55 protein-coding genes and 1 pseudogene (2 of these 56 cut by a window edge) are annotated in these 57,671 nt (G+C 32.5%); 37 read left to right on the top strand and 19 right to left on the bottom strand.

Annotation, left to right across the window (positions count from 1 at the left end; all coding sequences use genetic code 11):
* The 3 genes from IEW40_RS11150 to IEW40_RS11140 all read left to right on the top strand — a co-directional run.
* On the top strand, nt 1–230 hold the 3' end of the coding sequence (locus IEW40_RS11150; RefSeq protein WP_188618182.1) for a transglutaminase domain-containing protein. It extends 1,711 nt beyond the left edge of the window; 230 of the gene's 1,941 nt are visible here — the last part of the coding sequence; its start codon lies off the left edge, out of view; it ends in the stop codon at nt 228–230.
* Nucleotides 231–295: 65 nt separating this feature from the next.
* Complete coding sequence (gene hutH, locus IEW40_RS11145) at nt 296–1,789, top strand: histidine ammonia-lyase (RefSeq protein ID WP_188618181.1); 1,494 nt, start codon at nt 296–298, stop codon at nt 1,787–1,789.
* Nucleotides 1,790–1,793: 4 nt separating this feature from the next.
* On the top strand, nt 1,794–2,174 hold the full coding sequence (locus IEW40_RS11140; protein ID WP_188618180.1) for a hypothetical protein: 381 nt from the start codon (nt 1,794–1,796) through the stop codon (nt 2,172–2,174).
* A 26-nt stretch (nt 2,175–2,200) separates the two neighbouring features.
* On the opposite strand, the gene ygiD is transcribed toward IEW40_RS11140, so the two are convergent.
* From ygiD to IEW40_RS11115, 5 genes are all read right to left on the bottom strand, one after another.
* Entirely contained in the window at nt 2,201–3,028 is an 828-nt protein-coding gene (gene ygiD, locus IEW40_RS11135; protein WP_188618179.1) for a 4,5-DOPA-extradiol-dioxygenase, read from the bottom strand.
* Between the two features lie 96 nt (nt 3,029–3,124).
* The gene (locus IEW40_RS11130) at nt 3,125–3,889 is read right to left on the bottom strand and encodes a TIGR03915 family putative DNA repair protein (RefSeq protein ID WP_188618178.1); all 765 of its coding nucleotides are present in this window, start codon (nt 3,887–3,889) and stop codon (nt 3,125–3,127) included.
* A 43-nt stretch (nt 3,890–3,932) separates the two neighbouring features.
* A complete protein-coding gene (locus IEW40_RS11125) occupies nt 3,933–5,189 on the bottom strand; it encodes a putative DNA modification/repair radical SAM protein (protein WP_188618323.1) in 1,257 nt (418 codons plus the stop codon).
* Between the two features lie 148 nt (nt 5,190–5,337).
* Nucleotides 5,338–6,813: a helix-turn-helix domain-containing protein gene (locus tag IEW40_RS11120; protein ID WP_188618177.1), complete on the bottom strand. Its 1,476-nt coding sequence runs from the start codon at nt 6,811–6,813 to the stop codon at nt 5,338–5,340.
* Between the two features lie 196 nt (nt 6,814–7,009).
* Nucleotides 7,010–7,630, bottom strand: coding sequence for a beta/gamma crystallin family protein (locus IEW40_RS11115; protein ID WP_188618176.1), 621 nt, complete (start codon nt 7,628–7,630; stop codon nt 7,010–7,012).
* 247 nt (nt 7,631–7,877) lie between these two features.
* On the opposite strand from IEW40_RS11115, the gene aceB reads away from it, so the two are divergent.
* Together aceB and aceA are read left to right on the top strand one after the other, a co-directional pair.
* Nucleotides 7,878–9,449 carry a malate synthase A gene (aceB, locus tag IEW40_RS11110; RefSeq protein WP_188618175.1) on the top strand — a complete coding sequence of 524 codons (1,572 nt, stop codon included), beginning with the start codon at nt 7,878–7,880 and terminating at the stop codon, nt 9,447–9,449.
* A gap of 69 nt (nt 9,450–9,518) precedes the next feature.
* The gene (gene aceA, locus IEW40_RS11105) at nt 9,519–10,796 is read left to right on the top strand and encodes an isocitrate lyase (protein ID WP_188618174.1); all 1,278 of its coding nucleotides are present in this window, start codon (nt 9,519–9,521) and stop codon (nt 10,794–10,796) included.
* Nucleotides 10,797–10,924: 128 nt separating this feature from the next.
* On the opposite strand, the gene IEW40_RS11100 is transcribed toward aceA, so the two are convergent.
* Complete coding sequence (locus IEW40_RS11100) at nt 10,925–13,336, bottom strand: glycoside hydrolase family 31 protein (RefSeq protein ID WP_188618173.1); 2,412 nt, start codon at nt 13,334–13,336, stop codon at nt 10,925–10,927.
* Between the two features lie 177 nt (nt 13,337–13,513).
* Between IEW40_RS11100 and queD the strand changes: the two genes are divergently transcribed.
* The 3 genes from queD (at nt 13,514) to IEW40_RS11085 (ending at nt 15,955) form a co-directional block, all read left to right on the top strand.
* Nucleotides 13,514–13,960 carry a 6-carboxytetrahydropterin synthase QueD gene (gene queD / locus IEW40_RS11095; RefSeq protein WP_188618172.1) on the top strand — a complete coding sequence of 149 codons (447 nt, stop codon included), beginning with the start codon at nt 13,514–13,516 and terminating at the stop codon, nt 13,958–13,960.
* Nucleotides 13,961–14,023: 63 nt separating this feature from the next.
* Nucleotides 14,024–14,881: a UDP-2,3-diacylglucosamine diphosphatase gene (locus IEW40_RS11090; RefSeq protein WP_188618171.1), complete on the top strand. Its 858-nt coding sequence runs from the start codon at nt 14,024–14,026 to the stop codon at nt 14,879–14,881.
* A gap of 84 nt (nt 14,882–14,965) precedes the next feature.
* A complete protein-coding gene (locus tag IEW40_RS11085) occupies nt 14,966–15,955 on the top strand; it encodes a LuxE/PaaK family acyltransferase (protein WP_188618170.1) in 990 nt (329 codons plus the stop codon).
* A gap of 78 nt (nt 15,956–16,033) precedes the next feature.
* Here IEW40_RS11085 and aqpZ read toward each other — a convergent pair whose 3' ends face one another.
* Complete coding sequence (gene aqpZ / locus IEW40_RS11080; protein WP_188618169.1) at nt 16,034–16,747, bottom strand: aquaporin Z; 714 nt, start codon at nt 16,745–16,747, stop codon at nt 16,034–16,036.
* A 268-nt stretch (nt 16,748–17,015) separates the two neighbouring features.
* Here aqpZ and IEW40_RS11075 point away from each other — a divergent pair.
* The 4 genes and pseudogenes from IEW40_RS11075 to IEW40_RS11065 all read left to right on the top strand — a co-directional run.
* Nucleotides 17,016–19,634, top strand: a pseudogene (locus IEW40_RS11075) (alpha-amylase family glycosyl hydrolase); the annotation flags it as partial.
* A complete protein-coding gene (locus tag IEW40_RS14195; protein ID WP_229663445.1) occupies nt 19,629–20,816 on the top strand; it encodes a T9SS type A sorting domain-containing protein in 1,188 nt (395 codons plus the stop codon). The pseudogene IEW40_RS11075 and the gene IEW40_RS14195, both read left to right, overlap by 6 nt.
* Before the next feature lies 1 nt (nt 20,817).
* Complete coding sequence (locus IEW40_RS11070) at nt 20,818–21,513, top strand: glycoside hydrolase family 78 protein (RefSeq protein ID WP_188618167.1); 696 nt, start codon at nt 20,818–20,820, stop codon at nt 21,511–21,513.
* Between the two features lie 21 nt (nt 21,514–21,534).
* Nucleotides 21,535–23,715 carry an FN3 associated domain-containing protein gene (locus IEW40_RS11065; RefSeq protein WP_188618166.1) on the top strand — a complete coding sequence of 727 codons (2,181 nt, stop codon included), beginning with the start codon at nt 21,535–21,537 and terminating at the stop codon, nt 23,713–23,715.
* Between the two features lie 52 nt (nt 23,716–23,767).
* On the opposite strand, the gene IEW40_RS11060 is transcribed toward IEW40_RS11065, so the two are convergent.
* From IEW40_RS11060 to pfkA, 3 genes are all read right to left on the bottom strand, one after another.
* A complete protein-coding gene (locus IEW40_RS11060) occupies nt 23,768–24,388 on the bottom strand; it encodes a DUF4919 domain-containing protein (protein ID WP_188618165.1) in 621 nt (206 codons plus the stop codon).
* 190 nt (nt 24,389–24,578) lie between these two features.
* Complete coding sequence (gene gap / locus IEW40_RS11055) at nt 24,579–25,583, bottom strand: type I glyceraldehyde-3-phosphate dehydrogenase (protein WP_188618164.1); 1,005 nt, start codon at nt 25,581–25,583, stop codon at nt 24,579–24,581.
* A 44-nt stretch (nt 25,584–25,627) separates the two neighbouring features.
* A complete protein-coding gene (gene pfkA, locus IEW40_RS11050; RefSeq protein WP_188618163.1) occupies nt 25,628–26,614 on the bottom strand; it encodes a 6-phosphofructokinase in 987 nt (328 codons plus the stop codon).
* Between the two features lie 109 nt (nt 26,615–26,723).
* Between pfkA and IEW40_RS11045 the strand changes: the two genes are divergently transcribed.
* The 12 genes from IEW40_RS11045 to IEW40_RS10990 all read left to right on the top strand — a co-directional run bounded on the left by IEW40_RS11045 (nt 26,724) and on the right by IEW40_RS10990 (nt 38,740).
* Nucleotides 26,724–27,074, top strand: a complete 351-nt coding sequence (locus tag IEW40_RS11045; protein WP_188618162.1) for a hypothetical protein — start codon at nt 26,724–26,726, stop codon at nt 27,072–27,074.
* Nucleotides 27,075–27,116: 42 nt separating this feature from the next.
* The gene (locus tag IEW40_RS11040) at nt 27,117–29,498 is read left to right on the top strand and encodes a TonB-dependent receptor (protein ID WP_188618161.1); all 2,382 of its coding nucleotides are present in this window, start codon (nt 27,117–27,119) and stop codon (nt 29,496–29,498) included.
* 31 nt (nt 29,499–29,529) lie between these two features.
* Nucleotides 29,530–30,096 (top strand): hypothetical protein, encoded by a 567-nt coding sequence (locus tag IEW40_RS11035; protein ID WP_188618160.1) that lies wholly within the window; start codon nt 29,530–29,532, stop codon nt 30,094–30,096.
* A 128-nt stretch (nt 30,097–30,224) separates the two neighbouring features.
* Complete coding sequence (locus IEW40_RS11030) at nt 30,225–31,559, top strand: trigger factor (RefSeq protein WP_188618159.1); 1,335 nt, start codon at nt 30,225–30,227, stop codon at nt 31,557–31,559.
* A gap of 163 nt (nt 31,560–31,722) precedes the next feature.
* A complete protein-coding gene (locus IEW40_RS11025; RefSeq protein ID WP_188618158.1) occupies nt 31,723–33,480 on the top strand; it encodes a tetratricopeptide repeat-containing sensor histidine kinase in 1,758 nt (585 codons plus the stop codon).
* A gap of 2 nt (nt 33,481–33,482) precedes the next feature.
* Complete coding sequence (locus IEW40_RS11020; RefSeq protein WP_373283797.1) at nt 33,483–34,130, top strand: response regulator; 648 nt, start codon at nt 33,483–33,485, stop codon at nt 34,128–34,130.
* 10 nt (nt 34,131–34,140) lie between these two features.
* Nucleotides 34,141–34,449 carry a hypothetical protein gene (locus IEW40_RS11015; RefSeq protein ID WP_188618156.1) on the top strand — a complete coding sequence of 103 codons (309 nt, stop codon included), beginning with the start codon at nt 34,141–34,143 and terminating at the stop codon, nt 34,447–34,449.
* 77 nt (nt 34,450–34,526) lie between these two features.
* Entirely contained in the window at nt 34,527–35,231 is a 705-nt protein-coding gene (locus IEW40_RS11010) for a hypothetical protein (protein ID WP_188618155.1), read from the top strand.
* Between the two features lie 9 nt (nt 35,232–35,240).
* Nucleotides 35,241–35,774 (top strand): hypothetical protein, encoded by a 534-nt coding sequence (locus IEW40_RS11005; RefSeq protein ID WP_188618154.1) that lies wholly within the window; start codon nt 35,241–35,243, stop codon nt 35,772–35,774.
* 12 nt (nt 35,775–35,786) lie between these two features.
* Nucleotides 35,787–36,686, top strand: a complete 900-nt coding sequence (locus IEW40_RS11000) for a hypothetical protein (protein ID WP_188618153.1) — start codon at nt 35,787–35,789, stop codon at nt 36,684–36,686.
* Between the two features lie 34 nt (nt 36,687–36,720).
* On the top strand, nt 36,721–37,938 hold the full coding sequence (locus tag IEW40_RS10995; RefSeq protein WP_188618152.1) for a hypothetical protein: 1,218 nt from the start codon (nt 36,721–36,723) through the stop codon (nt 37,936–37,938).
* A gap of 10 nt (nt 37,939–37,948) precedes the next feature.
* Entirely contained in the window at nt 37,949–38,740 is a 792-nt protein-coding gene (locus tag IEW40_RS10990; RefSeq protein WP_188618151.1) for a hypothetical protein, read from the top strand.
* Here IEW40_RS10990 and IEW40_RS10985 read toward each other — a convergent pair.
* Both IEW40_RS10985 and IEW40_RS10980 read right to left on the bottom strand, forming a co-directional pair.
* A complete protein-coding gene (locus tag IEW40_RS10985) occupies nt 38,730–39,311 on the bottom strand; it encodes a DUF3109 family protein (RefSeq protein WP_188618150.1) in 582 nt (193 codons plus the stop codon). The genes IEW40_RS10990 and IEW40_RS10985 overlap by 11 nt on opposite strands.
* A gap of 12 nt (nt 39,312–39,323) precedes the next feature.
* On the bottom strand, nt 39,324–40,220 hold the full coding sequence (locus IEW40_RS10980) for a DUF6427 family protein (RefSeq protein ID WP_188618149.1): 897 nt from the start codon (nt 40,218–40,220) through the stop codon (nt 39,324–39,326).
* 42 nt (nt 40,221–40,262) lie between these two features.
* Between IEW40_RS10980 and IEW40_RS10975 the strand changes: the two genes are divergently transcribed.
* Nucleotides 40,263–40,499, top strand: coding sequence for a hypothetical protein (locus tag IEW40_RS10975; protein ID WP_188618148.1), 237 nt, complete (start codon nt 40,263–40,265; stop codon nt 40,497–40,499).
* 78 nt (nt 40,500–40,577) lie between these two features.
* On the opposite strand, the gene IEW40_RS10970 is transcribed toward IEW40_RS10975, so the two are convergent.
* The 5 genes from IEW40_RS10970 to IEW40_RS10950 all read right to left on the bottom strand — a co-directional run bounded on the left by IEW40_RS10970 (nt 40,578) and on the right by IEW40_RS10950 (nt 43,787).
* The gene (locus tag IEW40_RS10970; protein ID WP_188618147.1) at nt 40,578–41,015 is read right to left on the bottom strand and encodes a universal stress protein; all 438 of its coding nucleotides are present in this window, start codon (nt 41,013–41,015) and stop codon (nt 40,578–40,580) included.
* Nucleotides 41,016–41,083: 68 nt separating this feature from the next.
* Nucleotides 41,084–41,692, bottom strand: a complete 609-nt coding sequence (locus IEW40_RS10965) for a fumarylacetoacetate hydrolase family protein (protein ID WP_188618146.1) — start codon at nt 41,690–41,692, stop codon at nt 41,084–41,086.
* 26 nt (nt 41,693–41,718) lie between these two features.
* Complete coding sequence (locus IEW40_RS10960) at nt 41,719–42,138, bottom strand: putative signal transducing protein (protein ID WP_188618145.1); 420 nt, start codon at nt 42,136–42,138, stop codon at nt 41,719–41,721.
* An 84-nt stretch (nt 42,139–42,222) separates the two neighbouring features.
* Nucleotides 42,223–42,987 carry a 3'-5' exonuclease gene (locus tag IEW40_RS10955; RefSeq protein WP_188618144.1) on the bottom strand — a complete coding sequence of 255 codons (765 nt, stop codon included), beginning with the start codon at nt 42,985–42,987 and terminating at the stop codon, nt 42,223–42,225.
* Between the two features lie 74 nt (nt 42,988–43,061).
* Nucleotides 43,062–43,787, bottom strand: a complete 726-nt coding sequence (locus tag IEW40_RS10950) for a CDP-alcohol phosphatidyltransferase family protein (RefSeq protein ID WP_188618143.1) — start codon at nt 43,785–43,787, stop codon at nt 43,062–43,064.
* Nucleotides 43,788–43,925: 138 nt separating this feature from the next.
* Between IEW40_RS10950 and IEW40_RS10945 the strand changes: the two genes are divergently transcribed.
* The 9 genes from IEW40_RS10945 to IEW40_RS10905 all read left to right on the top strand — a co-directional run bounded on the left by IEW40_RS10945 (nt 43,926) and on the right by IEW40_RS10905 (nt 54,658).
* On the top strand, nt 43,926–45,860 hold the full coding sequence (locus IEW40_RS10945; protein WP_188618142.1) for an LTA synthase family protein: 1,935 nt from the start codon (nt 43,926–43,928) through the stop codon (nt 45,858–45,860).
* Nucleotides 45,861–45,986: 126 nt separating this feature from the next.
* The gene (locus tag IEW40_RS10940) at nt 45,987–46,409 is read left to right on the top strand and encodes a DUF2147 domain-containing protein (protein ID WP_188618141.1); all 423 of its coding nucleotides are present in this window, start codon (nt 45,987–45,989) and stop codon (nt 46,407–46,409) included.
* A gap of 96 nt (nt 46,410–46,505) precedes the next feature.
* Complete coding sequence (locus tag IEW40_RS10935; RefSeq protein ID WP_188618140.1) at nt 46,506–47,489, top strand: pyruvate dehydrogenase complex E1 component subunit beta; 984 nt, start codon at nt 46,506–46,508, stop codon at nt 47,487–47,489.
* 136 nt (nt 47,490–47,625) lie between these two features.
* The gene (locus tag IEW40_RS10930) at nt 47,626–49,626 is read left to right on the top strand and encodes a KUP/HAK/KT family potassium transporter (protein ID WP_188618139.1); all 2,001 of its coding nucleotides are present in this window, start codon (nt 47,626–47,628) and stop codon (nt 49,624–49,626) included.
* 97 nt (nt 49,627–49,723) lie between these two features.
* Entirely contained in the window at nt 49,724–50,197 is a 474-nt protein-coding gene (locus tag IEW40_RS10925; protein ID WP_188618138.1) for a Fur family transcriptional regulator, read from the top strand.
* The gene (locus IEW40_RS10920; RefSeq protein ID WP_188618137.1) at nt 50,197–51,948 is read left to right on the top strand and encodes an OstA-like protein; all 1,752 of its coding nucleotides are present in this window, start codon (nt 50,197–50,199) and stop codon (nt 51,946–51,948) included. The genes IEW40_RS10925 and IEW40_RS10920 overlap by 1 nt, the downstream gene beginning before the upstream one ends.
* 90 nt (nt 51,949–52,038) lie before the next feature.
* Complete coding sequence (locus IEW40_RS10915) at nt 52,039–53,217, top strand: aspartate aminotransferase family protein (protein WP_188618136.1); 1,179 nt, start codon at nt 52,039–52,041, stop codon at nt 53,215–53,217.
* A 157-nt stretch (nt 53,218–53,374) separates the two neighbouring features.
* Entirely contained in the window at nt 53,375–53,761 is a 387-nt protein-coding gene (locus IEW40_RS10910) for an START-like domain-containing protein (protein ID WP_188618135.1), read from the top strand.
* Between the two features lie 87 nt (nt 53,762–53,848).
* The gene (locus IEW40_RS10905; RefSeq protein WP_188618322.1) at nt 53,849–54,658 is read left to right on the top strand and encodes an aminotransferase class IV; all 810 of its coding nucleotides are present in this window, start codon (nt 53,849–53,851) and stop codon (nt 54,656–54,658) included.
* Between the two features lie 173 nt (nt 54,659–54,831).
* Here IEW40_RS10905 and IEW40_RS10900 read toward each other — a convergent pair whose 3' ends face one another.
* The gene (locus IEW40_RS10900; protein WP_188618134.1) at nt 54,832–55,380 is read right to left on the bottom strand and encodes a YqgE/AlgH family protein; all 549 of its coding nucleotides are present in this window, start codon (nt 55,378–55,380) and stop codon (nt 54,832–54,834) included.
* A 24-nt stretch (nt 55,381–55,404) separates the two neighbouring features.
* On the opposite strand from IEW40_RS10900, the gene pdxH reads away from it, so the two are divergent.
* Nucleotides 55,405–56,049, top strand: a complete 645-nt coding sequence (pdxH, locus tag IEW40_RS10895; RefSeq protein ID WP_188618133.1) for a pyridoxamine 5'-phosphate oxidase — start codon at nt 55,405–55,407, stop codon at nt 56,047–56,049.
* 141 nt (nt 56,050–56,190) lie between these two features.
* Here pdxH and IEW40_RS10890 read toward each other — a convergent pair whose 3' ends face one another.
* On the bottom strand, nt 56,191–56,481 hold the full coding sequence (locus IEW40_RS10890) for an HU family DNA-binding protein (RefSeq protein WP_188618132.1): 291 nt from the start codon (nt 56,479–56,481) through the stop codon (nt 56,191–56,193).
* A 401-nt stretch (nt 56,482–56,882) separates the two neighbouring features.
* Between IEW40_RS10890 and panD the strand changes: the two genes are divergently transcribed.
* On the top strand, nt 56,883–57,233 hold the full coding sequence (panD, locus tag IEW40_RS10885) for an aspartate 1-decarboxylase (RefSeq protein WP_188618131.1): 351 nt from the start codon (nt 56,883–56,885) through the stop codon (nt 57,231–57,233).
* A 90-nt stretch (nt 57,234–57,323) separates the two neighbouring features.
* Nucleotides 57,324–57,671 carry the beginning of a lysylphosphatidylglycerol synthase transmembrane domain-containing protein gene (locus IEW40_RS10880; protein ID WP_373283805.1) on the top strand. 663 nt of this gene lie beyond the right edge of the window, so only the first 348 of its 1,011 coding nucleotides appear in the window; it begins with the start codon at nt 57,324–57,326; its stop codon lies off the right edge, out of view.

Raw genomic sequence — 57,671 nt, 5'->3', positions numbered from 1 at the left:
CGGAAGGGTATAAGTTCGAAACCTTGCCAGATTCTAAAAAATTTAAAACAGAAGATGATGCTATTAAATATAGTTACTTGGTAAACCAAGAAGGGAATAAAATTACTGTAGAAAGTAATATTTTGGTAGATGATTCTTTCTTTCCAAAAGAATATTACCCTGCCTTTAAGCAGATTTTTGATGCCATTACCAAATACGAAGGTCAGTTAGTCACCGTAGTTAAGAAATAATTAAAAGCGAGATTTTTCTCGCTTTTTTTTGCTTAAATTTAGCGCCAAATAAATCTCATAAAACAATGTTAATTTACGGAGTAGACCATTTTACTTTTCAAGATGTTTTAGAAATAATTAAACATCCCAAAAAAGCTAAATTAGATAAAAAATCTAAACAACAAATCATCAATTCTTACCAAAACGTTCAGAGAATTGTAAAATCTGATAAAACAGTTTACGGAATCAATACAGGTTTTGGACCACTTTGTGAAACCAAAATTTCTGAAGAAGAAACCGCAAAATTGCAAGAAAATCTCATTATTTCGCATTCTGTAGGCGTTGGAAAACCGATTGCCAAAGAAATTTCAAAAATAATGATGGTGTCTAAAATTCATGCACTTTCTAAAGGATTTTCGGGGATTTCATTGCAAGTGGTAGAAAGATTAATCTTGATGGTAGAGAAAGATATTATTCCTGTAGTTCCAGAGCAAGGTTCTGTAGGCGCAAGTGGAGATTTAGCACCATTAGCTCACATGGTTTTACCACTTCTAGGTCTTGGAAAAGTTTGGGATGGTGATGCGATTGTCGAAACTTCTACAGCACTTCAAAAGCATCATTTAGAACCTCTTCAACTTCAGGCGAAAGAAGGTTTAGCTTTAATTAATGGAACTCAGTTTATTTTAGCTCACGCTATTAAAGGCTTAGAAAAATTTGAATATTTATTAAATTTAGCTGACTTAGCTGCTGCATTTTCTATAGAAGCTTATCAAGGTTCTGCAAGTCCTTTCAAGAAAGAACTACACGAAATTCGTCCTTACAAAGGCAGTAAATTGGTGGCGAAAAGAATGTTGAAATTCTTAAAAAATTCTGAAAATCTAGAATATCACGAGAATTGCGGAAGAGTACAAGACCCGTATTCTATGCGTTGCGTACCTCAAGTACACGGTGCTAGCAGAAATGCTTTTGAACATTTAAAGGAAATGGCAGAAACAGAGCTTAATTCTGTAACAGATAATCCTATAGTAATTTCGGACGAAGAAGCTATTTCTGGTGGTAATTTCCATGGGCAATTGATGGCAATGCCTCTAGATTATGCCACTTTAGCAGTTGCAGAATTAGGAAATATTTCAGACAGAAGAAGTTATCTTTTGTTAGAAGGGAAATATGGTTTACCAAAATTACTAATTGAAAGTTCAGGTCTCAATTCTGGATTTATGATTCCGCAATATACTACTGCAGCTTTGGTCACCGAAAACAAAACGCTTTGTTTCCCAGCTTCAGCAGATTCTGTGCCGACTAGTCTTGGGCAAGAAGACCATGTTTCTATGGGAAGTATTTCGGGGAGAAAATTCAATCAAGTTTTAGGAAATCTCGAAAATATTTTGGCAATAGAACTCATGTTTGCCGCGCAAGGTTTAGAATTTCGCAGACCACTGAAATCAACCAGAATTATTGAAGAAAATTATCAAATTCTTCGTGCTAAAGTCAAAAAATTAGAAGACGATAGATTAATCGGCGAAGATATCCTCACCATTGCAGATATGGTAAGAAATAGGGAATTTAAAGTGGAAATTTAGAAGAATGATTTACTTAATTGGAATCGCTATTGAATTAATTTTCATAGGAGTTATGACTTTTAAACTTATGATTCCCCCAAAACTATATTTTATATTTTTATTAATTTCTTTTATAATTGCATTTATAGGAATATATCTCAGAACCTATCAAAATTTACTAGAATCTTACTATTTACTAATTCCATTCATTTTTTTGGTCTTATATCAATTGTTGAGGCTTTGGTTTAAACTTTTTTTCGGAAATGAGCCTATTTTAAGTGGTTATTTACAATCTAGTTGGGAACAAGGAGAATATAGAAAATTGCATTTTGGTGATGCTATTTTTACAATTTTACTATTGTTTTTGCCTGTTATTATTTCAGGAATTTTAGTTACAAAGTATTAATAGTATTATCATCAAACTCATCAACCTCAACCTATCTTCACACTCGTCATACTCAAACTTCCACCAATCAATTCATCATTAAAAAGCGAAATTTCTTCAGATTTTTCCTTCAAACCAAGCGTGTAAATCAGAGGTAAAAAATGATCAGGAGTAGGAATCGCATTTTGCAGCGACTTTCCTTGCTTTTCAAAATGGATTAAATTCTGAAAATTTCCGTCCAAAATCCATTCATTTGTTTTCGCTCTAGCTTCTATTGCCCAATCCCAACCTGCGCCAACTGTATTAATATTCTTCCAATCAATCAATCGAAGATTGTGAACCACGTTTCCACTTCCGATAATTAAGATGCCTTTTTCTCTTAATTTTTGTAATTTTTTCGCCAAATCAAAATGATATTGTGCAGGTTGCGTATAATCTATACTCATCTGTATTACAGGAATTTGTGCTTCTGGATACAAATGTTTTATCACACTCCAAGCTCCGTGATCTAGTCCCCAACTTTCAGTTTCTATCACAGAAGTTGGTGCAAGAAGTTCCGAAGTTTCCTTCGCTAATTCAGGATTTCCTTTGGCAGGATATTCCACCGCAAAAAGTTCTGGCGGAAATCCATAAAAATCGTGAATCGTTTTTTGAATTTTCCCCGAAGTCACAAAAGTCCCTTTCGTGTACCAATGCGCAGAAACACAGAGAATTGCATTCGGCGTTGGAATTTTATTAGAAATTTCCCTAAAACCTCTCACAAACTGGTTTTCCTCTATCGCATTCATCGGCGAACCGTGTCCTAGAAACAAAACCGGCATTTTTTCCGTTCTTGAGAAAGCATCAGAAATATGTTGTAAATCGTTTAAATTCATCTCAAAACTTTATGCAAAATTACACTATTCAAGAGGCGTTGTCATTGATTTATGGTAATTAAGGTTTTCAATTTTCAACTTTCCATTTTCAATTCATTAATACTTCTCCGTCAAATACTTCCAATATCTTTTCGGCATCCATTGAATGTGGAGTTTCATATTTTTACGTTCCGGAATTCCTGTTTTTATGAAATACCGTTGCCAAAGTGTTTGATATTTTTTTTCTTCCTCGTGGTGAAACTGTTCAGAATTTCTAAAATTTTGTAATTGAGATTCATCAGGGAAGAAAAATTCTACACTTTTCAAATCATAGAAAATTCCGTAATGGCGTTTCAAATCAAAAATCATCCATTTTTGGTCAGCATATCTGTCTTTAAAATGTTTCTGAATTAGAGGCAAAACATTAAAATCAGGTTCTATTTTCGCGAAATAGACTTCGTCTTGCAATAGTTCAAAACGCACAAAAGCGAGCATTCTGTGTCGTTCTCTTCCTACACTTCTGCAAATTTTAGAAATTTCCAAAATATCATCATTTCCGAAATCTTTTAAAATGTTTTGTTTTGGATGATTAATAGAATGCCGAACTGCGCTCAAAATCAATCGTTCTAAATCTTTTCTTTCTGAAAAATACACCAACATCAATTGAGAAATCCCTTCTTTGCCAAGATTTTCTTCTAATTTTTTGAGAACTCTATCAGATTTTTCAAAATTGGTAATCACTTCGTGAGTTTCTGCAAAGAAATTTTCTTGCGTGTAATTTTCTTTGGAAATAATTTCCACAACATCATACTTGTACTCGAAAACTTCAAATACAGCGGTTAGTAATCCTTCAAAACTAGAATCGTAGAGAAGTGTGGTCATTTTTTGATTGATAATAGATGAATGATACGTGCATTAGTGGCAACTAAAACAAACTCAACTGCTCCGAAAACGGATTTTGCCATTTCGATTTCATTCCGTTCAACACAATTTGACGGAAATTCTGTTCATCAATCAATCTATTGAAAATATTTTCGCTTTCAAATTCTATAAAATATTTGGCTCGGTTGGTGGCGACTCCCATTTTTTTGAGATGTCCTAAATTCAATTTCTGAAATTTTCTCGCTTGTAAAATCTTTAAAACCGAAGTTACACCAACTCCAGGAATCCTCAGCAACATTTCTTTCGGTGCTGTGTTAATGTTTACAGGAAATTTTTCTCGATTTCGTAAAGCCCAAGCTAATTTTGGGTCAACTTCCAAATCCAAAAACGGATTTTTTTGGTCCAGAATTTCATTGGCATCAAATCCATAAAAACGCATCAACCAATCTGCTTGATACAATCGGTTTTCTCGTTGCATCGGAACTTGCGAAAAAACCGAAGGCAACCTAGAATCCTCAATCATGGGAACATAACCAGAATAATAAACCCGTTTCATATTGTAATTTTGGTAAAAATGGTCGGCAACTTTTATAATTTTCAGGTCGGTTTCGTCGGTGGCGCCTACAATCATTTGTGTAGATTGTCCAGCGGGAGCGAATTTTGGGACTTTTCTGAAAATTTTCTTCTCTTCTTTATATAAAACCAATTCATTTTTTATGAAGGTCATTGGTTTGGTCATTTGTTCGTGAGATTTTTCAGGAGCGAGTAATTTTAAACCACTTTCTGTAGGAATTTCTAGATTAATGGAAAGTCTATCGGCGTAAAGTCCGGCTTCTTTCATCAGCTCATCACTTGTACCTGGAATGGTTTTCAAATGAATATATCCGTGGAAATTGTGTTCTTGTCGTAGTTTTTTGGCAATTCTTACCAAACGTTCCATGGTAAAATCGGCATCTTTGAAAATCCCAGAACTCAAAAATAATCCTTCAATGTAATTTCTTCGGTAAAAATTAATCGTTAAATCTACCACTTCATCTACCGTAAAAGCAGCACGTTTTATGTCGTTTGATTTTCTGGAAACGCAGTACGCACAATCGTAAATGCAATGATTTGTAAGTAGAATTTTGAGCAAAGAAATACATCTGCCATCTTCCGTGTAAGAATGGCAAATTCCAGAAACGTGACTGTTACCAAGTCCGCCTTTATTTTTACGATTTCCACCACTCGAAGAGCAAGAAACGTCGTATTTAGCGGCATCAGCAAGGATTTCTAATTTTTCTTTTATTCTATCAAAATTCATCATAATCTCTTGTCAAATATAGGAGCAAGAAATTAAAATTTCAATAGATTTTGTCTAAAGTTATCCGCAAAAAATGTTAAAAATAATTAATTGTAATAGTTAAATTAAATCTTAATAAAGTCGTAAATCACAAATCACAAATCGCAAATTATAACATTTCTTTTCTGATTTTTGCAATAGATTTTTTCATGCTTTCATTGAAATTCTCTTTGTCTAAGCGTGTTGGCGCTGTTTTTCTTACATCGCAATCTAAGATGTTGCACGTTTCGCAGGTTACGCCTACATTTTCGGATTTTACAGAAGAGCTTTTCGCAAATTTTATTTTTTTCAAAGAATTAGAATTTAATAAAATCCCGATGCAATAACTGCGATTAGCACCATCAGAAAAGGGGTTTTTATGAGAAGTAGAAAGCACCAAATAACTCAATCCAGAATCTTTATAATGCGAAATTTGAGCAGAAGTAAGGGTTTCGTTTTCTTTTAATTCTTTCAGATTTTTGATGGCAATCCATTTTCGGCAATAATGCTCGTTCATAGAATTGGCGTGCGGAGCTTGCTGTTGATTAAGGTGTAACTCTTTTAATATCTGTATTTTATCAGTGTCTTTTTTCTTTACAAAGCAAAGGTAAAATAAATCTTTGATGCCAAATTCAGAAGAGAGAATATTGGTTAATCGATAATAAAAAGTTTCTGGTGAATTGGTGAAATGAGAAATTAATTCTGAGAATTTCTGAGAATTCCACTTTGGTTCATCAAAAAAATCTTCTAATTTTTCTACCAATTCGTCTTTCGGAATCAAGACACAGCCTGCGAAATATGCAGCGTAATAATTGTTGAGTAATTCGTCAAAGCTTGTAAAATCTAACCAAGAATAGGTGTTGGGTCTAGGGTCTAGTTTTAGAACATTGAAACCTATTTCCTTTGCGAAGATAAAAGTTCTTTGATTTTTGTCTAAAAGTTGGTTCAGAAGAAGGAGTTTTTTCTCTGGAATGTAGAGTGAACGGAGGTTGTTGAGTGTTCCATAGGTTTCAAAATTTTCAGATTTTATTTCGTAGCCGAAATTTTCGATGAGAATTTTTTCTAAATGTTCAATGTCTATATTTTTTCCCAGTTTTAAATTGTTTTCGGTAGCGAAGTTTTGAGCTACTTCTTCTATTTCTGGAAAATAATTATCATGTAATTCTTGGAAACTTCTAAGTACGGCAAAATAAAAGCGTTCTTTTCCAAGGTTATAATTCTGCGAAATTTCTATCAAAGTATTAATGAAAGCGGTGATTTGTTTTGGAGCTTCACTGATGATGTTGATGAGGGTGTTTTTATTAATCCCGAAAAGTTCTAACGGAATTTCTTTAAAAAAATCGCTTTGTAAAAGTTCACCAAAAGGAGCAAGATTTTTGTCTAATTTCGTGGAAACCAAATCATCAAATTTGCAATTGAGAACCTCTGCTAATTGTAGGATTTTGTCGTGTTTAGGGTATTTTTTGCCATTTTCTATTTCGTTGAGGTAAGATTTAGAAAGTTTGGTTTTATCTGCTAAATCCTGCAAAGACCAGTCTTTTTTTTGTCTTTGTTGTCTTAGTTTTAATCCGAAAACTGTTTTTATAAAATCACTTTCTGCTTTCATTATTCAAATATAGAACTTATAAAAATAAATATGCGACTTAGATTAAAAAAAATGGATTTTAAGAATTTAGAAAGGTTGTAAAGTCTGTGAATAAAGATATTGCAAAGCTATCAAAATTTAACCTGTATATATTTTTGAGCGAAATAACTTTTGATATATACAGGTTATGGTGAAAATGTTTGTTTTTTTAAGTGAATTATTTGGGTTGAGGTTTTACCTCGTTTTCGCTGGTGTTTTTATATACTTTTAAAGATTTGGCGAAGTCTCTTACTTCTGAAGTTAGGCAATTTTGATTGCTTGTATATCTTCCTAGAAGTCTTCCGCTGTAGTAAGTTCCGCTATAGAATTCTGCTACCATTCCGTTTGGTATTTGCAAAGATTCTGGAGTTCCTCCGTTTAGCTTAGCTCTTAGGTCTGGGTAATTAGCTGTCGGGAAATTGGTCACAGAGCCTCTATAGCCGCAATTTCTGTAAATTGAAATATTTCCACTGTTAGCGTTGTCATCGTAGATTTTTTTTACAACTATAGAACTTACACTATTGTTGATAATGCTTGGTAGGCAGTTGTCGCTGCTTGTGAGTGTAATTTTTCTACCCGTCATATTCGAATTTTGATATAAATCTACAGAATAGCCTTGGGCTATTTTAATTGAACTAATGCTATTGTCTTGAAGTCCAAACTGATAATGGTTGGCGTAAGTTTTAGTACTAAGTGTTCTGTATTTTCCTCTGTAGTTGCATTCACTGTAAATGGTTACTTGAGCGTAAGAAAAATAACTCCATAAAGAAAGGAATAATGCAAATGTGAATTTTTTCATAATAATGTTTTTTGATTAGTAAAATTACTTAAAAAAAAGATATCAAATGAAGTTAATTACGGGTTTTGTTCATTTTAAAAGAGATTTATTAGTTAAGGCATAAAAATAATATAAAAAAAATTAGCGAACGTTCGCTGTAAGTGAAAATATTTTATATATTTGTACCGAAACGAAATGAGAAAAACGCATTGTTTTTTTTAGGTTTTAAAAAAGCTATTATTTGTAATCACTATTAAATCAAAATATTATGGAAAAAGAATTTAAAATATTAACTGACGAAAAATACCCAATTGTTTTTTCGGAAGGTCTTGAAAAATTTTTGATTCATCTTCACAAAAACTTCAACGATAAAAGAATTGATCTTCTAGAGCAACGAAAAAAAGTTCAAGAATTAATTAATCAAGGAATAATGCCAGCCTTCCCGAAAGAGACCCGTGGAATAAGAGAAGATTATTGGACATGTAGTAAGTTGCCTCATGATTTGCAAGATAGAAGGGTAGAAATTACAGGGCCAGTGGATAGAAAAATGATTGTTAATGCTTTGAATTCTGGATCTTCTACTTTTATGGCAGATTTTGAGGATTCTAATGCACCAACTTGGCGAAATTGTATGGATGGTCAAATCAACCTCACTGATGCGATTAATAGAAAAATAGATTTTGTAAACGAAGAAGGTAAGTCTTATCAACTTAATGAGAATTTAGCCACGCTTATCGTAAGGCCAAGAGGACTGCATTTAGAAGAAAAAAATATAGAAATTAATGGAGAGAAAGCTTCAGGTTCTTTGATAGATTTTGGAATTTATTTCTTCAGAAATGCTAAAACTCTAATTGCAAACGGAAGTGGACCTTACTTTTATTTACCCAAATTAGAACATTATAAAGAGGCAAGATGGTGGAATGAGGTCTTTAATTTTTCACAAAATTATTTAGGAATTAATCAAGGGACAATCAAGGCAACAGTCCTCATAGAAACCATCACCGCTTCTTTTCAATTAGACGAAATTTTATATGAGCTGAAAGAGCATAGTTCTGGTCTCAACTGTGGAAGATGGGATTATATTTTTTCCTACATCAAAAAATTTAGAAATCATCCTGAGTTTTTAGTTCCTGATAGAGACCAAGTTACAATGACTTCGCCCTTTATGAGCGCCTATTCTAAACGTGTAATTCAGGTGTGTCATAAACGCCGAGTTCATGCAATGGGAGGTATGGCAGCGCAAATTCCGGTGAAAAATAATGAAGAAGAAAACGAAATAGCCTATGCGAAAGTGCGCGCCGATAAAGAAAGAGAAGTGAAAAACGGTCACGATGGCACTTGGGTAGCACATCCTGGTTTGGTGCCTGTAGCGAAAGCGATTTTCGATGAATATATGCCAACACCTAATCAAATAGATAAAAAGTACGAAGATTATCACATTTCTGAAGCTGATTTATTAGAAGTTCCGAAAGGTGAAATCACCGAAAAAGGCGTACGAAAAAACATCAATGTAGGAATTCTGTACATAGAATCTTGGTTGATGGGAACGGGAGCTGCAGCGCTTTACAATCTAATGGAAGACGCTGCAACTGCCGAAATTTCTAGAACTCAAATTTGGCAATGGCTCAAAAATAAAGCCAAATTAGATGATGAGAGAATATTGACTTCAAACATGATTTTGATGTGGGAAAAAGAAGAGCTCGAAAAAATTAAAAAATACGTAGGCGAAAATTGCTTCGAAAATGGAAAGTTCGATTTGGCTACAAAACTCTTTAATGAATTGATTTTTGATGAAAATTTTGAAGAATTTTTAACCTTAAAAGCATATCCATTTATTTAGTTTCAAGAAAAAAAATCACAACTTATATCACTAATTAAAATTTAAACAACCAAAAAAATCCAAAATATTATGAACACACAATCACAAATTCAAGCTCTAGAACAAGAGTGGAGAGAAAACCCAAGATGGGAAGGAATTGAACGTCCGTATTCAGCTGAAGAAGTTTTGAAACTTCGAGGAAATTACAGAATTGATTATACCATTGCTACCGAAATGTCTAAAACACTTTGGCATAAACTCAATAATCAAGATTTTGTAGCAGGATTAGGAGCTTTAACAGGAAATCAGGCGGTTCAAGAAGTGGACGCAGGTTTAGAGGCGATTTACCTTTCAGGTTGGCAAGTTGCTGCAGATGCTAATTTATCCGGTGAAATGTATCCAGACCAATCGCTTTATCCTGCCAATTCTGTTCCGGCTGTGGTGAAAAAAATTAATAATGCGCTATTGAGAGCTGACCAAATACAGTCTGTAAATGGAGGTGGAGATAAAAATTATTTAGTGCCAATTGTGGCCGATGCTGAAGCTGGTTTCGGAGGAAATTTGAACGCTTTTGAATTAATGAAACAAATGATAGAATCTGGTGCTGCTGGTGTTCATTTTGAAGATCAATTGTCTTCTGCTAAAAAATGCGGACATCTTGGCGGAAAAGTGCTTGTTCCTACGCAAGAAGCGATTAATAAATTGATTGCAGCGAGATTGGCAGCTGATGTTTGCGGAGTTCCTACGGTTTTGGTAGCAAGAACAGATGCTGATGCTGCCGATTTATTGACTTCTGATATTGATGATAGAGATAAAAAATTTGTAACTGGTGAAAGAACTTCTGAGGGTTTTTTCCAAGTGAAATGTGGAGTAGAACAAGGTATTGATAGAGGTCTTTCTTACGCTCCTTATGCAGATTTAATTTGGATGGAAACTTCTAATCCAGATTTAGAGTATGCTAGAAGATTCGCAGAAGGAATTCATGCTAAATTCCCTGGAAAAATGTTGGCTTACAACTGTTCTCCATCTTTCAATTGGGCTGCAAAATTATCTGTTCCGGAAATGGAAACATTCCGTGAAGAATTAGCAAAAATGGGTTATAAATTCCAATTTATCACTTTGGCTGGCTTCCACGCTTTGAATACAGCAATGTTCGAATTGGCATTGGCTTACAAAGAAAGAGGAATGGCTGGTTATTCTGAACTTCAAGAAAGAGAATTTGCATTACAAGCCAAAGGTTTCAGAGCGGTGAAACACCAAAGTTTCGTTGGGACTGGCTATTTTGATGCGGTACAAACTACTGTTACCGCAGGAAATTCTTCTACCACAGCTTTAGCTGGTTCTACTGAAGCGGAGCAGTTTCATTAATAAAAAGGGAAAAATTAAAATTTTAAATTGTTATAAAATTCATTTCCATTATTCGCTCTTTACATAAAGAGCCAAAGTTTTTAATTTGTTGAAAAAATCGCCTCGCAATTTTGCGGGGCGATTTTGTATTATAATTTTATTTTCACTTTACTCTCTTTCAAAGAATTCCAAACCAAATTTACTTTTAACGTTTTCTTTTCAGAATCATAAGTGTTTTCTAGTTTTTTACAACCGGCTTTTACAGAATTTGGAGCTTTAGAAACATGGTGAATAGTGAGCTCTATATTTTTAGATTTTGCAGAAAAATTTGCGCCAACTTCGTTTTCTAATTCAAAAGTAATGGTTTTCCCTTTGATTTTAGCTTCAAATTCCATGATTTCAAATTGTCCTTTTTCGTAGGCTTCGTTTTGTAAACCATTGTCATTGTATAATTCTAATTCAGTTTCTTTTACATTTTCGTCAAGATAATAATGTAAAATCAAAGAATTTCCATCATATTCTTTGGTAGATTGCATTGGTTTCGCCATCGGAATAATGCTTCCTGCTCTTACAAAAGTTGGAATCTTGTCTTCTTCTGTTGTAAAAGTTTGAGTACTTCCACCAGAAATTTTTTCATCAGTGTAGAAGTTTATCCAATCAGAATTTTTAGGAAAATAGATGCTTTGTTCTTTTTGTCCTTTATTTAAAATCGGAGAAATTAAGAAATCTTTTCCCCAAAAATAAGCGGTGTTGTAAGTGTAAAGTTCTTGATTTTCAGGTTCTTCAAAAAATAATGGTCGCATTAGCTGAGTTCCGTTTTTATGATTTTCAAAAACCAAATTGTAATTATAAGGAAGCAAAGCGTATCGCAATTCAATGGCTTTTTTGGCTAGCTTTTTCGCTTTTTCGCTTCTATAAACGGGTTCGCTTGGTACACTACTGTCTGCGTGTGGTCTATAAATTGGGTTGAAAACGCCGTATTGCAACCAACGAGCATACAACTCATCGTCTTCATTTTTTCCTGCAAAACCTCCTAAATCACTATGCATAAATGCAATTCCTTGCAATCCCATTTGTAGAGAAATATCGGGCTGACTTTGTAAACCGCCCCAACTTCTAGAAACATCGCCACTCCAAGGAACGAGTCCATTTCTTTGTGCACCAGAATAACCTGCTCTCATCAAAATAAATGGACGAGAATTTGGAGAATTTTCTGCAAAACTTTCTTTCACCAATTTGGCCCAATCCATTCCGTAAATATTGTGAACTTGGTCGCCATTTTTACCATTTCCGTGAATGATTTTTGAAGGATGAACTTCAGGTTCTCCTAAATCTCCCCAAATTCCTGTAACGCCTTGATTGATAATATCTTTATAAATATTTTTAAACCAAGAATTGCCTTTTTGGCTGTAAATATCAATTAAACCAGTGTGCCCGAAATAAAAATCGTACAAAAATGGTTTTCCTTCGTCATTTTTTGCCAAAATATCTCTGTCTATGGCTTCTTGAAATCTTGAAGAAGTGTCGATTACAAAAGGTTCGGTGATGAGAATGGTTTCTACATTATTTTTTCGTAAATCGTCAATCATTTGTTGAGGTTTCGAGAAATTATCTTTGTCCCAAGCAAAATTTCCGAGCGTTCCTTGAACGGTTTTGCCAAACCAATATAAATCTAGTATGATAGCATCTACTGGAATTTTTTCATTTCTAAACTTCTGAATGGTTTCCAAAGTTTCTTGTTGTGTATGATAACCAAATCTGCTCGAAAAATTTCCTAAACTCCAGCGTGGAAGCATGGGTTGTTTTCCTGTTAAATCGGTATAATTTTTAACCAAATCTTCCCAAGAATTTCCTGAAATTACTTGATATACTTTTCTTCCAGAAATGGTTTCGTAGGTAAGAGAATTATCTTTTTTACTGTCTAAATCTAGGTAACCGATGGGCGCATTATCAAAATGAATCATGTATTTTTTACTAGAAACTACGATGGGCATGGTATAATTTAATAATGCTGATTGAGTTTCGAACCCGAAATGAGCTCGATTATAAAGCATTAGTCTGTTTCCTCTGCGGTTCATCCCGAGTGCTCTAGCTCCAGCACCGTACAAAACTTCATCTGTGGTGAGGTTAAAATTTAAAGTTTCAAAGTCTTGAGCATGATTGTTTATTTCGCCGTTTTTATAAGTTCCGTAACCGTTTTTTTCAGAAATCAAGAGTTCATCACCTTTATAATATGAAATTTGGAAAGGTGTTTTTTGAATTTTTACCGTAATTCCAGAAGTTTCGATGGTGATGAAATTTCCATTATTAGCAAGGTTTTGTTTTACACTTTCGGGCGAAAGAATTACCGCGTGAGAATCTTCTGTAAGTGTTTGGTTTTTTGGAATGAAAGCCGTTTCTACAATTTCTGGAGTGTAGAATTTTACTTGATATGATCCATCGTTTACAGAAATTTCAGTGGTATTATTTTTAAATTCAATTTTTTGAAAAAATCTTTGACTGTTTTGTGCAAATAGATTGGTTGCCAAGAAAAGCAACAAAAATCTGAAAAGGTTTTTCATCTTTTAAAACGTTAAAATTTGTAATGTAAAGGTAAGGAAATTGAGATTGAAAATTTTATGAAATTTATCTTGAATTTATTTCATACAGATTAAATAGATTTTAAATTCTAATTGTCTGCTTAATCGGCGATGGATTATATTGTAATTTCAAATTCAAAAATTCTCTATCTTTGCACCATGATTCGCATTACCAAAATTTTCACGTTCGAGACAGCCCACGTTTTGTATAACTACGATGGCAAATGCAAAAATATGCACGGACATTCTTACAAACTTTTTGTTACCGTAAAAGGAAATCCCATTAATGACATCAGTAACGTAAAAAACGGAATGGTGGTGGATTTTGGAGACATCAAAAAAATTGTGAAAGAAGAAATTGTAGATGTTTGGGATCATGCAGTTTTATTGAATGCATTGACACCGCATAAAGAATTGGGCGAGGATCTAGAGCAAAAAGGACACAAAGTAATTTACTGTAATTACCAACCAACTTGCGAAAATATGCTCTACAACATTGCCGAAAAGATTAAAAATAAATTACCTTCTCACGTTCAATTAGCTTATCTAAAACTTCACGAAACCGAAAATTCTTACGGAGAATGGTTTGCGGAAGAGAATTCTTAAATAGTAAAGAACCAAGAATCGAGAGCCAAGAAATAAGAAAATTGAGATTACTATATTCAACAAATGAAAATCGAATTACAGCCTAATAAAAAAATCTACTTTGCTTCTGACCAACATTTTGGTGCGCCAACTCCAGAGTTGAGTAAACCAAGAGAAGCTAAATTTTTGGCGTGGCTTGATGAAATAAAACTCGACGCACAAGTTTTGTTTTTAATGGGAGATTTGTTTGATTTTTGGCATGAGTGGAAATATGTAGTTCCGAAAGGTTATGTAAGGATTTTAGGAAAATTAGCCGAATTGAAAGACAACGGAATTGATATTTATTTCTTCGTAGGAAACCACGATTTATGGATGAAAGATTACTTAGAAGAGGAAATTGGGATTCCAGTTTTTTTTGAAAAACAATATTATGAAATCGCCATGACCAATGTTCAAAAAGATACATCAAATAATATAGGCGATAACATTTGTCCTTTAAAAACAAATTTATCAGCAAATGAAATTTCAGGAAAAAACTTTCTTTTGGCTCACGGAGATGGCCTAGGGCCAGGCGATAAAGGCTACAAAAGAATGAAAAAACTCTTCACGAATCCTGTTGCACAATGGTTTTTTAAGTGGCTGCATCCGGATATAGCAATGAAAGTTGCTATCTATTTTTCTACCAAAAATAAAATGATAAGTGGAGTAGAAGACATGAAGTTTTTGGGCGAAGAAAAGGAGTTTTTGATTCTCTATTCTAAAGAAAAATTGAAATCTGAAAAGATAGATTATTTTGTTTACGGGCACCGTCATCTTCCGATGATTTTAGATTTAAAAATAGATGAAAACGAAGCGAAATATGTGAATTTAGGAGATTGGATTTCTTATTTTACTTATGGTGTTTTTGATGGAGTGGATTTCTCAATTAAAACTAAAAAATAACCACAAAGTTCACGAAGAAAATCACAAAGAGTCAAAGCTTTGTGCCCTTTGTGAAAAGTTTTGTGCTCTCTGTGTTAAAAAATTATGCTTAATATTTTCAACATAAAAACTGAAGCAGAGTTCCAAACAAAATGTTTGGAAACTTTTCTTTATCAGTATGAAAATGTGGAAGTTTATAGAAAATTTGTAGATTTTTTAGGCAAAAATATTTCAGAGATTAAGGAAGTAAAAGACATTCCATTTTTACCGATTGAAATGTTTAAAAACCATCAAGTTTTAGATAAAAATTTTAAAACTGAAGACTATTTTCAAAGTTCGGGAACTACACAAATGCTGAATCGTTCTAAACATTATGTTGCAGATTTTAATCTTTACGAAGAAAGCATATACCAAAGTTTTGAAAAATTTATAGGGAAACCAGAAGATTTTATTTTTTTTGGGTTGCTTCCTAACTATTCCGAAAATTCGCACTCATCGTTGATTTATATGGTTGATTATTTGATGAAAAAATCTGGAAAACCTGAAAACGGTTATTTTCTTTATAATCACGCCGAACTTTTTGAACTTTTACAAAAACTAGGAACAGAAAACAAAAAGGTAATTCTCTTTGGGGTTTCGTTTGCTCTTTTAGATTTTTTAGACTTTATACAAACTCAATCACTCAATTATTCCTCAACTCAATCACTCACAATAATCGAAACTGGCGGAATGAAAGGCAGAAAAGAAGAAATGACGAAAGATGAACTTTTGAAAATTCTACAAAAAGGTTTCGGAACGGATAAAATTTTCTCTGAATATTCGATGACGGAATTGCTTTCTCAAGCCTATTCTTTAGGGAATAATGAATACTCTTGCCCAAATTGGATGCGAATTCTCATCAGGAATACCGAAGATCCATTGTCCTATGTTGAAAACGGAAAAACGGGTGCTATTAACATTATAGACTTGGCAAATAAACATTCTTGTTCATTTATTGCTACGCAAGATTTAGGTAAAATAATTGGCGAAAATTTTCAGGTTTTAGGGAGGATAGATCATTCTGATATTAGGGGTTGTAGTTTGTTGGTTTCTTAATAGAATCACAGTCAATTGACGAAAATAAAAATCCCGCAAATGGAGAATTTGCGGGATAATTATGTATTATTTTAAAATTTATTCTTCTTGAGGAGATTGTAATAAAAATTTATAAATCAATCCGCCAACTACCGCGCCTAAAATTGGTGCTACCCAAAACAACCAAAGTTGAGAAAGAGCTTGTCCGCCAACGAAAACAGCTTGAGATAAACTTCTTGCAGGATTCACAGAAGTGTTGGTAATTGGTATAGAAATTAGGTGAATTAAAGTTAAACCAAGACCAATAGCAATTCCTGCAAATTTTCCGTTTGCGAATTTATCTGTTGCTCCCATAATAATGATGAGGAAGAACATGGTTAATAAAAATTCGGTAAGAAAAGCAGCCATCATGCTGTAACTTTTGCCAAAATAAACTGCAGAATCATAGAAATTAGTGGCAAAAGAACCAGCTGAACCATCGCCAGCTCCGCCATTAATTGTGTAAAGTGCAGCAGCAGCAGCTATAGCACCAAAGCATTGAGCAATAATGTATGGCACTAAATCTTTAGAAGAGAATCTGCCTCCAGCCAAAAGTCCGAAGGAAACAGCAGGATTAAAATGCCCGCCAGAAATGTGACCAACAGCGTAAGCCATGGTAAGAACGGTAAGACCAAAGGCAAGAGAAACTCCTAGTAATAGGATTCCTAATTGTCCGTTTTCTGCGGCAGCGATTTGCGAAGCAAAAATAGCAGAGCCACAACCGCCAAATACTAACCAAAAAGTGCCGAAAAATTCAGCGAAAAGTTTTTTCATAGTTTATATTTTTTAAAATTAAGTGTTATCAAATTTAGTAAAAAGAAAAATAAAAATCGAAATGAATAAATGACTATTTTAAATTTCTATTTTATCATGGTAAGACATTATCAAATTTATAAAAAAAAACAACATTAACTAATATATTTTAAGAAATTTGTAAAAAATCATATTATTAATAGATACAAGTGATATATTTATTTAGTAATTTTACCAGCCGCAAAACACAATTAATAATTAAAATATATTCTATAAAAATCATATGAACATGAAAAACTTTTATACATTTTTACTATCATTTTTAGTAAATATTATTGTTTTTTCACAACAACAGCAGGTAACTTATAGTATTGCTCCTTCAGTTTTTGAAGAAAATACGTCTATAACGATTACCATCAATGGAAATAGTATTAATGAGTCTGCTTGGGGAGTTACAAATAACACTTTGTATATGTGGGCTTGGGCTTTTGATACCAATGACACCACCCAAAAAGGAACTCCATTAAATGGAACTTGGAATAGCTCTGATGAAGCAGCTAAGTTTACATATAATGCAGGAAATGATACCTATACCAAAACCATTACTCCAACTACTTATTATAACACAACAGGAATTGGGAGAATTGGTTTTTTAATTAAAGCAAAAGATGGTACTGGGGATAAAAAATCTCAAGATATTTTGGCTGAAGTTGGGGCTTTTCAAGTTACTCTAACTGCCCCATCAGAAAATAGTACCACAATTTTAGCTTCTGGAGGTAATTTGAACATTACAGCTACAAATTCTAATGGTGTAGCAAATTATAATTTGAAATCTAACGGGGTTTCTATCAATACTGCTAATGCAACATCGACTTATTCTTTTAACCATACCAATATTACAGGTAATCAAAACTATGAATTAGAAGTTATACAAGGAACGACTACTATTGTTAAGAAGTTTTCAGCAGTGGTAAGTCCAAATGTGGTTTCTGAGGCTATTCCAGCTGGTTTGGTTAATGGTATCAACTATAATCAAAGTGATGCAACTAAAGCAACTCTGGTTTTAGATGCGCCTGGTAAAGATTTTGTTTATGTAGCAGGAAGTTTTAACAATTGGCAACCTACAGCTGCTTATGCTATGAAAAAAGATGCTACTTCTGGATCTACTAAATTTTGGTTAGAATTAACAGGATTAACATCTGGTACCAATTATACATATCAGTATTGGGTAGTAGACCAAACGCCATTGGCAGGGTCACCAAGCTTGGTGAAAGCTGCTGACCCATTTTCTACTTTGGTGTTGTCTCCTTTTGATGATCCAGGTATTCCTGCTACTACTTATCCTAGTTTACCGGCTTATCCTACTGGTCAAGAAAGAGAAGTAACTGTTTTGAAAACAGGCGAAGCTGCATACCCATGGAAAGTGAGTAATTTCACAAAACCAGAAAAAGAAAAATTAGTTATCTATGAATTGTTAGTGAGAGATTTTGATGCCAAAAGAAATTTTCAGGATATCATCAATAGAATAGATTATTTTAAAAATTTAGGAATAAATGCCATTCAATTGATGCCAATTATGGAATATGAAGGCAATGAAAGTTGGGGGTATAATACCTCTTTCCATATGGCATTGGATAAGTTTTACGGAACAAAAGATAAGTTAAAAGAATTGGTAGATATATGTCACCAAAACGGGATTGCAGTAATATTAGATGTAGCACTTAATCATGCTTTTGGAAGAAATTCATTGGTGAGAATGTGGATGAATGACCCTGATGGAGATGGATGGGGCAGCCCAAGTACTGAAAATCCTTATTTTAATACAATTGCTAAACATTCTTATAGTGTAGGTGAGGATTTCAATCATAGTTCTAGTTATACTAAAAATTATGTAAAACAGGTGGTGAAACATTGGATCAATGAATATAAAATAGATGGTTTTAGATGGGATTTGACCAAAGGATTTACTCAAAATTGTACTGCCTCTGATGAGAGTTGTACCAATCAATATCAACAGGATAGAGTAGATATTTTAAAAGAATATGCAGATTTTTCTTGGAGTGTAGACTCTAATCATTATGTGATTTTTGAACATTTAGGAACGGATGCCGAAGAAAAAGAGTGGGCAAATTTTAAAGTCAACGAAGGAAAAGGAGTAATGCTTTGGGGTAAAATGACAGATGAGTATAATGAATTAACAATGGGTTGGTCTAATAAAAACCTTTCTAGAACTACAAGCACAAGCAGAGGTTTTGCCAAAAATAGATTAATCGCTTATCCTGAAAGTCATGACGAAGAAAGATTAATGTATAAAAATTTACAATTCGGAAATTCTTCTAATGCAAGCCATAATGTTAAAAATTTAGATGTTGCTCTATCTAGAATGCCTGCTCTTGGGGCGGTTTCTATTTTGGTACCTGGTCCTAAAATGCTATGGCATTTTGGGGAATTAGGAATGGAAAACTCTATTTTTACTTGTACAGACGGTACGGTAAATACATCTTCAGATGCTACTACTGGCGATTGTAAACTAAGTACTAAACCACAGCCTCAATGGACTAACAATTGGTTAGCAGATGCAAAAAGAAAAAAAATATATGATGATTGGAGTAAGATGATCAATCTTAAAAAAACAGAAGCTGTTTTTGATGGGTCAGCTACTATTTCTTCTGCCAATACCAATACTCCAAACATAAAAGTAACAAACTCTACATTGAGTCCTTCGCAACTAAAAGATGTGCTGATTATTTCAAATTTTGATGTAGTTGCCAAAGATATAGCTACAGGTTTCCCTTATACCGGAACTTGGTATAATCTAATGGATAATACAGCTTATAATGTTACAGACGCTAATCAAACCATTAATTTGCAACCTGGTGAATATAGAGTTTTTGGTAACCAAATGGCAACTGGAGGACAAGGCTATTCTATCAGTTCTAAAAATGCTTCTTGTGGAGCAGATGATGGACAAATCATTCTAACAGTTAATAAAACTGCAGATTATCAAGCAAAAATTACGGGAACAAACTATAATCAAACTATCACTTTTAATACGACAACTACGGTAAGCAATTTAGCTGCAGGAGCTTATAATGTTTGTGTTTCTACCGTAGGGAATAATGACGAAAAATGTACAGCCATTACAGTAAGTAAAGATGAAATAGCAGCTCCTACAGGAAACGCCTCACAAACGTTATTGCCAAATGCTACGCTGGCTCAATTAAATGTTACAGGTTCTGCCATTAAATGGTATGCTGCAGCATCTGGAGGAAACAGCTTGCCTACTACCACTATTTTAGTAAATAACCAAACTTATTATGCATCACAAACCATTAATGGTTGCGAAAGTAAAAATAGATTGGCAGTGAAGGCTGTTATTGATTATAATAATTTTAGCATCACTACAAAATCTGAAACTTGTTCTGGTAAGAATAATGGTGAAATTGAGATTTCTGCAAATCTTTCTTATAGTTATGTTGCTAAAATTACAGGCACTAATTATAATCAAACGCTAAATTTCACCAATAATAAATTGAATGTTACAAGTCTTGTTCCAGGGACTTATGAAGTATGTGTAGAAGTAGCTGCCATTAATTTTAAGCAATGTTTTAATGTCACCATTTCGAAAGGGGTAACTGCCTCAGCGAGAATCTCTGCCAATACTTCATCTAATAGTATAGATATTATTGTGGAGAAAGGTACGGCACCTTATAAAGTCTTGATTAATGGGATTCAAAAATTTGAAACCAATGATACTTTGATTAATGTAAGTGCTAATCAAGGAGATTTAGTAGAACTTAAAACTGCGGTTTCTTGTGAGGGCAGTGTTTCTCATAGAATTACAGGCTTATCAAAAGGAAGTTCAGCATTCCCGAATCCTACCAAAGGAGAGTTTAATGTTTCAGTCAACAGTGATCAAAAACAAGTAGAATTAGAAATTTATAACACTGAAGGTAAATTAGTTTCTAAACAAAAGTACTATATATCTAATGGGCTAATTAAAGCAGATTTGACCAGATTTCCAAATGGAATTTATATAGCAAAAGTATTATTAAATCAACCTATTATCATTAAAATTATCAAAGAATAAAATGAAAACGAATATATTATCTCTTATTTCAGCTGGTTTAATTATGGTTGCTTGCGGTGGCAGCGGTGGAGATGATCCTGCTCCGGTACCTAATACACCTCCTTCAGTTCCTACATTGGTGGGGCCTACTGATAAAAGTTTGTGTATCAGTAATCTATTAAGTTTTACTTGGAACAAATCTACCGATTCACAAAATGATGCCATTACCTATCAAATACAAGTTGCTACAGATAATCAATTTACGCAAATTGTAAATACGGCAAATGTTTCAGATAATGTCTACAGCATAACTCTAGATAAAGGAAAAGCCTACTATTGGCGAGTAAAAGCTACCGATTCTAAAAATGCAAGTAGTGATTATTCTTCAACCTTTAGCTTATATACCGAAGCTACAGCTACTACCAATCATTTACCATTTATGCCAGAATTGGTAAGACCAAATTATGATGCCAGTGTAGCAACAACAGTAGACCTAGAATGGAATGCCTCTGATGTTGATGCTTCAGATGTTTTAAGTTATGATGTTTTTTGGGGAACAGATAAAAATAATTTAAGCACATCTAAGACCAATCTTTCTACTAAAACAACTCAGTTATCAGGATTACAATCTGCTACTACTTATTATTGGAAAGTAATCGTAAAAGATAATAAAGGCGGTGAAACCATCGGCCAAACTTGGAGTTTTAAAACAAATTAACTGTATATTATAAATTGACTTATGAAGAAAATTTTAACTTTAATTGGCTTTGTATTTATGTTCAGTGCAGAATACAAAGCTCAAGATTACATTGATGATGTAATGCTTCAATCGTTCGGTTGGGATGAATTTCAACAGCCTAGAATTACTACCGATGGAAGTTTTTATGAATTTTTAGGCTCTAGAGCTGGTAACCTAAAGGCTGTAGGCTTTGATATGGTATGGCTTCCTCCTGCAAGTGCTTCTACAGGTGGTGTGGGATATTTCCCAACCCAGCTTTTTAATTTTTCTCAAACTTCTTGGGGCTCAGAAACTCAATTGAAAAAAATGCTTACTAACATGAACGCAAAGGGAATATATCCTATTGCAGATGTAGTAGTCAATCACAGAAGCGGAACTACAAGCTGGACAGATTTTACCAACCCAACTTGGGGTTGCGAAACCATTTGTAGTGATGATGAAGCTTCGAGCGGCTCTTATGTAGGATGTAGACCTTCTGGTGCACCAGATACTGGTGAAAGATTTGATGGTTCTAGAGACTTAGACCATACTAATGTTACCGTTCAAAATGGGGTAAAAGAATTTTTATCGAGGCTTAAAGCTCTTGGATATAAAGGATGGAGATGGGATGTTGCTAAAGGATTTTCACCTTATTATTTTGGGAATTATATTCAAGACAGCCAGCCATATTATTCAGTAGGTGAATTTTGGGATGGTAATATGAATAATCTTAAAAACTGGATCAACGGAACTTATGGAGGCGGTATAAATGCTAGCACGACCGTTTCTGGAGTTTTTGATTTTTCTCTTTATTATACTTTGTCTGGAGCGCTTTCTGGAAATAATTTTTCAAGTCTGAATTCTTCTGGTAATAGCATGGCTGGACTTGCAGGGCAATATGGTTTTAGTGAAAAAGCAGTAACTTTTATTGATAATCATGATACATTTGTAAAGCCAGAAGCCATTTTGGGAGCTAATTTAATGAAAGGATATGCTTATATTCTTACTCATCCAGGTATTCCGTGTGTTTTTGCACCACATTACTATGGAGGCTCTTATACTAAAGATGGTGTTACTAGAGTCTACTCAGACAATGTGCACGCTATTAATAAGTTAATGGCAGTAAGAAAAGCCAATCAAATAGATGCTTATAGTTATGCAGTGGTAGATCAAGCAGGTTCTGGTTTATATGCAGCTTACATTAAGAGAAGATATTCTGATAGTAGCCCAGTGGTAGCTGTTAAAATAGGAAATAATTCTTGGAGTCCAACAGGAGCTGGATGGAATTTAGTAACTTCTGGAACTGATTATGCAGTTTGGTCTAAAGCAGAGGTAAATGCTCCGCCTGTTGTAGCTATTTCTCCTTCTAGTAGAAGTATGTCACTTGGAACTTCGCAGACGATTACTATAGCAGCTTCAGATGATAGCGGTAACGCACCTACAATTAGATACACCACTGATGGCTCAGAACCTACTTCATCATCTACTATTTATACAGCACCGTTCAATATAAATTCTAGTACTACACAAGCAATTACTGTAAAAGCGGCTGCTTTTGACGCTCAAGGTTTGTCTTCAGGAACTGTAGAAAGAGTTTATCAATATCAATCAGGTATTGTTATCAGATTTAAACCACCTACTAGTACTCCTAATTGGCCATTACCTAAAATACATTATTGGGCTGAACAACCTGTGGCATCTGTGCCTACAGCAGTATGGGCTACTCCTATTGATATGACAGCAGACCCAGTGAATTCGGGATGGTTTATGTACACATTCCCAAATGTTACTCAGATAAGTTTCTTATTCAGAGATGGCAATAGTACGGGGACACTAGGTGTAACTAAGACGGCAGATATTACTAATGTTACTCAAAGTACTGCGTATGAATGGGATCCTACCTCATCTACTTATGTGAAAATTAATTCTACATTAGCTACCAATGAGGTTAAAGTAAATAATGCTTCGCTAGTACTTTTGCAGAATCCTGTAGAAAATGGATTGGCAGAAATTAGATTTAGCAACGCTAAAAATGGTATTGTAACGATTTTAGATGTTTCAGGCAAACTTCTTAAAACTCAGAAATTATCCAAAGTTAGCGGTGATGAAAAAATTTCTGTATCTGGTCTTAAATCGGGTTTATATATTTTACAATTAAAATCAGATCAAGGAACTTCTACAGTGAAGATGATGATTAAATAATGTTAATCTAATTATAATAAAAAAGCCTTCCAATTTTTTTGGAAGGCTTTTTTTAGAATTTCGTATCATATATTACATTGATGTAAATTTTTTTTCCGTTCTCATCCCAGATATCATACATTCCATCTTTTGAAGGTTTAGAGATTCTTTTCATTAGGCTTGCATTTTTTTTAAGAATAGCTAATAAGATATATTCATCAGTTACTGAATTGGTTAGAAATGCAGTTTTTTCGGTTTTGCCATCGCCAGAAGAGAGTATTGCGTCTATCATTTTTGTGAATTGCGCTGAATAGTGATTTAATTTGGTGCTGTTGCCTTGGATTTTGTAGTAAGCTTCCATAATAATGCTTATAGTTTCTAGGTCTGTAGGGGTGTTTTTTAGAATTTCCTCAGCCAGTTCTATAGATTTTTGATAGTTCTCTTCTTTGAATGTTTTTCTTAACTCATCAGCTTTTTTATAATCTACTGAAACTTTATTTCCATAATAAAGATGTCTAGATTCTATACTGTCTAGTTGAATAGGTAATCCTTTAAATTTAACTAATAATTTTTCTTGATTATAGTCTGAAGATTTTTTTTCTAAATTTTTTTTAATTTCATTTAAGTTCACATTTTGAGCAATTAATGTGATATGGCTTGCAAATAGGGTGAAAAGTAAAATCAATTTTTTCATAAGAAGTTGTTTTTTTGGTGAATTAAAAATATTCAATATTAAAATATGTTTTTATTAAGGATAGGTTGTGTTATTTATACTTTTATCTATATTTTCAAAATTATAAAAATTAAAATCATTTTTTAATTTTATTTATAAAAAAAACTCCTGAAAAAATCAGGAGTTCTATCATCTATAAGTTTCGTAAATACTATAGAGAAGCAGAGTGTACTAGCAAATCTGTTAATTTGTTAGAATATCCCCATTCATTATCATACCAAGAAACTAGTTTTACAAATGTTGGAGAAAGCATGATACCAGCATCTTTGTCAAAGATAGATGTTCTAGCATCTGTTACGAAATCTTGAGAAACTACTAAATCTTCAGTGTATCCTAAGATTCCTTTTAATTCACCTTCAGAAGCAGCTTTAATAGCAGCCGCGATTTCGTCGTATGAAGTTGGTTTTTCTAATCTTACAGTAAGGTCAACTACAGAAACGTCTGCAGTAGGAACTCTGAAAGACATACCTGTTAATTTTCCGTTAAGAGAAGGAATTACTTTACCTACTGCTTTAGCAGCACCAGTAGAAGAAGGAATAATGTTGGTAAGAGCAGCTCTACCACCTCTCCAGTCTTTTAAAGATGGTCCGTCTACAGTTTTTTGAGTAGCTGTAGTAGCATGTACAGTTGTCATAAGACCTTCTAGAATTCCGAAGTTATCATGAATTACTTTTGCTAATGGAGCAAGACAGTTAGTAGTACAAGAAGCGTTTGAGAAGATTTTTACATCATCTGTAAGTGTAGTGTGGTTTACCCCCATTACAAACATTGGAGTATCATCTTTAGAAGGAGCAGAAAGAACTACTTTTTTAGCACCAGCATTAATGTGAGCTTGAGCAGTTTCTTTTGATAAGAATAGACCTGTAGATTCTACAATATATTCTGCACCTACTTCATTCCATTTTAAATTGTTAGGATCTCTTTCAGCAGTTACACGAATAGTTTTACCATTTACTACTAGGTTATTCCCCTCTACAGAAACTTCACCATTGAATTTTCCGTGTACTGAATCATACTTTAGCATATAAGCCATATATTCTGCATCGATTAGGTCATTAATTCCTACTACTTCGATGTTTTCTCTTTCAGTCATTGCTCTGAACACTAAACGACCAATTCTACCGAATCCGTTGATTCCTACTTTAATTGTTGACATATTCTAAATTTTTTAAAATTTTGTTAATTAATTATTTTATTGACTTACATTGCAAGGACTTCAGAAATCTGCAGTAAGTCTTGATTTATTTCATTGTGTTTTGTGATAGCATCTTCTATAGGAGTGAAGACCAAGTCATTAGATCTGATGCCAGCCATTACATTGGTAAGTCCTTTCATAAGTCCTATTACTGCACCAAAACCTAATCTACTAGCTAAAACTCTATCAGCGCAACTAGGAGCACCACCTCTCTGGATATGTCCTAATATAGATACTCTGATGTCATAATCAGGGAATTTTTCTTTGGTTTTCTTGGCTAAATCATAAGTTGAGGCTAGTTGTTCTCCTTCGGCCACAATTACAATACTTGAAGTTTTTCCTCTTTTTTGTGCTTTTTCAAAAGTTTCGAACATTTGTTCTAGGCTATCTTTTTGTTCAGGGATTAAAATGTCTAGTGCACCTGTTGCAATACCACTATTTAATGCAATAAAACCTGCGTCTCTTCCCATAACTTCTACAAAGAAAACTCTGCTATGCGAAGTGGCGGTATCTCTAATTTTATCAATTGCATCAATTGCTGTGTTAAGAGCTGTATCATAACCTATGGTAAAGTCTGTACCGAAAATATCATTATCAATAGTACCAGGTACTCCTAATACTTTAATTCCGAATTCTTCACTGAATTTAAGAGCTCCGGTAAAAGTACCATCTCCACCAATGCATACCAAAGCATCTATATTATGAGCTACACATTGTTCATAAGCTTTTTTTCTTCCTTCTGGAGTTCTAAATTCTGCAGAACGAGCAGAACGCAAAATTGTTCCTCCTAGATTAATGATGTTGCTTACAGAACGAGGTCCCATTTTTGTGAAATTCCCTTCTATAAGACCAGTATAGCCTCCTCTTATTCCCACGCATTCTATTTTATAATAGTGAGCGGTTCTTACCACTGCTCTTATTGCCGCATTCATTCCCGGAGCGTCTCCACCCGAAGTGAGAACTCCGATTTTTTTCAACGTTGTGTTACCCATAGCTTTTTAATTTGACACGCAAATTTACAAAATATTAAGACAAGTAAATTATGTTTTTGGTCATATTTAATGTAACATTAATAAGAAAATTTTCTTAAGTTTGCAAAAGATGAAAACTTTTATAATAAAACAACGAAAATTAGTATCCTTGCTATTGGTTGGGGTATATACTTTTGCTGTTTTATTAGCTGGCTATTTTCATGAGCATTCTGTCTTTAAGGGTAGTTTTCCTGACTTAAAAACCTCTACCAAAAAAATTGTATCTGCTAATGAGAATTCTACAGAAAGTTGCTTTAATCTTCACAATTCTCAGATTTTAATTGGAGATGTTATTTCTTTTGATAACTATGAAATTCACGAAAATCTAGTTATAAGAGAATCTCATTCTTACTATAATTTTTCTTATTCTAAGGAAAATATTGTTTTCTTTTCTCTTCGTGCGCCTCCTACTGTAGGATAATATAGCACAATTTTTAAATTTCAACTAAATTTTTTTGAATCAATGAAAAAATATTTTTCATGGATTATCCTATTTTACAGTATCTTTTTGTTTGCTCAGAACTATACCGTGAAAGGTAAAATATCCGATTTTCATAATAAAATTTCCATACCCAATGCAGAAGTTTTATTAGGGAAAAACACCACAAGAACCAATGATAAAGGAGAATTTGTGTTCAACCAAATTCCAAAAGGAACTTACGTTTTAAAAGTTTCTAAATCTGATTTTGATGAGTTTACTGAGTCTGTCTCAGTAGATAAAGACCTATTTCTATCCATTAACCTAGAGCTGCATTCTAAAGAAATAGAAACGGTTAGCTTACACGCTAATCATAAAAGCAGTGGTTCTATGGTAGTTAAAACTCTAGAAAAAGTAGAGATTGAGAAAAACTCTACCAGTAATTTAGGCAATTTATTATCTAGTATTTCTGGAGTTTCTGCCCTCAAAACAGGAAATAATATTGCAAAACCTATCATCCACGGCTTGTACGGAAGTAGAATAGCCATAATAAATAATGGGGTAAAACTAGCAGAACAAGAGTGGGGAGTAGAGCATGCGCCTAATGTAGATGTTAGCAATTTTGAGCATATTGATGTGATAAAAGGGGCTTCAGCGCTTAAATATAGTGGCGATGCTGTAGGTGGTGTGGTAGATTTAAAACCAGAAATTTTACCCAAAAAAGACACCATAAAAGGAAATGCAAATATTTATGGAATATCTAATGGTAAAGGACTTGGTGTAGATTTAAACATAGTTAAAAGTTGGAAAAATGGCTGGGCAGTAAAAACAGGTGGTAAAATTGAGAAGCTTGGAGACCAAAATACTCCAGATTATAATCTAATGAATACTGGGATGGATTTTTCATCTTTTAATTTTACACTACAAAAAAATGAATTTAAAAAAGGAATTTCTTTTGATTATTTCTTAACCAATCAAAATATTGGCATTTACAGAGGTTCTCATATTGGGAATTTAGAAGATTTTTATAATGCTATTAATTCTCAGGTGCCTATCTATACTGGTGATTTTTCTTATCAGATAGACAATCCGAGACAAGAGATAGAGCATCATATTATGAAAATATCGACCTACAAAAGATATGAAAAATTGGGAAAAATTTCTGCAACTTATAGCTTTCAATTCAATCATAGAAAAGAATATGACATTAGGAGAGGAGAGCTAAAGGCACTACCATCACTTGACTTAGAATTACTTACTCATCAATTAAATGTAGAAAATTTAATAGAAAGAGCTCATTGGACTTTAGAATCGGGAGTTGCAGGAAGTTTTCAAAATAACTATTCAGACCCTGCTACCAAAGCAAGAAGATTAATTCCTAATTATGATAAATATTCTGGCGGAATTTTTTCTGTCTTTAAATATAAATTGAATCATCATTGGAATGCAGAAGCTGGTGCAAGGTTTGACTATAACTATTATGATGTAACCAAATGGTATGACAAGAGTGATTGGGAAAAACTATATGCCAATCTTTATCCTCAGTTCTATGTAAGAACCAATGCAAATAGAGTGCTTACAAGGCCTAAATTAGATTATCAAAACCTATCGCTGAATGCTGGTGTAGAATATATCTCTACTTCCAGAGACTTTATTGTAAAAATGAATTATGCTAAAGCTTCTAGAACACCCAATATTGCAGAGTTGTTTTCAGACGGATTGCATCATTCTGCGGCAATTATAGAGGTAGGAAATCTTTCGATGAAGAATGAGGTCAGTCATCAATTTAACTTAGTTATAGATTCTAAAATTCATTTCTTAGAAGGTCTGCAACTTTCTTTTAATCCTTATGTATCATTTAATAAGAATTTTATCAATCAAATTCCTACAGGGGTGCAAAATACCATAAGAGGTGTTTTCCCAGTGTGGACTTATCAACAGATAGATGCACTGATGTACGGTGCAGATTTAGATGTAATCTTACATTTCTCTCCAGAATTTTCTTACAAAGGAAGAGCAAGTTATGTTTACGGACAAGATAATACCAATAATGAACCATTGATATTGATGATGCCGTCTAATTTTTCTAATGCCTTACATTTTACCAAAGAAAAGTGGAATGGGTTCTATTTTAATCTAGAAAATCAAATTTTTTCTTATCAAAATAGATTTCCGATACACAATGCAGAAATTACTTTGTATGAAAACGGACAAGACGTTACGAAAACTGTAGACTTAAGCACACCTCCGAAAGCTTACTCATTATGGAACGTTCAAATAGGATTTAATATCACAAAAAATCTTTCTACTGGGCTTATTGTAAATAACGCATTGAATGAAAATTATAGAGATTACCTCAATAGAATGAGGTTTTTTGCCGCAGATTTAGGTAGAAATTTTATCCTCAACTTCAGATATAAATTTTAAATAATATTAAAAAAATAAACAAATCAAAAAAATGAAAAACAAATTTAATTTAAAAAAACTAGCAAGCGTTTTAGCTGTTTTATTTCTAGCATTAACAGTGGTTTCTTGTCAAAGAGATGAAGAAGAAGATGACCTACCACAAGAAGAACTGACTAATATTTTACTTAATGTGAAAGATTTATCTACCAATATGGTTAGTACTTACAATTATAGTGTAGGCTCAGGAGCTGCGCCTGCCATCAAGTTAGCAGATGGTAAATCTTATGAAGTGGAAATGGTATTCAAAAACGGTAATGAAGATGTAACTCAGGAAATTAAAGATGCCAAAGATGAACATTTTTTAACATTTGATTTTCCAAAATCTTCTGTTACATTAAATAGAATAGATGATGCTAGCTCTACCAGAACAGATGGTAAAAAAGTAGGGTTAAAAACAAAATGGGATGTAACCAAAGTGGTGAATTCTTCTTCGCCAGTGGTTAAAGTGTCTCTTTATCATGAGTCAGCTACTGTAAGTGAATCTCTTAATGGTACAGTTTGGGGAAGTCAAACTGGAGGAGAAACAGATGCTGAAGCAACTTTCGGATTAAGCAATTAATCATAGCAAATTTAATCTTTAGTAATTGACCGTCAGTTTTGGCGGTCTTTTTTATGATAAAAATGATGCTTAAGTTGTTGTAAATCCGTAAAAAATCATTACTTTTGCAACTCAAAATTTTTAACAAGATGAATGTTACAAGAACCAATCATGATGAAGTAAGTGCTTTACTTACAGTAACTTTAAATAAATCTGATTACAAAGACAAAGTAGAAAAAACTTTGATTAACTATGCTAAAAATGCTACCGTTCCTGGTTTTAGAAAAGGAAAAGTGCCATTGAGCATGGTGAAAAAACAATACGAAGCTGGTATCGCTTTCGAAGAAATCAATAAACAAGTTTCTGAGGCTCTTAACAACTATGTAAACGAAAATAATCTAAAACTAGTTGGTCAGCCAGTTCCTGTACCAATGAATGAATTAGATTATAATGCTGATGAACTTTCTGTAGGTTTTGAAATCGGGTATGAACCAGAATTTTCTATTGACTTATCCTCTTACGAAGCACCTCACTATAAAGTAGAAGCTTCTGAAAAAGAAATCAATACAAGCATCGAAAACATGCAAAAAAGATTTGCAGAAAAAGATGCTCAAGAAAAAATAACCAAAGATTCTTATGTAGCTCTTTCTATTGCTCAGGTTGTAGAAGCAGATGCCGAAGTAGAGCACAATCACCCACCAAAACAAGTGACCGTTTCTGCTGAACAAAAAGAAGGTTTTGCTCTTGTAAAAGGTAGCAAAGTAGGTGATGTAATCAAATTGACTAAAACTCAGTTGACTGAAAATGAAGACTTAGCAAAGTCTCTTAGTTATGATGCTCACGAATTGGGTCACATTCACCACGAAAATTTAGAAGCTACTGTAGTTGAAATTTTCAAATTAAACCTTGCAGAACTTAATCAAGAATTATTTGATAAAGTATATGGCGAAGGTAATATTACTTCTGAAGAAGAACTTAGAAATAGAGTGAAAACAGAATTAGATGAATATTTCCAACAAAATGCTGATGTACATTTCGTGAATAAAATCTTAGAAAAAATCAGTGAAAAAGAAGAAGTACAACTTCCTGAGGCTTTCTTGGTTAAATGGTTAATGTTCTCTAATCAAAATATTACTTCTGAAGCTCAGGCTCAAGAAATCTTAGAAGCTGAAAAATCAATCATTAAAAACCAAATTATCGAAGGTAAATTGCTAAATGATAATGAGGTTAAAATAGATTATACAGATGTTTTAGCTCAGGCAGAAGTATTGGTAAATAATCAATTAGCAATGTACGGTATTCACAATCTTCCGCAAGAAGAAGTACAAAAATATGCTGTAGAAATGCTAAAACAAGAAGAGCAAGTAAGACAAATTTCTCAAGAAGTAGCAATGAACAAGCTAAAAGAAGTGATTTTAGAGAAATCTAAAAAGAAAGAAACTAAAATTTCTCATGATAAATTTTTAGAAGAACTTAAAAAGTAATTCTTTAGAAATTATAAATACAACTCCCGATTCATATGATTCGGGAGTTTTTTTATGGAAAAATACGACCTTGTTCGTATTACTATTTCAGATTTCAATGTAGAAATTTGCTTCTGTGTCATGTCTACATTTTTTATAAATTAGACTATGAAAAACTTTTAGAATGAAACGAAGCTATACTTTAATGTTTTTTTTAATTTCCTTTTTATGTTTTGCCCAAAAGCCAGAGATAAAAAAAATAGATTCTATTAACAATCTTCCGTTTGAGGTAAGGCTAAAAGATGCCTCCATTTTAGATAAAGTTTATCTAAAAAACGCAGAAAATGCGGCAAAAATCAATTATGATTTGGGAGAGGCAAAATCTTACAGCAATTTGAGTTTGGTATATTATTATCAAGGTAAATATGAAAAAGATTTATCATATTCTCTAAAGGCAATTCGTATTTTCGAAAAAATAAATGATTTAGAAAACCTTTCTTTAGAATGGGGTGAACTAGGCTACAGAATGAAAAAAAGAAACCTAGAAAAGGCAATATTCTATATGCAAAAAGCGAAATATATCGCCGAAAAAAATAATCTTAGAAAACCTCTGCTCAGTATTTACAATAATTACGGAGTGTTAAAGGAAATGAAAAAAGAATATGACAGCGCTCTTTTCTTTTACAACAAAGGCTTGGCTTTGAAGCAAAGGATTAAAGACCAAGTAGGCATTCCGTATAGTTTAAATAATATTGCAGGTGTTTTTGTCCTCAGAAAACAATATGACCAAGCCGAAGATCATTACAAAAAAGCTCTGGAAATAAGAAAAAAAATAAATGATACGGTAGGCATCGCAGAGAATTATTCTTATCTCGGAGATTTATATTTGTCTAAAGATGATTGTAAAAAAGCTATAGATTTTTACAAAAATTCTCTAGAGATTACAGATAAATATAAATATGTGGGCTTATCACAAGATTCTTACAAAAAAATATCAGAATGCTATGAATCTTTGAATGATTATAAAAATGCATTAGCTACTTATAAAAAACACGCAGCACTTAATGATAGTATTCTGAACCACGAAACCAATTCTAAAATAGCAGAGCTAGAAGTAAAATTTGATACTAACGAGAAAGAAAAACAGCTTCTACAACAAGAATCAGAAATAGAAACTTCTAGAATTAAAGTAACAGTAGCTATTGTTTTTGCAATTTTGACTTCTATTATTGGCTTTCTTTTTTATCGTCAACAAAGACTTAAAAACAAACAACAAAATCAGCAATTCGAACTGAAATCTGCCATGGCGCAAATAGAAAGTCAGAATAAATTACAAGAACAAAGACTGTCTATTTCTAGAGATTTGCACGATAATATAGGTGCGCAACTCACCTTTATTATTTCGTCTTTAGAAAATACCAAATTTGGGATTCCTAATTTAGATACGGCAGTAGAAAAACGCCTCGAAAAAATAAGCGATTTTACCAGAAATACCATCGTAGAACTTCGGGATACCATTTGGGCGATGAACAAAGAAGATTTTACGATGGAAGACCTTAGCTCTAGAATTTTCAATTTTGTAGAGCAAGCACAATCTGCTAATCAAAATATTAAATTTAATTTCAGTATTGATGAAGAACTTAAACTCAAAGAATTTTCGTCTGTGGTAGGTGTTAATCTTTACAGAACCATACAAGAAGCAGTAAATAATGCGATGAAACACGCCGAAGCCAATCATATAATCATTAATGCAGAAAAATTTTCAGAAGGTTTAAAAATCGAAATCAAGGATGATGGAAAAGGTTTTGATAAAGAAAATACAGACTTAGGAAACGGACTGCTAAATATGAAAAAAAGAATAGAAGAAATAGGAGGCGTCTTAGCTATAATTTCTGACATAGGAAAAGGAACTCTTGTAAATGTAGAACTTCAAAATTTATGAAAATGATTAAAATTGCTATAGTAGATGATAACCTTTTTTTACAAAAAACCATCCAAGAAAAACTCTCTTTTTTTGAAGATATTTCTATAAAATCTAAATCTCTGAATGGTAAAGAATTATTACAGAAATTAGAGAAAAATTCAAACTTAGATTTGGTTTTGATGGATATAGAAATGCCGGAAATGAATGGTGTAGAAACCACCGCCGAGGTAAAAAAAAGATATCCACACATCAAAATCATTATGCTAACCGTTTTTGATAATGACGAGAATATTTTTAAATCCATAAAAGCTGGTGCAGATGGTTATTTGCTAAAAGAAATTAATCCTCAGGAATTGTACAATGCCATCATAGAAACACTTTCTGGTGGTGCTGCTATGACGCCTTCTATTGCGCTAAAAACGCTAAAATTACTTCGCGAACCTCAGATTTTCGAAACGGAGGAAGAAAAAGAACAGATAAAACTTACTTCTAGAGAAATTCAGGTTTTGGAACAATTAAGCAAAGGTCTGAAATATGATGTAATTGCAGAAAACCTTATTCTTTCTAAAGGAACGATTAGAAAGCACGTAGAAAATATTTACGCTAAATTACAGGTTCATAATAAGTTAGAGGCAATTCATATTGCGAAAAAAAATAATTTAATTTAAAAATTCAGCCATGAAGAAACTATTATTTCTATTTTCTTTGTTGATTTTAATTTCTATTTCAGCTCAAAATAAAAGTGATTCTGTGCTTAAAGTGAACGGGAAACCAATTGAAGCAAAATCCATCAACAAAGTAAATCTAGATTCTATAAAAATTGGTGAAAAAATAGAACAGCCAAGATTAGATTCTAATTATGATATTGCAGTTTATACTGTAAAAGAAATATATCGTAAAAACCCTATTGTTACTGTATTTTTCTCAATCATTGTATTGGGAGGGATTTTCAAATTTCTTGTAAGAATTTTCAAAAAGAAGAATTAACATAATATACGATTTTTTCCGTATTTACTTACTTGTTTCTAACTCATACTTTTACATTATTATAATACCTAAAAACTATGAAAAGAAACTTTTATCTGTCTGTAATTCTGTTAATTGTATTTTCAGGATTTTCTACTTTTTCTTTTGCTCAAAGAAAAACTTCACTCAAATTTAATTTCGGAACTTCTTTTTCTAAACCTGATGACGAATTAGGAACTGTTGCCAAAAAAGGAAAATCTATGCAACCTACAATTAGCGTAGAAGCAGGAAGGTTAATTAACTACGGTTCGTCTAATTATGGGATAAGAGTGGCTGCTGTAGGAGGTTTGGATTACGCTAATTTTTTATCAAATGATGCTACCACAGTTCTTAAAACCACCATTACAAGTGTAAAAGGTAGAGTGTATCCTATTTCTTACAACGGTTCTGTAGAAAAGGCTTTGGATAATGCAAAATCTAGCAATAATTTTCTTGGAGATTTAGGAATGGGATTATTAATTTACAGTTTTGTAAATAGTTTTCACGTAGATTATGGTGTTGGCTTTGGGAAAATTGTAGAAAGTTCTAATATAGACGACCCAAATTTTGCAGAAGAAACCGTCAATAGAAATATGAGGTATTTCGGGTGGGGATTTCAGCCGCAAATTTATACTTCTGAAAGCGGAAAATGGAACGCAAACGCGTTTTTTGATTTTGGTAAATATAAATGGACAAACGGAAATGGAAACACATCTTCCATCAAAGCCAGTTCTTTAGGTTTTGGTTTTCAGTATAACTTTTAAAAAATTAAAATGAAAAAAATCGTTTTTTCCTTACTATTTTGCCTACTATCTTTTCTAAATTTTGCTCAAGAAAAAACGTTGAACGAAATTTTGGCGGGGCCTTGGAGAGGTTTTTCTAGTGAACAAGTTCCAAACATGGGCGAAGTAAATACAGGTGTTTACATGAAACTAGTTTTTAATGAGAAGATTGATGGCAGTAAAACTGAATATCCTTTTTATGGAACCAATCAAATTGAATTTATTTACACCGATCAATTTGGGACTAAAACGTATTTTGCGCTGGTAAATGTAAGTGGAACTTTTAATATAAAAGATAAAACACTTTATGTAAATGATGATAGTTTTGCTTCTTATGACAGTTTACCAGACGGGATGAATTGGGAATTAGGAAAATTTAAAGTTACAGCTTATAAAGACCAAGATCATGCAGGTTTTTTTCTTCTAAAAGGAGTTTCTTTAGATGCTAATAACAATGTAAAGTCCGGGAGCAGAATATATTACACCACAGACTTAACCTATAATCCTTGGAAACAAAAATATTAAAAAACACAAATGATGAAAAATCTATTAATAACAATTTTCGGTTTTCTTTTTGCAATAATAAATGCTCAAACTGAAAAATACAAAGCCTCAGATTATTCAATACCAAATAATGTAAAATCCTACAATACATTTGTTTATGTTTACGATGTAGAGTTAGGGAAATACAAAGTGATTGAAAAACACATCAGAATTTTTGAAAAAGGATTGCTAAAATATGATTATGTTTTAGACAATTATTTAGATAGATTTTCTCAACTCAAAAAATATGAATATAATGCTCAAAATCAATTGGTTTCTATAAAGGAAGCCGAGAGTTTTGATGGCGCTCTTTATCCTTACCAAGATTTTTACTATGAAAATGGCAAGTTGGTAAAACAATCTGAAGTTTTGGGAGATAAAAGAATTTTTACCGATTTTAATTATGATGCCAAAGGAAGGATTATTAAAGAAAAGAAATATCAAGATGACAAATTGGTTTTTTCAACAGTAGATTATAGTTATACTTCTGATAAAAATTATACAACCAAGAAAGTGGTTTTTATTAATGATAATTCTAAAAGAATTATAGATGCAGTTTTTGAAAATAATTTGATAATTTCTGAAAAAATAGACGATCTTGCTGCTAAAATTTCTTATACATTTAAATATGACAAAAACGGAAATGAGGTGATGAAAAGCGATTTGGTAAACAATTTTGATAGTCATTACGTTTACGGAAAAACGGGAGCGATTCTGAAATCTAAAAAAACAGAATATGACGATTATGAATATGATATCGTTAATTATTTTGAATTCTCAGAAATTACCTACGAAGATGGTTCTAAAGAAGGGAGTAAGGTTTTTGATAAAGAATTTGCTAAATCTTTCAAAATGAGTGTTTTGTCTTACGATTTTATAGATGATTTAAAATAATTTTTTTAACTTTATTTCTCATAAACTATTTGATATGAAAAATTTTCTTTTACTAATTTCAGTGTTTCTGGTACAATTTTCTTTTGCCCAAAAAGATAATATAGAGAAATATTTATCCGAAAATTGGGGCGTAAATAAAGATGTTGCAAAAATTGAAGAAGTGAAATATTCGCCAGGAATGACTTCTGGTAAATTTGAGCCAAAAGAAACTAAAATTTATACCTTCAAAAACGGAAAATTAATTTCTTTAGAAACTCAATATTCTAAAGATAAAGTAATAGAAACTTTTGAATATAATACGCAAGGAAAACCAGTGAGGTATACTTATATCACTACTGGAACAGACAAGGCGAGTGAAAATATTTCTACATTTATCTACAACAAAAACGGAAAACTTTCTGAAATAAAACCTTCTAATCCAAGATTTCATTGGCAATATAAATATCAATATAAATCTGACGGAACACCTTCTGTAATTGAGATTTTTGATGAAGGTAAGCTTTCTAATAAAAATATCATCACTTCTTATAATGATGAAAAAAACTATACTTATATCAACGAAAATTATTCAACTAATGATGGCAAAAAGGTTTTTGAACTGAAGGAAAGCCGCGTAAACGGACAAAGACCAATGCGCAAAGATGCTTGGGTTGAAGGCAAAGACCAATTCGGAAATGTAATTAGAATTCGAGAAAACAATGCGGTTTTTGGTAAATATTACTATTCTAGAAAACTGACGTATAACAACGGAGAAATTACTGGAAGCACAGAGTATAATCCCTATTTTTCTGAAGGAATTAATGCAACTGTAGAAAAAACACCCGAAAATATTAACCCCAAAAATAGATACAAGACTAGACTCAATACCGAAGGGAAATTCAGTGTGATAGACGAGAAGGGAAACGCAATTTCTGATTACAGCAAAAGTTTTATATCACCCAACAGAACAGATTTTTTATTTCTAGACCCAAATAATGGTGAGGCAGCACTGATTGAAAATGCAACTCCTTCTGAGAATTTTGTAGAAATGAAACCGTATAATTGTCCTTCTAAAATGTATATAGTGATTAATACCGATTATAAATTCATAATTTTTGAGAATGGCAAACAAGTTGATACCTCTAATATGAAAATTTCTCAGGATATAAATAACCTTGTTGTTTCAGAGAATAATATTCCTAAATATTTTATTCCTAACTTTGACAAATTAACATTTTTAAAATTTTATCCGCTATCTATTTTAGCTTTGTAACTAATTATTGATGATGAAAAAACTGGTTTTATTTGTATTAATGTCTTCTATATTTGGTTTTTCGCAAGAAAAAATAACCACTCAAGATTTTGGGCTTAATCCTAAAACCGAGACTGTGGTTTCTAAACAAACTTGGGCTAATGCAAATTATAACAAGGGTGTATACATAGAAACGCTTACTTTTTATAATACCTATTTACAGAGCAAAAAAAATCAAGACGGAGATTATATTACAGAAGATAAATATTTTTATAATATTGATAATCAATTGATAAGGATAGAAACTCTACACCATAATTCTGATCAGACAGAAGCCGTGAAATTTTACTATCAAAACGGGAAGCTATCTTCCAAAGAATTCTATATGAATGACAAGCTAATTACCAAAACCATTTTTACCTATGATAAAAACGGAAGATTAGTTAATGAAACTGAAAAATCACTTAAAAACGAATTGGTTTTGGAAGTTAATTATAGCAATTACGTGAATGATAATACCTATACTAAATCTTCAGTGGATTATAAAGAAAATAAAATCCTGCAAAGGATAGTAGAATATTATGTAAATGGTCTGGTAAGTCTAGAAGAAAGTGAAATGTATAATCTTAAATCTACCAGAAAATTAATATATTCTACCAACCGAAGATTGGTAAAGGAAATTATAAATAATGATGAAATAAACGTTTACAGTTATAAGTTTGATGAAAATGGCAATCCAACTAAAATCTTCAAAATGAATAACAGAGACAATGGAGACACCATTATTATGATACAAAATACCTATTCTGATTTTAGGAATTAAATTCTCTTTCCCACTCTTCTGCTGCTTCGCAGAGAGTTTTATAAAACTCTTCTCCGTATTTTCTAATAAGAGGTGTTTTCAAAAATTTGTAGACAGGAACTTGTAATTCTTTACCCAAGGTGCAAGCATCACTGCAAACGCTCCACTCGTGGTAGTTAACCGCCGAAAAATTTCTGTATTCTGTAATTCTGATAGGGTATAAGTGACAAGAGATGGGTTTTTGCCAATCTACCACACCATCTTCATATGCTTTTTCTATGCCACATTTAGTAATACCTTTTTCATCAAAAATTACATAGGCGCATTCTCCGCCATTGACCAATGGTGTCACTAGATCTCCGTCTATATCTATTACATGCGTGCCTTGTTCTTCTATAGCAGCTACACCTTCGGGTCTTAAATAACTTTTGATTTTAGGGAAAATTCTTTTCAAAATTTCAGTTTCATTGGTGTCTAATGGTGCGCCAGCATCTCCTTCTACACAGCAAATTCCCTTACATTTAGAAAGGTTACATACAAATTCTTCAGAAAAAATATCCTCAGAAATTAATTTATCATCTATTTGAATCATAATCTAATTTATTTAAAAAAATGTTGCAGCTTTATAAGCTAAAAGGCTGAAAATAATTACCCAAAATCCTAGTTCTTTCATCCAATATTTTCTTAGAAATCTCAGTCCTCTGGCAATTATTATTACATTAGGCAATACCAAAAGCAGTAGATACTCATAAGAATTTCCCATATACAGAAAAACCGTTGTAAGTTGTGCTATGAAGAAAAATAGCAGAAAACTATATTGGTATTTACTTCTTGGGCTTTTTTTGTTAAAATTGGCAAAATGGTCTGAAATTGCATATAGTACAAATAATGCAATAGGAGCTAAAAGATATAATGGGTAAAAATCTGTACTGAATTTGTCTAATACCAAAGGAAGATATCGCTCATCAAACTCTGTGTTTCCTAATAAGTACATGATTCCAAAATATGTTCCAAGCACCATCAGAATTCCATAAAAATATCTAAAAATATTCAGTAAAATTCTATCTGCGGTTGATATCAAGTGTATAAATACAAAAATAAACATAGGCCATGTAGTGGGTAGAAATATAAAATTGATGGTTAAAATACTTCCAATGATCAAATAAGAATTTTTTCTTACATGGTCATTATCACTTGCCAAAAGAAAAATAACAAAAGAATTGGTAAAAACTGACATGCCTATTCCTATATCTAGATTACCAGGATATAATGAAAACAAAGAAATGCTATATAAAACTAGCGGAAGATGGGTGTTGTAATTAAGCCCAATAGCACTAAAAAGAAAATATCCCAAAGCAAATCCACAAAAAGTTAAAATATCTGTAATGAGCTCTAATTTCCTGAAATCTAATACGTTAAAGTAAACAATTAATAAGAAAAGTAAAAAAATATAGACAGGTATCGAAAAAATATTGGTTTCTTTTGAGAGTAATCTAAACATTTTTTATATTTTTGTGCAAAGTTAATTTAAAATAATAAAAAAATGACGTCTTTTTGGTTATTCTTAAGCGATGTATTCAAGTTTTCTTTCGGGTTTTATGACTTAGCAGGAAACGTACTCAACTGGATTTTGTTTTTAGTAGCTTCTGGTATTTTTACCTATTGGTGCTATGTATTGGTTGCCGTTTTAGGTAATAACAAAGACAAAGATTATCACTCACCTACAGAAGGTAAATTTCACTATTACAATCCTGAAATTCATACCAAAGAAGTAGAATAATTTTATCCAAATAAAATTTTAATCAACATAAAAATCCCGATATTAAAATCGGGATTTTTTATTTTTAATAGAAAGATTCTACTGATGACAAGGAATAATAACCACAGGTATTTCAGATTTTTTGGTAATATCTTTGGTAAGGCTTCCTACAAAAACATCATAAATTCCACTTCGCCCGTGGCTACCCATTACAATATAACTAGCGTTTTTTTCTTTGGCATAATTTAAAATGATTTCTGCAGATATTCCTTGTTTTAAGATGTGCTCACAAGCCACGCCTTTAGATATTATTCTTTTCTGAATTTCATTCAACTCAGACAATTCTTCTGCGATTTCAGTTTTCTCTATTTCTGGAAAGTATTGAAATCCCATATCTCCTATTGCAAACCCAATGTCTGCTGGAGCTACGTGTATCAAGCATATTTTTCCCATTACTTCTTTAGCAAAATCTACCGCTCCGTCTATCAAGACATCTGTGGTATCGGAAAAATCAACTGGCAATACAATGTTTTTCATGATATGTGATTTTTTGATACAACTAAGTTACAACAAAAAATAAGCCTTCACAATTATTTTGATATGATTTATTGTATGCGAAGAGTATAAATTTTTTCTCCTTCTAAAAGCATTTCTAGCTCATCATTTTCTTCTACTTTTCCTACACCTTTTGGTGTTCCTGTAAAGATTAAATCTCCCACTCTCAAAGTAAAGTATTGTGATACAAAACTGATGATTTGCTCTGGCGAAAATAGCATGAGATTGGTATTACCATCTTGTACAGTTTCTTTATTTTTTTTAAGCTGAAATTTTAAATTTTTAAGGTCAAATTTTTCTTTAGAATAGAAATCAGAAACCACGGCACTTCCGTCAAAACCTTTTGCCAATTCCCAAGGTAGGCCTTTTCCTTTGAGTTGAGATTGTAAATCCCTCGCCGTAAAGTCTATTCCTAGGGCTATTTCTTCATAATGTTTATTAGCATTTTCTTCTAAGATGTATTTTCCTCCTTTTGAAATTTTAATCACTACTTCTACTTCATAATGTACATCATTAGAAAATTCAGGAATGTAAAAATCACTCCCTTTTTTCAGAACGGCAGTATCTGGTTTCATGAAAATTACAGGGTTTTCAGGGATTTCGTTTCCTAATTCTTTGGCGTGTTCTGCGTAATTTCTTCCGATGCAAATGATTTTCATAATTGATAAATGTTGGGAGATATATTTTAATGTTTAAATTCATTTCCACAGTAGTAACAGGTGTATTTACTACTCGGAACTTTTATAGGAATACCTATTAGCAACCAGCTTATCCCGAAAATTCCGTCTGGTTTTTCGTGTTGATAGATATGGTTAGAGCCACATTTTGGGCAAGTAAAACTATACTCAGGATTTTCTATGGTGTGTTCTACTTCAAGCGCTAATTCTTCGTTTTCTACAAATTTTTGTAAAATTTCTTTCGCTCTTTCTACATTTTCTTCAAAAACTTGCAGCTGCAAACCACCAATTGCATTAGAAAGCAACCAATCTGATTGTATGGTTTGTTCATTGGCAATATAACTTTCAATGCCCTTTTCCGCCAAAATTTGTTTGTCTCTATTGGCTTCAATAGGACTTTCGTAATATTTTATGCGAATGAGGTTCACTTTTTTTTTGTTTGATGTTTTATTTTGTCAAATTTAAAACAAAAAATACATTTTAAAAGCCAAATGCAATAAGCCAAAAGCCATTTAAAACTTACTTCTCAACTGAATTTTAGTCAAAACCTTTTTGGTGTAAAGCGGGAAATCAGCGTTTTGAATCCAACCGAAATAGCCTACATCTTTCGTGAAAACATCTTTTACTTTTTGACCTTTGTATTTCCCAAAAGTAAAAATTTCCTCGTCTTTATCATCAAAAGCGATAAATCCTGCTAAATCTGCAAATTTATTATGAAAAGAAAATTCACTTAAAGCTGCAATGTCATTAGGCAAATCTGTGTATTTTTCTACTTGAGCATCCAGAACTTCGAAAGTTGCCAAAGTATCAGCTTCCGCAGAATGGGCGTTTTCTAGTGATTTTCCGCAGTAGAAATTATAGGCAGCACTTAGATTTCTCGGTTCCATTTTATGAAAAATCGTTTGTGCGTCAATAGGTCTGTGTTTAGACAAATCAAAATCATAACCTGCTCTCAATAATTCTTCCGCCAATAGTGGAATGTCAAATCGATTAGAATTAAAGCCTCCTAAATCCGAATCTTTAATCATTTCTATAATTTTCGGAGCGAGTTCTTTGAAAGTAGGCGAGTCTTTTACATCTTCATCGGAAATTCCGTGCACTGCGGTAGATTCTGCAGGGATTGGCATTTCTGGATTTACATACCATGTTTTGCTCTCTCTAGAAGCATCTGGGAATACTTTTAGAATACAAATTTCTACAATTCTGTCTTTTGAGATATTTGTTCCTGTAGTTTCTAAATCGAAAATACAAAGCGGTTTGTGAAGTTTTAGATTCATACTTGAGTTATGAGTTACGGCTTACGAGGTGGAGTTGTGAGTTTTAACTCGTAACTCCCATCTCATACCTGATTTTATTTAAGTTGTTTTTGAAACACTATTGAAATTAAAATGTAATAAATGATTACCAAAGGAATTCCTGCCAATCTGAAAATCGACATAATGAGGAACGAACCAATCACCAAAAATACTTTAGGATAGTTGTCTTCTAATTTTTTGGATTTGAATTTCATTGCAATCATTTTAATTGGAGAAATCAAAAGCCAAGAACTTAAAATGGTGAAAATAAATAGAATTTCGTTGGAAAAACTTAAGGTAAATGCACTTGCAAATTGATTGCTAGATTCTCCTAAAAAATAAAGAACTCCAAAAATTAAAATCGTATTACTTGGTGTATTTAGACCTTTGAAATAGTAGGTTTGTTCTTCATCTAAATTGAAAATCGCCAATCTAAGACAAGAAAAAAGCGTGATAAAAAGTCCGAAATATTTAAGTTCAAAAGGAAGTGTAATCCCGAATAATTCATTTGCGTTATTGGCAAAAGCATTGAACATTACTAAGCCTGGAACCAGCCCAAAACTTACCATATCTGCCAAAGAATCTAGTTGTGCCCCCAAATTAGAATTAGATTTCAAAGCTCTGGCTACAAAACCATCAAAAAAATCTAAAACCAACGAAAGCGCCAGGCATAATGCTGCAATGGCATAATTGTGATTAAGAATCTGAATCACTGCAATGCTTCCGCAGAATAAATTCCCGAGAGTAAGTGCATTGGCCAAATTGTTTTTAATAAAATTCATTTTACAAAAATAGAAAAATTGATGGGAAGATGGAAGCCAGAAGAAGGAAGTTTTTGGTAAATCTTAAATTAATTGTTGTCAGAACCAAAAACATCATGTTTTTAATTTGCTCTTATAAAAATTTGTAATTTTGCCGCTATGAAAATTTTCTCAGAATTTAGAAAACAAGAAGTTATAGCACTTCTTTACCGTATTTTTTTGGCGTACTTTTTTTATCAAGTTGCTAGATTTTTGTTTTGGTTTTTCAATAAAGATGTCATCAAAATAGATAGTATTTCAGACTATTTTAGCTTAGCTTATCATGGTTTAGCTTTTGATACTACTGCTATTTTGTATGTCAATGGTTTGTTTGTTTTGCTCAGTATAATTCCTATAGTTATTAATTCAAAGGCTGGCTATCAGAAGTTTCTTTTTTATCTCTATTTCATAACCAACGGAATTACGTTTGGTATGAATTTCGGGGATTTTATATATTACAAATTCAGTAATGCGAGATTAACAACCGCTGCACTTCACGTAGCACAACACGAAAACAACATAGGTAAAGTTTTCTTGCAATCGGTAATAGAACATCCTTTTGTGATTATTTGGTTTATAGTTTTAATGATATTTTGGATTTTTTTGTACAAAAAAGTGCAAGTTCCAGAGAGAAAACCTCAGAAATTGCTTCCTTATTTTGTTACTTCTATCCTTACACTTTTGGTAATAGTTACTATTGCAATTGGCGGAATAAGAGGGGATTTCAAACATTCTACCAGGCCAATTAATTTGGTAGATGCCAATAGATATGTCAAAAATCCTACACAAGCTAATGTAGTTTTGAATAGTGTTTTTTCGTTTTTTAGAACGATGAATACCAATAATTTCAGAGAAGTACATTTTGTGAATCAGAAATTTATTGACGATAATATAAAACCTTATAAATTTTACAAAAGCGGAACAAAGTCTAAACCCAATGTGGTGATTTTTATCCTCGAAAGTTTTGGTAGAGAATATTCTGGAGCATTTAATAAACATAAAAAAATCAAAAATTTTGAGAGTTATACTCCGTTTTTTGATAGTTTGGCCACAAAAAGTTTGATTTTCCCAAATGCTTTTGCAAACGGAAGACAATCAATACACGGGATGAGTTCTGTTTTGGCAGGAATCCCAAGTTTAGCAGACGCTTTTACCAGTTCGCCATATTCTAATCAGAAGATACAATCTATCGTTTCTGTTTGTGATGAAATGGGCTATGATACTTCGTTTTTTCATGGTGCGCCCAATGGAAGTATGGGCTTTTTAGGTTTCGGAAATATTTTAGGATTTAAGCATTACTATGGCAAGACAGAATATAATAATGATGTAGATTTCGATGGGATTTGGGGGATTTGGGATGAGCCTTTTTTTCAATATTTTGCTAAAACTTTAAATCAAAAGAAATCACCTTTTATGGCAACCATGTTTAGTGTTTCGTCTCATCATCCGTTTAAAATTCCTGAAAAATATAATGGGAAATTTAAAAAAGGAAAAATAGATATTCACGAACCGGTAGAATACACCGATTATTCTATTAAAAAATTCTTTGAAACTGCAAAAAAAATGCCTTGGTATAACAATACAATTTTTGTTTTTGTGGCAGATCATACCAATCAGACCTATTACGAAGAATATAATAAACCAATGAATAGATTTGCGGTTCCTATTTTATTTTTTTCACCGAATCCAGAATATAAGTTACAAGGTGAGGATTATGAAAATGTACAGCAAATGGATATTTATCCTACATTGGCAGAATTGATAGGGTATAATAAACCAGTTAGAAGCTGGGGAAGAAGTTTGATTTCTGGTAAAAAAGAAACCAATATTATTGTTAATTCCACTGGCTCAGTTAATCAATTTACCATAGATAATTATATTTATACGTTTGATTCTGATATGAAACTTCTTGGGATTTACACCAAAGAAGATTTAGGACTAGAAAATAATTTGATTTCTCAATCTCAAAATTCTGAAATGCAAAAAAGTATCATGTTGGCAAAAGCTTGGTATCAGGATTATATGGATAGAGTAATAAATAGAAAGTTGCATTAAAATTTAAACCATTGTTTAATTTTTAAAATTTTGGCATTTGCTTTGTTAATAGTATGATGTGAATAACAATAAATTTGTTGTTTAATAAAATTTATTTACATTTATCGCAAAATTAAAATTAAAGAAATGAAAAAATTATTATTCGCATCATTAATGCTTTTTTTTAGTGCTGTTTCGTATGCGCAAATCGAAGGTAAGTGGAAAACAATAGATGATGAAACTGGGAAACCAAAATCTATTGTAGAAATCTTCAAAAAATCTGATGGTAAGTATTACGGGAAAATTGTACAATTACTAGCCAAGCCAGAAAATGAAAATTGTGTAAAATGTACAGACGACAGAAAAAACAAACCATTAATTGGTCTAGAAATCATTAGAGGTCTTAAAAAAGACGGAAATGAGTTTTCTGGAGGTCATATTACCGACCCTAAAAACGGTAAAACTTATAAGTGTACAGTGAAAACGGACGGTTCAGATAAGTTAGATGTAAGAGGTTACATTGGTTTTTCTCTTATCGGAAGAAGCCAAACTTGGCATAAGGTAAAATAATTTATAAAAATAGAACGCTTCAATTAATTGAAGCGTTTTTTATGTGATAAATAATATAAAAATCATTAACTTTGCACCTCAAATAATTGTAACAGGATGAAAGAAGTACAATTTCGCGAAGCTATCTGTGAAGCGATGAGCGAAGAAATGCGTAAAGACGAGTCTATTTACCTAATCGGTGAAGAGGTAGCTGAATATAACGGAGCTTATAAAGCTTCAAAAGGTATGTTAGCTGAATTTGGTGCTAAAAGAGTAATTGATGCTCCTATTGCAGAACTAGGCTTTGCTGGGATATCTGTAGGTGCTGCTATGAACGGTAACCGCCCGATTGTAGAATTTATGACCTTCAATTTCTCTATGGTGGCTATAGATCAAATTTTGTCTAACGCAGCTAAAATGTATCAAATGAGTGGAGGACAGTGGAATATTCCTATCGTTTTCCGTGGCCCTACTGCTTCTGCAGGTCAATTAGGTGCTACGCACTCTCAGGCTTTCGAAAGTTGGTATGCCAACTGCCCAGGTCTTAAGGTAATCGTACCGTCTAATCCATATGATGCTAAAGGATTGTTGAAATCTGCAATTAGAGATAATGATCCTGTAATTTTTATGGAATCAGAGCAAATGTATGGTGATAAAATGGAGATTCCAGAAGAGGAATATTACATCCCAATAGGTAAAGCTGATATTAAAAAAGAAGGGAAAGACGTTACCTTAGTTTCATTCGGAAAAATCTTAAAATTAGCAATGCAAGCGGCAGCTGATTTAGAAAAAGAAGGGATTTCTGTAGAAGTTATTGACCTTAGAACGGTTCGTCCATTAGATTATGATACCGTATTAAACTCTGTGAAGAAAACGAATAGACTAGTGGTATTAGAAGAAGCTTGGCCATTTGGTTCTGTAGCTTCAGAAATTACTTATATGGTTCAGCAAAAAGCATTTGATTATCTAGATGCTCCTATCAAGAGAATTACAACACCAGATGCTCCAGCTCCTTATTCTGCAGCTTTATTCTCTGAGTGGTTCCCTAAATTAGAAAAAGTAAAAGAAGAGATTAAAAACGTATTGTACGTGAAATCTTAATTTTCAAAATATAATAAACAAAGGCGCAATTTCTATTGCGTCTTTTTTCTTTTTAGGTAATCTTATCTTTTTTTTAATAAAAATTTATTTCATCTCGAAATTAAATTAAATTTGCACATTAAACTTTTAAATTAAAATGTCAGACGTTTTAGCAGGTGGTCATCATTTTGATACCAAAAAATTAAGCATTATTGGAGTGTTGGTTTCTTTAGGAATTGTTTTTGGAGATATCGGTACTTCTCCACTCTATGTAATGAGTGCAATCATAAAAGCAGGTAAAGAAACGCAAATGATTTCCGAAGAATATATCGAGGGAGCACTTTCTTGTGTCATTTGGACGCTTACACTACAGACAACCATAAAATATGTTTTAATTTCTTTAAGAGCTGATAACAAAGGTGAAGGAGGAATACTTGCTTTATTTTCTCTTGTCAAAAAAATGCGAAGAAGATGGCTTTATTTGATTGCAATTGTAGGGGCGTCTGCACTAGTTGCAGACGGGGTTATTACCCCATCACTTACGGTAATGGCGTCTATTGAAGGGCTAAAGCAAATTAAAGGGATAGAATTAGGGATTAAGCCAATATTAGCAATTACTGCCATTATATTAGTCGTTATTTTTGTTGTTCAACAATTTGGGACAAGTTTTATTGGTAAATTTTTTGGACCTGTCATGGTGATTTGGTTTTTATTTTTGGGAATTATGGGGCTTATCAATCTTCAGTATCATCCGGAAATTCTAAAATCATTTAATCCTTACTATGCTTATAAACTCATTGTGAATTCTCCAGATGCACTTTGGATTTTAGGAGCGGTTTTTCTTTGTACTACAGGAGCGGAGGCTTTGTATTCAGATTTAGGACATTGTGGTGCTAAAAATATTAGAGTAAGTTGGTTTTTTGTAAAAACAATGCTTATTCTCAATTATTTAGGTCAAGGTTCTTGGTTGTTGAAAAACTACGAAATGGTTTTTACGGGGACTAATCCTTTTTTTGGAATGCTTCCTCAGTTTTTAATTATTCCTGCAGTTATATTAGCTACTGCTGCTGCTATTATTGCATCTCAAGCTTTGATTACTGGTTCATTTACCATATTTTCAGAAGCTATGTCTCTTAATTTTTGGCCATTCCAGCAGATTGAATATCCTTCTGGTCTTAAAGGTCAAATGTATATCCCAAGAATCAATTGGGGGCTACTTATTATGTGCTTAGTGGTGGTTTTCTATTTCAAAGAATCTGTACATATGGAGGCGGCTTATGGACTTTCTATTACGGTTACAATGCTAATGACGTCTATTTTAATCGTTTTTTGGCTCTGGCGAAACAGAGTAAATAAAATATTTATTGTAATATTTGCAATGGTTTATTTTGCCATTGAACTTGGGTTTTTCAGTGCTAATATTATAAAATTCTTTGAAGGAGGTTGGATTACAGTTGTTTTAGCAGGTTTTGTAGCAGTTTGTATGTACGCTTGGTATAATGGTAGAATGATTAAACAGAACTTTATAAAATTTGTAAAACTGAAAGATTATGTTTCTACCATCAAAGACATAAAATTAGACGAATCTATCCCAAAATATGCCACCAATTTGGCATTTTTAAGTAGAGCAAAACGTGATGATGAAGTAGAATCTAAAATCATCTACTCTATCATGCGTTCACAGCCCAAAAGAGCTGACCATTATTTTATCTTAAATATCATCAACCAAGAAGATCCTTTTACTTTCAAATATTCTATAGATGAGGTGATGCCAGGAACGATTTATAAAATAAATTTTCTTCTAGGATTTAAAAAAGATAGAAAAATTAATGACTATTTTAATCAAGTTCTAGCAGATATGATGCAAGATGGCACCATACCAGATAGAAGTAGCCATCCTTCACTTAGAAGTCATAATGTACCACCAGATCTTAAATATGTAATTATAGACAATGTTTATATCAATGATTTTTTATTAAGCGTAAAAGAAAAAATTACTTTAAGCATCTATAATTTTGTGAAATATATCGGAAGTAGTGATTTCAAAGCATACGGATTGGCACCGCACAATGTTTTGGTAGAATCTGTTCCGCTTATGTACAATCCAATCAGAGAAGAAAAAATTGTCTTAGATGAATTTAGAAGGTACGATTCATAATTCAAAGTATAAGCCTCAGTTTTTTTGAGGCTTTTTTGATGATATTCATCTGTCAGAATTTAAAAATTATTAATAAATTTGTCTATCAAACAATAAGATGGAAGCAACACAAAAAGAAAAAAACATCAAAATTATAAAAGATGTTTTAAAACAATATCTTCAAGAAAAATCCTATAGAAATACCCCAGAGCGATACGCTATTTTGGAGGAAATTTACAATATGGATCATCATTTTAATGTGGATGATTTGTACTTTATCATGATTAATAAAAAATATCATGTAAGCAAAGCTACCATTTACAATACCATAGAGATTTTTCTAGACGCAGGCCTTATAAGAAAGCATCAGTTTGGTGAAAAAACCATGTCTTCTTCATCTTACGAAAAATCATACTTTGATAAACAACATGACCACTTAGTGATATATAAAGAAGGTTCTGATAAAGAAATAGAAGAGATTATTGAATTTTGTGACCCTAGAATTCAAGGGATTAAACAATCTATTGAAGAAGCTTTTGGGGTAAAGATTGATACGCACTCTTTATATTTTTACGGCCATAAAAAAAAGTAATGAAGAAATTTCTTTTCCTAATTTTAATATTTTTTGCTCAATTTTCATTGGCGCAAATAGATAAAATCAACCCGAAAACTCCGCCTACCAAAGATGTTTTCTTCAAAAAAGAAAATACAATGGGCGCAAAGCCAACTCAAAAAGTAAAGCACATACATTCTGACTCTGTCAATAGAAAGCCTGATATGTACGGAGGAAATACTTTTTTTGATGGTAATGTAGAGTTTCAACATAATGGAGCTGTTCTTACTGCCAATAGAGTAGTTTACTATGAAAAAGATAATTTTGTAAAAGCCATAGGGAACGTAGTTTTAGTGACCTCAGACGGAAATAAAATTACCGCCGAAGAAATGGAGTATGACGGTGAAACCCAACGGGGTATTGCCAGAAAAAATGTGGTGCTTACAGACCCAAAACAAACCATTTCTACAGATGTTTTGTATTATGACAGAATCAAAAATACCGCCTATTTCAACTCTGGTGGAACTATTTTTGATGGTAAAACTACCATGTGGACGCAGACTGCTACGTATTTTATAGATTCTAAAATGAATGAATTTACGGGCAACTATACCATAGATAATGACCAATACAGAGTAGAAGGTAAAAATATAAAACAATATCAAAGTACCAATACTGCAGATTTTTTCGGGCCAACTACCATTACCAATAAAGAGAAACCGTCTAACTATGTTTATACAGAAAACGGAAAGTATCTGATGTCCCAAAAAGAAGTCTATCTCAATAAAAATTCTAGAATTCACTACAATGGGAAAATCCTTACGGGTGATAAAATGTACTACAATCAGTTGACTGGTTTCGGGAAAGGCGAAGGTAATGTACGCTTAGATGACCCAAAAGAAAAACGATACATAAAAGGTGGTTATGGAGAAATTTTTGAGAAAAAAGATTCTGCCATGATTACCCAAAAACCTTATGCAGTAAAAGAACTCAAGAATGATACCGCATACATTGCAGCTGAAAAATTCTTAACCTATCAAAAACCTGATTCTGCTGATAAGACTAAGAAAAAAAACTATCTGAGAGCTTTCAAAAAAGTAAGAATGTATATGACCAAGGCGCAAGGTAGATCAGATTCTTTGAGCTTTAATGAAACTGATGGTGTTTTGCATTTTTTCACAAAACCTATTTTTTGGAGTGGCGAAAAACAAATTACAGGTCACAAAATAGAAGCATACTTCAATACCGAAAACGAAAATATAGATTCTCTGAAAGTGGTGGGCAATGCTTTTGCCATTAGTAAGGTAGATTCATTGACCATGAAAGATGAATTTCATCAAGTGAAAGGTAAATTGATGACCGTTTTCTATCAAAATAATGAAATGAAACTAGCAAAAGTGATAGGGAATGCTCAATCTATAACTTATGTAGATTCTGAAAATCAAAAGACAAAAAAATTAGATAGAATAGGGGTTTCAATTTCTAATTGTGGTGAAATAGAAGCACTTTTCGAAGATAGAAAAATTCAAATTCTAGCTTGTAATATCGGCGCGCAAAATGATATTTACCCAATGAGTAAAATAGCTCCAGAAAAACGAAAATTTGCTGATTATTACTGGAATACCAAAGATCGCCCTCTAAAATGGGAAGACATCTTGGTAGATTCGCCAAATAATGAAGAAAAAGTATACGAAGCAGACGATGAACTCTTTAAAAAAGCAGAAGAAATTCGTCTGAAAGAAGAAGAAAAGAGAAAACCTAAAACCATCAAAAGAGATAGGAAACTATAAATTAAAAGTCGGGACATGTTTTCCGACTTTTTCTTTTAAATTTCTCAAAATCTTCCAATTTTCAATTTCCATCTTCCTTATCTTTGCACTATGAAGCAAGAATTTTTCAAATATCAAGCACAGACTACACCTTTTGCAGCAGGTTTCGAGGTAGAAAAAGCCGCAGGAAGTTACATTTATGGTAAAGATGGCAAGGCTTATCTAGATTTTGTAGCGGGTGTTTCTGCCAATACTTTGGGGCATTCTCATCCTAAAGTTGTAAATGCCATAAAAGAACAAACAGAAAAGTATCTTCACGTAATGGTTTATGGTGAATATGCTCAGGAAAAACCTGTGGCACTTTGTCAATTATTAGCAGAAGCTACACCAGAACCATTAGAAGTTACTTATTTGGTTAATTCTGGTGCAGAAGCAATTGATGGCGCTCTTAAATTGGCCAAAAGATATACAGGCAGAGAAGAAATTATCTCCATGAAAAATTCTTATCACGGCAATACTCATGGTGCACTTTCGGTTTCTGGGAATGAGTTTCATAAGAGAGAGTTCAGACCATTATTGCCAATGATTAGTTTTATAGAGTTTAATAATGAAGAAGAATTTTCAAAAATTACCAAAAAAACAGCCTGTGTAATCGCAGAAACTATACAAGGTGCCGCAGGTTTTCTCACGCCTTCTCAAGATTATTTTAAAAACTTGAAAAAAAGATGCGAAGAAGTTGGTGCTTTATTGATTTTGGATGAAATTCAACCAGGATTTGGTAGAACGGGTAAACTTTTTTCTTTTGAACATTATAATATAGTACCCGACATTTTGGTCATGGGAAAAGGAATGGGTGGCGGAGTTCCGGTAGGCGCTTTTATGAGTTCTGCTGAAACCATGCAATCGCTTCAGCATTCTCCTAAATTGGGACATATCACTACTTTTGGGGGGAATCCTTTAATTGCTGCTTCTAGTTATGCAACTCTGAAAGAAGTTTTAGAAAGTGGATTGATGGAAGAAGTTTACGAAAAAGAAACTCTTTTCAGAGAATTATTGGTTCATCCAAAAATTAAAAAAGTAAACGGAAGAGGTCTGATGTTGGCAGTTGAATTAGAATCACCAGACTATACACTTAGAGTAGCAAAAAGATGTATGGAAAAAGGCTTGATTGTTTTTTGGCAATTGTATCGAAATGAGTTCATGAGAATCTCGCCACCTCTTACTTTGACCAAAGATGAAATACGAAAAGGTTGCCAGATTATTTTGGCTGCTTTAGATGAAGTAGAATAGTAAAGTTAAAATGTAAAATCAATAGCAAAGTGTTTTCAAAAATTTTGAAAACATTTTTTATGCTTAATTTCATGAAATATTGTGAATTTTTATAACAAAAGTATTGCATAAATAAAAAATTAATTTATATATTGCGACACCGAAAAAAAGGTGAAGTATGACGAAAACTAAAGTACAGTTTGAATATCCAATGCATTGTCAATCAGAGATTTTGTATGAATATCTTGCCAGTGCAGAAGGTCTTGCAGAATGGTTTGCAGATGAGGTAGTAGAAAGAGGTGATGATTTCTATTTTAGTTGGAATGGTGGCCCTGCAGAAAAAGCTACATTAATTAGATACAAGCCAGAAAGTTTTGTGAGATTTCGTTGGGAAGAAGACGAAGGCACTAAATATTTCTTTGAAATGACCATTGCTATTGATGAAATTACCAATGACCTTTCTCTTAATATTACAGACTTTTGTGACAAAGGTGATGAAAATGAAAGCAGATTGTATTGGGATAATTTGATAGAAAACCTACAAATTAAATTAGGCGCTGCTTAGTTTATTCTAGATATAAAATTAATTGATAATTGAGAACTCAGTTATCAATTTTTCTTTTTTTTATACTTTTTTAATTGCAATTTTATGATATACATAGACGGAGAAAAAAACCAAGATAAAGCTTTCCAAAATAATGCTTTCTTATATGGTGATGCTGTAAAAGTTCATTTTTTTGTGAAAGATACTCAATTGATTATGGCAGAAGAATGCTACTTCTTTTTGATGGCTTCTATGCGAAAAATGAGAATGAATATTCCTCTTACTTTTACGCTAGAATTTTTCTCAGAAATGTTCACAAAATCTATTCTAGAAAATGCAATCAAAGATGCAGTAATAGAATTTTTAGCTTATAGAAATAGAGACGAAGTTTTATCTGCAAAAACGCCTGTTCATTTTTATTTTGAATTAAAACCAAAAATTGATGTCCTTGAAGTTTCAGAGAAATATGAGATGGATATCATCAAAGAAATTTCAGTAAATACAAACGTTTTGAGCAATATAAAGGTGCATTCTCCAGAAAATATTTATGCGGAAATTTATGCTAAAGAGAATGATTTAGATGATGTGATTCTATTGAATCCTGATAAAAAAATAGCCAGGTCTATTTTTGGAAATTTACTTTTATTAGAAGAAGATATCATAAAGATTCCAAAACAAACAGAAGGCGCATACATTTCTCCATTGATGGAAAATTTTGTAACATTTGTGCACAAAAATAATTTGGCTTCTATAGAAGAAGCAGAATTAAGCGCTTTTGAAACTCAAAAAGCTGATGAAATTCTATTGATTTCAGATGAAAAAGGGATTTTTACCGTATCTAAAATTAGAAACAAAGAATTTACAAACCAAAGATATAAAACAATGCTAGATGCATGGAAAAATAGTTTTTTAAATTAATATCCTTCTCCATTAAAGAGAAGGATTTTTTTTAATAGACGAACTCGGGAAACAACCTTATCAGATGGTCATTTACCGAGTTCTTTTTTATTTGATTTACATTAAAAACGGAACTTCCTTCCAAAGAATTTCTAAAAGAAATATTAAAATTTTGTTAAAATCTTAACCTTAACCTAATTCATACTTACATCTTCAGGAGAATTGGCCCAAAGCAAAAAATCACCACCTAGATTTTGCATAATTTTTTTCCATAGACTTTGGTCGTTGGGTAAAGTGTAGTCTAAATTATAAATTTCTACGGGGGTCCACATTTTGTTTTGAATTTCTCGGTCTAGCTGATTGGCGCTCCAACCAGAGTATCCAGAGAAAACTTTTACATTTTCTACAGGCAATTTATCATCTATTATACTAGAAACAATCTCTTCTATGTCTTCTGTTAAATAAAATTCATCTTCAATTTTTGTGTATTTTTCCGTGATAGGATTTCCTTTAACAATAAATGAAATTCTGTCATTTTCTACAGGGCCACCTTCATATACTTCCACGTTAAAACCAAAAAGCTCTAGCAATTTACTACTCATAAGGTGATTTTTTTTGTTCAAAATCAGTCCATAGGCACCCATATTATCATGCTCTATGATGAGAACCACAGATCTAGAAAATATATCACCAGAAATATCTGGAGTAGAAATTAATATTTTACCTTTGTAAGAGTAATTCATGTATCAAATTTAAAAAAAATTTTGATGGAAAATCTTCATGATAAAAGAAAAATTTACGAAAAATCTCAGTTGCTAGAAAGCCAGATAAAAGAAAATCCTATAGAGATGTTTAGAGATTGGTTTTTAGAGGCAGAAGAAAATCCTGCAGTCTCAGAAGCTAATGCAATGGCAATTTCTACTGTAGAAGCAGATGGTTGCCCCAGAACTAGAATGGTACTTTTGAAGGCATATACATGGGAAGGTTTTATATTTTATACAAACTATAACAGTAAAAAAGGAAAAGCTATAGAAAAAAATGCTAATGCATGTCTTCATTTTTTTTGGCCAAGTCTTGAAAGACAAATTATTATAAAAGCTGAATTAGAAAAAATCCCAGAAAATTTGAGTGATGGATATTTCCATTCTAGACCAAAAGGAAGCCAATTAGGGGCTGTGGTTTCTCATCAGAGTTCTGTAATCCCAAACCGAGAATTTCTAGAAAATAAATTAAAAGAATTAGAAAAAGAGTACGAAAACAAAGAAGTTCCAAGACCAGAAAATTGGGGAGGTTATCTGGCAAAACCATATGAAATAGAGTTTTGGCAAGGTAGGCCTAATCGCTTACATGACAGAATTATATATGAACTTCAGGAGAATTTTGATTGGAAAATCTCTAGATTAGCTCCGTAAAAGAAAGTGAAATTTAACCAAAATCTAAAGCAATAGAAGGAAAAGTATTTTTTATATAAATTCTTGATTCATAAAGCTTGATAAATAAGAAAATCGCCGAAACTTAGTTCCGGCGATTTATTGTTTTTTATAGAAAATTAATTATTTCTTTTTAGCTCCAGAAACCGCAGCAGATAAGTCTGCACCAGCTTTAAATTTAGCAACTTTTTTAGCAGCAATTTTAATTGGTTTTTTTGTAGCAGGGTTAATACCTTGTCTTGCAGCTCTTTCGGCTACTGAAAATGTACCGAAACCTACTAATGCAACTTTACCATCTTTTTTCTTAAGAGTAGCAGTTACGTTAGAAATGAAAGATTCAAGAGCAGCTTTAGCAGCAACTTTAGTGATACCAGCATCTTTTGCGATTGCGTCGATTAATTCAGACTTGTTCATAGTTGTAAATATTAATTGTTAATTTGTTATGTAAGACAAATATATAACAATTTTGAAATTACACAAATTTTTTTCATAATTTTAATGATAATTATACTTTTTTCTATGATTTAGCTTAAATATGATAATTCGTATCTATAACTAAAAATGGACTTTTTCAATAGCTCAAATTCTTTTTAGATACTATAAATATTGTGTTTTTTAAATGTTTGTTTAATAAATTTTTAAATTGCGAATTTGTTAATTTTGTACGTTTTGTTTTGTTTTCCTACTTTTTATGCAATTTATTTTTGATATTCATGTAGATTAGTTTTATTTTGTGCTTTAAATCAGTTGATTGCATATTTTTGTTATTTTGAATTTTGCATTTTTTTAACATAAAAAATGATTAAATTTGCAGCATGTTTATAGAAGTTTTTAAATCGAAAATCCACCGTGTTACCGTTACTGCTTCAGATCTAAATTATATTGGTAGTATTACGATAGATGAAGACCTTATAGAAGCTGCTGGTTTAGTAGTAGGAGAAAGAGTTTATATTGTAAACGTAAACAATGGTGAGCGTTTTGATACTTATGTGATTAAGGGGAAAAAAAAATCTGGTGAAATTTGTCTGAACGGTCCTGCTGCTAGAAAAGTGCAGAAAGGCGATGTAATCATCATCATTTCTTATGCTCAAATGTCTATGGAGGAAGCAAAAACCTTCCAACCAAAAATTATTTTCCCAGACGAAAAAACCAATCTTTTAACTTAAATTCCTATTCTTTTGGAAAATCAAAAAAAATCTTTCTCGCTTAAAAATCTTTTAACCATTCTTATTTCTTTGGTTTTTGCCGCATTGTTTATGTGGCTGGCTTTTAGGGGACTAGATTTTGAAAACATAAAAATTTCTTTGGCAAAAGCCAATTATCTTTGGGTATTAGCAGCCATGGTTTTTGGTCTGTTGGCGTATTGGTTTAGAGCTATTCGTTGGAATTTATTGCTAGAACCTATGGGTTACCAAATATCTAACTCAAATTCTCTTTGGACGATTTCTTTCGGATACCTCATGAATCTTACCATTCCTAGAAGTGGCGAACTAGCACGTTCTACTGCTTTGTATGGCGTAGAAAAAGTTCCGGTGGATAAATCTTTTGGAACTATTATCCTAGAAAGAGTGGTAGATTTGGTTTGTATGTTAGGATTTTTAGCA

The sequence above is a fragment of the Cloacibacterium rupense genome (assembly GCF_014645495.1).
In the GTDB taxonomy this organism is placed as follows: domain Bacteria; phylum Bacteroidota; class Bacteroidia; order Flavobacteriales; family Weeksellaceae; genus Cloacibacterium; species Cloacibacterium rupense.
This window is presented reverse-complemented; position numbering and strand designations above follow the sequence as displayed.

What these genes read in the sequence shown, in the direction of transcription:
- IEW40_RS10955 (WP_188618144.1), bottom strand. Translation starts at nt 42,987, where the DNA reads ATGAATCTAAAACTTCACAAACCGCTTTGTATTTTCGATTTAGAAACT.
- aceA (WP_188618174.1), top strand. Translation starts at nt 9,519, where the DNA reads ATGAACACACAATCACAAATTCAAGCTCTAGAACAAGAGTGGAGAGAA.
- IEW40_RS10915 (WP_188618136.1), top strand. Translation starts at nt 52,039, where the DNA reads ATGAAGCAAGAATTTTTCAAATATCAAGCACAGACTACACCTTTTGCA.
- IEW40_RS11030 (WP_188618159.1), top strand. Translation starts at nt 30,225, where the DNA reads ATGAATGTTACAAGAACCAATCATGATGAAGTAAGTGCTTTACTTACA.
- aceB (WP_188618175.1), top strand. Translation starts at nt 7,878, where the DNA reads ATGGAAAAAGAATTTAAAATATTAACTGACGAAAAATACCCAATTGTT.
- gap (WP_188618164.1), bottom strand. Translation starts at nt 25,583, where the DNA reads ATGTCAACAATTAAAGTAGGAATCAACGGATTCGGTAGAATTGGTCGT.
- IEW40_RS14195 (WP_229663445.1), top strand. Translation starts at nt 19,629, where the DNA reads ATGGCAACTGGAGGACAAGGCTATTCTATCAGTTCTAAAAATGCTTCT.
- aqpZ (WP_188618169.1), bottom strand. Translation starts at nt 16,747, where the DNA reads ATGAAAAAACTTTTCGCTGAATTTTTCGGCACTTTTTGGTTAGTATTT.
- IEW40_RS11115 (WP_188618176.1), bottom strand. Translation starts at nt 7,630, where the DNA reads ATGAAAAAATTCACATTTGCATTATTCCTTTCTTTATGGAGTTATTTT.
- IEW40_RS11045 (WP_188618162.1), top strand. Translation starts at nt 26,724, where the DNA reads ATGAAAACTTTTATAATAAAACAACGAAAATTAGTATCCTTGCTATTG.
- IEW40_RS11025 (WP_188618158.1), top strand. Translation starts at nt 31,723, where the DNA reads ATGAAACGAAGCTATACTTTAATGTTTTTTTTAATTTCCTTTTTATGT.
- IEW40_RS11010 (WP_188618155.1), top strand. Translation starts at nt 34,527, where the DNA reads ATGAAAAGAAACTTTTATCTGTCTGTAATTCTGTTAATTGTATTTTCA.
- queD (WP_188618172.1), top strand. Translation starts at nt 13,514, where the DNA reads ATGATTCGCATTACCAAAATTTTCACGTTCGAGACAGCCCACGTTTTG.
- IEW40_RS11060 (WP_188618165.1), bottom strand. Translation starts at nt 24,388, where the DNA reads ATGAAAAAATTGATTTTACTTTTCACCCTATTTGCAAGCCATATCACA.
- pdxH (WP_188618133.1), top strand. Translation starts at nt 55,405, where the DNA reads ATGGAAAATCTTCATGATAAAAGAAAAATTTACGAAAAATCTCAGTTG.
- IEW40_RS11140 (WP_188618180.1), top strand. Translation starts at nt 1,794, where the DNA reads ATGATTTACTTAATTGGAATCGCTATTGAATTAATTTTCATAGGAGTT.
- IEW40_RS10970 (WP_188618147.1), bottom strand. Translation starts at nt 41,015, where the DNA reads ATGAAAAACATTGTATTGCCAGTTGATTTTTCCGATACCACAGATGTC.
- IEW40_RS10995 (WP_188618152.1), top strand. Translation starts at nt 36,721, where the DNA reads ATGAAAAATTTTCTTTTACTAATTTCAGTGTTTCTGGTACAATTTTCT.
- hutH (WP_188618181.1), top strand. Translation starts at nt 296, where the DNA reads ATGTTAATTTACGGAGTAGACCATTTTACTTTTCAAGATGTTTTAGAA.
- IEW40_RS11125 (WP_188618323.1), bottom strand. Translation starts at nt 5,189, where the DNA reads ATGAATTTTGATAGAATAAAAGAAAAATTAGAAATCCTTGCTGATGCC.
- IEW40_RS10940 (WP_188618141.1), top strand. Translation starts at nt 45,987, where the DNA reads ATGAAAAAATTATTATTCGCATCATTAATGCTTTTTTTTAGTGCTGTT.
- IEW40_RS10945 (WP_188618142.1), top strand. Translation starts at nt 43,926, where the DNA reads ATGAAAATTTTCTCAGAATTTAGAAAACAAGAAGTTATAGCACTTCTT.
- IEW40_RS10965 (WP_188618146.1), bottom strand. Translation starts at nt 41,692, where the DNA reads ATGAAAATCATTTGCATCGGAAGAAATTACGCAGAACACGCCAAAGAA.
- IEW40_RS11065 (WP_188618166.1), top strand. Translation starts at nt 21,535, where the DNA reads ATGAAGAAAATTTTAACTTTAATTGGCTTTGTATTTATGTTCAGTGCA.
- IEW40_RS10925 (WP_188618138.1), top strand. Translation starts at nt 49,724, where the DNA reads ATGGAAGCAACACAAAAAGAAAAAAACATCAAAATTATAAAAGATGTT.
- IEW40_RS11005 (WP_188618154.1), top strand. Translation starts at nt 35,241, where the DNA reads ATGAAAAAAATCGTTTTTTCCTTACTATTTTGCCTACTATCTTTTCTA.
- IEW40_RS10950 (WP_188618143.1), bottom strand. Translation starts at nt 43,787, where the DNA reads ATGAATTTTATTAAAAACAATTTGGCCAATGCACTTACTCTCGGGAAT.
- IEW40_RS11040 (WP_188618161.1), top strand. Translation starts at nt 27,117, where the DNA reads ATGAAAAAATATTTTTCATGGATTATCCTATTTTACAGTATCTTTTTG.
- IEW40_RS11100 (WP_188618173.1), bottom strand. Translation starts at nt 13,336, where the DNA reads ATGAAAAACCTTTTCAGATTTTTGTTGCTTTTCTTGGCAACCAATCTA.
- IEW40_RS11015 (WP_188618156.1), top strand. Translation starts at nt 34,141, where the DNA reads ATGAAGAAACTATTATTTCTATTTTCTTTGTTGATTTTAATTTCTATT.
- IEW40_RS10900 (WP_188618134.1), bottom strand. Translation starts at nt 55,380, where the DNA reads ATGAATTACTCTTACAAAGGTAAAATATTAATTTCTACTCCAGATATT.
- IEW40_RS11085 (WP_188618170.1), top strand. Translation starts at nt 14,966, where the DNA reads ATGCTTAATATTTTCAACATAAAAACTGAAGCAGAGTTCCAAACAAAA.
- ygiD (WP_188618179.1), bottom strand. Translation starts at nt 3,028, where the DNA reads ATGAATTTAAACGATTTACAACATATTTCTGATGCTTTCTCAAGAACG.
- IEW40_RS10975 (WP_188618148.1), top strand. Translation starts at nt 40,263, where the DNA reads ATGACGTCTTTTTGGTTATTCTTAAGCGATGTATTCAAGTTTTCTTTC.
- pfkA (WP_188618163.1), bottom strand. Translation starts at nt 26,614, where the DNA reads ATGGGTAACACAACGTTGAAAAAAATCGGAGTTCTCACTTCGGGTGGA.
- IEW40_RS10930 (WP_188618139.1), top strand. Translation starts at nt 47,626, where the DNA reads ATGTCAGACGTTTTAGCAGGTGGTCATCATTTTGATACCAAAAAATTA.
- IEW40_RS10990 (WP_188618151.1), top strand. Translation starts at nt 37,949, where the DNA reads ATGATGAAAAAACTGGTTTTATTTGTATTAATGTCTTCTATATTTGGT.
- IEW40_RS11020 (WP_373283797.1), top strand. Translation starts at nt 33,483, where the DNA reads ATGATTAAAATTGCTATAGTAGATGATAACCTTTTTTTACAAAAAACC.
- IEW40_RS10920 (WP_188618137.1), top strand. Translation starts at nt 50,197, where the DNA reads ATGAAGAAATTTCTTTTCCTAATTTTAATATTTTTTGCTCAATTTTCA.
- IEW40_RS10890 (WP_188618132.1), bottom strand. Translation starts at nt 56,481, where the DNA reads ATGAACAAGTCTGAATTAATCGACGCAATCGCAAAAGATGCTGGTATC.
- IEW40_RS11130 (WP_188618178.1), bottom strand. Translation starts at nt 3,889, where the DNA reads ATGACCACACTTCTCTACGATTCTAGTTTTGAAGGATTACTAACCGCT.
- IEW40_RS10985 (WP_188618150.1), bottom strand. Translation starts at nt 39,311, where the DNA reads ATGATTCAAATAGATGATAAATTAATTTCTGAGGATATTTTTTCTGAA.
- IEW40_RS11120 (WP_188618177.1), bottom strand. Translation starts at nt 6,813, where the DNA reads ATGAAAGCAGAAAGTGATTTTATAAAAACAGTTTTCGGATTAAAACTA.
- IEW40_RS11090 (WP_188618171.1), top strand. Translation starts at nt 14,024, where the DNA reads ATGAAAATCGAATTACAGCCTAATAAAAAAATCTACTTTGCTTCTGAC.
- IEW40_RS11000 (WP_188618153.1), top strand. Translation starts at nt 35,787, where the DNA reads ATGAAAAATCTATTAATAACAATTTTCGGTTTTCTTTTTGCAATAATA.
- IEW40_RS10910 (WP_188618135.1), top strand. Translation starts at nt 53,375, where the DNA reads ATGACGAAAACTAAAGTACAGTTTGAATATCCAATGCATTGTCAATCA.
- IEW40_RS11070 (WP_188618167.1), top strand. Translation starts at nt 20,818, where the DNA reads ATGAAAACGAATATATTATCTCTTATTTCAGCTGGTTTAATTATGGTT.
- panD (WP_188618131.1), top strand. Translation starts at nt 56,883, where the DNA reads ATGTTTATAGAAGTTTTTAAATCGAAAATCCACCGTGTTACCGTTACT.
- IEW40_RS11035 (WP_188618160.1), top strand. Translation starts at nt 29,530, where the DNA reads ATGAAAAACAAATTTAATTTAAAAAAACTAGCAAGCGTTTTAGCTGTT.
- IEW40_RS10935 (WP_188618140.1), top strand. Translation starts at nt 46,506, where the DNA reads ATGAAAGAAGTACAATTTCGCGAAGCTATCTGTGAAGCGATGAGCGAA.
- IEW40_RS10980 (WP_188618149.1), bottom strand. Translation starts at nt 40,220, where the DNA reads ATGTTTAGATTACTCTCAAAAGAAACCAATATTTTTTCGATACCTGTC.